General features: G+C 63.5%; 56 protein-coding genes (1 of these 56 cut by a window edge). 24 read left to right on the top strand and 32 right to left on the bottom strand.

What is annotated here, in order from left to right; translation table 11 throughout:
• Positions 1 to 268: 268 nt before the first annotated feature.
• Both ACNFCH_RS06620 and ACNFCH_RS06625 read right to left on the bottom strand, forming a co-directional pair.
• On the bottom strand, positions 269 to 1,216 hold the full coding sequence (locus ACNFCH_RS06620; protein ID WP_337158677.1) for a choline ABC transporter substrate-binding protein: 948 nt from the start codon (positions 1,214 to 1,216) through the stop codon (positions 269 to 271).
• Between the two features lie 55 nt (positions 1,217 to 1,271).
• Positions 1,272 to 2,021, bottom strand: coding sequence for a class II aldolase and adducin N-terminal domain-containing protein (locus ACNFCH_RS06625; protein WP_337158676.1), 750 nt, complete (start codon positions 2,019 to 2,021; stop codon positions 1,272 to 1,274).
• A gap of 203 nt (positions 2,022 to 2,224) precedes the next feature.
• Here ACNFCH_RS06625 and ACNFCH_RS06630 point away from each other — a divergent pair, with 203 nt between their 5' ends.
• Positions 2,225 to 3,694 (top strand): aldehyde dehydrogenase family protein, encoded by a 1,470-nt coding sequence (locus tag ACNFCH_RS06630; protein WP_416742467.1) that lies wholly within the window; start codon positions 2,225 to 2,227, stop codon positions 3,692 to 3,694.
• Between the two features lie 8 nt (positions 3,695 to 3,702).
• Here ACNFCH_RS06630 and ACNFCH_RS06635 read toward each other — a convergent pair whose 3' ends face one another.
• The 11 genes from ACNFCH_RS06635 to ACNFCH_RS06685 all read right to left on the bottom strand — a co-directional run bounded on the left by ACNFCH_RS06635 (position 3,703) and on the right by ACNFCH_RS06685 (position 17,077).
• On the bottom strand, positions 3,703 to 4,527 hold the full coding sequence (locus tag ACNFCH_RS06635) for a substrate-binding periplasmic protein (RefSeq protein WP_337158674.1): 825 nt from the start codon (positions 4,525 to 4,527) through the stop codon (positions 3,703 to 3,705).
• A gap of 106 nt (positions 4,528 to 4,633) precedes the next feature.
• Positions 4,634 to 6,094 (bottom strand): aldehyde dehydrogenase family protein, encoded by a 1,461-nt coding sequence (locus ACNFCH_RS06640; RefSeq protein ID WP_416742468.1) that lies wholly within the window; start codon positions 6,092 to 6,094, stop codon positions 4,634 to 4,636.
• Positions 6,095 to 6,225: 131 nt separating this feature from the next.
• Positions 6,226 to 7,407, bottom strand: a complete 1,182-nt coding sequence (locus tag ACNFCH_RS06645) for a pyridoxal phosphate-dependent aminotransferase (protein WP_337158672.1) — start codon at positions 7,405 to 7,407, stop codon at positions 6,226 to 6,228.
• Between the two features lie 44 nt (positions 7,408 to 7,451).
• Positions 7,452 to 8,147 (bottom strand): ABC transporter permease, encoded by a 696-nt coding sequence (locus tag ACNFCH_RS06650; RefSeq protein WP_070091619.1) that lies wholly within the window; start codon positions 8,145 to 8,147, stop codon positions 7,452 to 7,454.
• Between the two features lie 10 nt (positions 8,148 to 8,157).
• Positions 8,158 to 8,871, bottom strand: a complete 714-nt coding sequence (locus ACNFCH_RS06655) for an ABC transporter permease subunit (protein WP_337158671.1) — start codon at positions 8,869 to 8,871, stop codon at positions 8,158 to 8,160.
• Between the two features lie 37 nt (positions 8,872 to 8,908).
• The gene (locus ACNFCH_RS06660; RefSeq protein ID WP_337158670.1) at positions 8,909 to 9,685 is read right to left on the bottom strand and encodes a transporter substrate-binding domain-containing protein; all 777 of its coding nucleotides are present in this window, start codon (positions 9,683 to 9,685) and stop codon (positions 8,909 to 8,911) included.
• An 87-nt stretch (positions 9,686 to 9,772) separates the two neighbouring features.
• Positions 9,773 to 10,576 carry an ABC transporter ATP-binding protein gene (locus tag ACNFCH_RS06665; protein WP_070091523.1) on the bottom strand — a complete coding sequence of 268 codons (804 nt, stop codon included), beginning with the start codon at positions 10,574 to 10,576 and terminating at the stop codon, positions 9,773 to 9,775.
• A gap of 78 nt (positions 10,577 to 10,654) precedes the next feature.
• Complete coding sequence (locus ACNFCH_RS06670; protein ID WP_416742469.1) at positions 10,655 to 12,256, bottom strand: 5-guanidino-2-oxopentanoate decarboxylase; 1,602 nt, start codon at positions 12,254 to 12,256, stop codon at positions 10,655 to 10,657.
• 421 nt (positions 12,257 to 12,677) lie between these two features.
• Positions 12,678 to 13,646: a CobW family GTP-binding protein gene (locus tag ACNFCH_RS06675; RefSeq protein ID WP_416742470.1), complete on the bottom strand. Its 969-nt coding sequence runs from the start codon at positions 13,644 to 13,646 to the stop codon at positions 12,678 to 12,680.
• Between the two features lie 16 nt (positions 13,647 to 13,662).
• Positions 13,663 to 15,399, bottom strand: a complete 1,737-nt coding sequence (locus ACNFCH_RS06680) for an amidohydrolase (RefSeq protein WP_416742471.1) — start codon at positions 15,397 to 15,399, stop codon at positions 13,663 to 13,665.
• Positions 15,400 to 15,493: 94 nt separating this feature from the next.
• Positions 15,494 to 17,077 carry an amidohydrolase gene (locus ACNFCH_RS06685; protein WP_416742472.1) on the bottom strand — a complete coding sequence of 528 codons (1,584 nt, stop codon included), beginning with the start codon at positions 17,075 to 17,077 and terminating at the stop codon, positions 15,494 to 15,496.
• 156 nt (positions 17,078 to 17,233) lie between these two features.
• On the opposite strand from ACNFCH_RS06685, the gene ACNFCH_RS06690 reads away from it, so the two are divergent.
• Complete coding sequence (locus ACNFCH_RS06690; RefSeq protein ID WP_416742473.1) at positions 17,234 to 18,013, top strand: LysR substrate-binding domain-containing protein; 780 nt, start codon at positions 17,234 to 17,236, stop codon at positions 18,011 to 18,013.
• A 19-nt stretch (positions 18,014 to 18,032) separates the two neighbouring features.
• Here ACNFCH_RS06690 and ACNFCH_RS06695 read toward each other — a convergent pair whose 3' ends face one another.
• From ACNFCH_RS06695 to ACNFCH_RS06725, 7 genes are all read right to left on the bottom strand, one after another.
• Complete coding sequence (locus ACNFCH_RS06695; protein WP_337158664.1) at positions 18,033 to 18,182, bottom strand: hypothetical protein; 150 nt, start codon at positions 18,180 to 18,182, stop codon at positions 18,033 to 18,035.
• A 9-nt stretch (positions 18,183 to 18,191) separates the two neighbouring features.
• On the bottom strand, positions 18,192 to 18,425 hold the full coding sequence (locus tag ACNFCH_RS06700; protein ID WP_043209000.1) for a PLD nuclease N-terminal domain-containing protein: 234 nt from the start codon (positions 18,423 to 18,425) through the stop codon (positions 18,192 to 18,194).
• A 113-nt stretch (positions 18,426 to 18,538) separates the two neighbouring features.
• Positions 18,539 to 18,937: an NUDIX hydrolase gene (locus ACNFCH_RS06705; protein ID WP_416742474.1), complete on the bottom strand. Its 399-nt coding sequence runs from the start codon at positions 18,935 to 18,937 to the stop codon at positions 18,539 to 18,541.
• Positions 18,938 to 19,091: 154 nt separating this feature from the next.
• Positions 19,092 to 19,373: a DUF6555 family protein gene (locus ACNFCH_RS06710; protein ID WP_070091531.1), complete on the bottom strand. Its 282-nt coding sequence runs from the start codon at positions 19,371 to 19,373 to the stop codon at positions 19,092 to 19,094.
• Positions 19,374 to 19,796: 423 nt separating this feature from the next.
• Positions 19,797 to 20,015, bottom strand: a complete 219-nt coding sequence (locus ACNFCH_RS06715; RefSeq protein ID WP_196162235.1) for a hypothetical protein — start codon at positions 20,013 to 20,015, stop codon at positions 19,797 to 19,799.
• A 48-nt stretch (positions 20,016 to 20,063) separates the two neighbouring features.
• Positions 20,064 to 20,528: a hemerythrin domain-containing protein gene (locus ACNFCH_RS06720; protein WP_416742475.1), complete on the bottom strand. Its 465-nt coding sequence runs from the start codon at positions 20,526 to 20,528 to the stop codon at positions 20,064 to 20,066.
• A gap of 120 nt (positions 20,529 to 20,648) precedes the next feature.
• A complete protein-coding gene (locus ACNFCH_RS06725; protein WP_337158661.1) occupies positions 20,649 to 20,939 on the bottom strand; it encodes a hypothetical protein in 291 nt (96 codons plus the stop codon).
• A 252-nt stretch (positions 20,940 to 21,191) separates the two neighbouring features.
• Between ACNFCH_RS06725 and ACNFCH_RS06730 the strand changes: the two genes are divergently transcribed.
• The 7 genes from ACNFCH_RS06730 to arsJ all read left to right on the top strand — a co-directional run bounded on the left by ACNFCH_RS06730 (position 21,192) and on the right by arsJ (position 28,851).
• A complete protein-coding gene (locus ACNFCH_RS06730; RefSeq protein ID WP_416742476.1) occupies positions 21,192 to 21,647 on the top strand; it encodes a (2Fe-2S)-binding protein in 456 nt (151 codons plus the stop codon).
• Positions 21,647 to 23,896 carry a molybdopterin cofactor-binding domain-containing protein gene (locus ACNFCH_RS06735; RefSeq protein WP_416742477.1) on the top strand — a complete coding sequence of 750 codons (2,250 nt, stop codon included), beginning with the start codon at positions 21,647 to 21,649 and terminating at the stop codon, positions 23,894 to 23,896. Before ACNFCH_RS06730 ends, ACNFCH_RS06735 begins: the two co-directional genes overlap by 1 nt.
• Positions 23,897 to 23,912: 16 nt before the next feature.
• Positions 23,913 to 25,250 carry a cytochrome c gene (locus ACNFCH_RS06740; protein ID WP_337158658.1) on the top strand — a complete coding sequence of 446 codons (1,338 nt, stop codon included), beginning with the start codon at positions 23,913 to 23,915 and terminating at the stop codon, positions 25,248 to 25,250.
• Positions 25,251 to 25,416: 166 nt separating this feature from the next.
• Complete coding sequence (locus ACNFCH_RS06745; RefSeq protein ID WP_416742478.1) at positions 25,417 to 25,773, top strand: metalloregulator ArsR/SmtB family transcription factor; 357 nt, start codon at positions 25,417 to 25,419, stop codon at positions 25,771 to 25,773.
• A gap of 52 nt (positions 25,774 to 25,825) precedes the next feature.
• Entirely contained in the window at positions 25,826 to 26,542 is a 717-nt protein-coding gene (arsH, locus tag ACNFCH_RS06750; protein WP_416742479.1) for an arsenical resistance protein ArsH, read from the top strand.
• A 62-nt stretch (positions 26,543 to 26,604) separates the two neighbouring features.
• Entirely contained in the window at positions 26,605 to 27,609 is a 1,005-nt protein-coding gene (locus ACNFCH_RS06755) for an ArsJ-associated glyceraldehyde-3-phosphate dehydrogenase (RefSeq protein ID WP_416742480.1), read from the top strand.
• A 9-nt stretch (positions 27,610 to 27,618) separates the two neighbouring features.
• Positions 27,619 to 28,851: an organoarsenical effux MFS transporter ArsJ gene (gene arsJ / locus ACNFCH_RS06760; RefSeq protein ID WP_416742481.1), complete on the top strand. Its 1,233-nt coding sequence runs from the start codon at positions 27,619 to 27,621 to the stop codon at positions 28,849 to 28,851.
• Between the two features lie 63 nt (positions 28,852 to 28,914).
• Here the strand turns inward: arsJ and ACNFCH_RS06765 are convergent, their stop codons facing one another.
• From ACNFCH_RS06765 to ACNFCH_RS06775, 3 genes are all read right to left on the bottom strand, one after another.
• Positions 28,915 to 29,808 (bottom strand): universal stress protein, encoded by an 894-nt coding sequence (locus ACNFCH_RS06765; protein WP_416742482.1) that lies wholly within the window; start codon positions 29,806 to 29,808, stop codon positions 28,915 to 28,917.
• 123 nt (positions 29,809 to 29,931) lie between these two features.
• Positions 29,932 to 32,214 (bottom strand): heavy metal translocating P-type ATPase, encoded by a 2,283-nt coding sequence (locus tag ACNFCH_RS06770; RefSeq protein ID WP_416742483.1) that lies wholly within the window; start codon positions 32,212 to 32,214, stop codon positions 29,932 to 29,934.
• A gap of 5 nt (positions 32,215 to 32,219) precedes the next feature.
• Complete coding sequence (locus tag ACNFCH_RS06775; protein WP_196162245.1) at positions 32,220 to 32,468, bottom strand: Lpp/OprI family alanine-zipper lipoprotein; 249 nt, start codon at positions 32,466 to 32,468, stop codon at positions 32,220 to 32,222.
• 241 nt (positions 32,469 to 32,709) lie between these two features.
• Here ACNFCH_RS06775 and ftsH point away from each other — a divergent pair, with 241 nt between their 5' ends.
• Together ftsH and ACNFCH_RS06785 are read left to right on the top strand one after the other, a co-directional pair.
• The gene (gene ftsH / locus ACNFCH_RS06780) at positions 32,710 to 34,551 is read left to right on the top strand and encodes an ATP-dependent zinc metalloprotease FtsH (protein ID WP_337158651.1); all 1,842 of its coding nucleotides are present in this window, start codon (positions 32,710 to 32,712) and stop codon (positions 34,549 to 34,551) included.
• 28 nt (positions 34,552 to 34,579) lie between these two features.
• Complete coding sequence (locus ACNFCH_RS06785) at positions 34,580 to 35,005, top strand: potassium channel family protein (protein ID WP_337158650.1); 426 nt, start codon at positions 34,580 to 34,582, stop codon at positions 35,003 to 35,005.
• A gap of 860 nt (positions 35,006 to 35,865) precedes the next feature.
• Here the strand turns inward: ACNFCH_RS06785 and fnr are convergent.
• Complete coding sequence (gene fnr, locus ACNFCH_RS06790; protein ID WP_416742484.1) at positions 35,866 to 36,597, bottom strand: fumarate/nitrate reduction transcriptional regulator Fnr; 732 nt, start codon at positions 36,595 to 36,597, stop codon at positions 35,866 to 35,868.
• 278 nt (positions 36,598 to 36,875) lie between these two features.
• On the opposite strand from fnr, the gene ACNFCH_RS06795 reads away from it, so the two are divergent.
• Positions 36,876 to 37,445 carry a GNAT family N-acetyltransferase gene (locus tag ACNFCH_RS06795; protein ID WP_416742485.1) on the top strand — a complete coding sequence of 190 codons (570 nt, stop codon included), beginning with the start codon at positions 36,876 to 36,878 and terminating at the stop codon, positions 37,443 to 37,445.
• A gap of 37 nt (positions 37,446 to 37,482) precedes the next feature.
• Here the strand turns inward: ACNFCH_RS06795 and ACNFCH_RS06800 are convergent, their stop codons facing one another.
• The 3 genes from ACNFCH_RS06800 to ACNFCH_RS06810 are packed head-to-tail and all read right to left on the bottom strand — an operon-like array spanning position 37,483 to position 40,431.
• On the bottom strand, positions 37,483 to 38,091 hold the full coding sequence (locus ACNFCH_RS06800; protein ID WP_337158648.1) for a hypothetical protein: 609 nt from the start codon (positions 38,089 to 38,091) through the stop codon (positions 37,483 to 37,485).
• A 55-nt stretch (positions 38,092 to 38,146) separates the two neighbouring features.
• Positions 38,147 to 39,514, bottom strand: a complete 1,368-nt coding sequence (locus ACNFCH_RS06805; RefSeq protein WP_416742486.1) for an MBL fold metallo-hydrolase RNA specificity domain-containing protein — start codon at positions 39,512 to 39,514, stop codon at positions 38,147 to 38,149.
• Positions 39,505 to 40,431 carry a universal stress protein gene (locus tag ACNFCH_RS06810; RefSeq protein ID WP_416742487.1) on the bottom strand — a complete coding sequence of 309 codons (927 nt, stop codon included), beginning with the start codon at positions 40,429 to 40,431 and terminating at the stop codon, positions 39,505 to 39,507. Before ACNFCH_RS06810 ends, ACNFCH_RS06805 begins: the two co-directional genes overlap by 10 nt.
• A gap of 184 nt (positions 40,432 to 40,615) precedes the next feature.
• Between ACNFCH_RS06810 and ACNFCH_RS06815 the strand changes: the two genes are divergently transcribed.
• Positions 40,616 to 41,164, top strand: a complete 549-nt coding sequence (locus ACNFCH_RS06815) for a GNAT family N-acetyltransferase (RefSeq protein WP_416742488.1) — start codon at positions 40,616 to 40,618, stop codon at positions 41,162 to 41,164.
• Positions 41,165 to 41,189: 25 nt separating this feature from the next.
• Here ACNFCH_RS06815 and ACNFCH_RS06820 read toward each other — a convergent pair whose 3' ends face one another.
• Positions 41,190 to 42,116 (bottom strand): universal stress protein, encoded by a 927-nt coding sequence (locus ACNFCH_RS06820; protein WP_337158644.1) that lies wholly within the window; start codon positions 42,114 to 42,116, stop codon positions 41,190 to 41,192.
• Positions 42,117 to 42,433: 317 nt separating this feature from the next.
• On the opposite strand from ACNFCH_RS06820, the gene ACNFCH_RS06825 reads away from it, so the two are divergent.
• Genes ACNFCH_RS06825 through ACNFCH_RS06835 form a run of 3 tightly spaced genes read left to right on the top strand, consistent with a single transcriptional unit; the run spans position 42,434 to position 44,734 of the window.
• A complete protein-coding gene (locus ACNFCH_RS06825; protein WP_337158643.1) occupies positions 42,434 to 42,682 on the top strand; it encodes a hypothetical protein in 249 nt (82 codons plus the stop codon).
• Between the two features lies 1 nt (position 42,683).
• Positions 42,684 to 43,484 carry a helix-turn-helix domain-containing protein gene (locus tag ACNFCH_RS06830; protein ID WP_416742489.1) on the top strand — a complete coding sequence of 267 codons (801 nt, stop codon included), beginning with the start codon at positions 42,684 to 42,686 and terminating at the stop codon, positions 43,482 to 43,484.
• Positions 43,485 to 43,489: 5 nt separating this feature from the next.
• A complete protein-coding gene (locus ACNFCH_RS06835; protein ID WP_416742490.1) occupies positions 43,490 to 44,734 on the top strand; it encodes an MgtC/SapB family protein in 1,245 nt (414 codons plus the stop codon).
• A 14-nt stretch (positions 44,735 to 44,748) separates the two neighbouring features.
• Here ACNFCH_RS06835 and ACNFCH_RS06840 read toward each other — a convergent pair whose 3' ends face one another.
• A complete protein-coding gene (locus ACNFCH_RS06840; RefSeq protein WP_323113711.1) occupies positions 44,749 to 45,168 on the bottom strand; it encodes a DUF6691 family protein in 420 nt (139 codons plus the stop codon).
• Position 45,169: 1 nt separating this feature from the next.
• A complete protein-coding gene (locus tag ACNFCH_RS06845) occupies positions 45,170 to 45,607 on the bottom strand; it encodes a YeeE/YedE family protein (RefSeq protein WP_337158640.1) in 438 nt (145 codons plus the stop codon).
• 92 nt (positions 45,608 to 45,699) lie between these two features.
• On the opposite strand from ACNFCH_RS06845, the gene ACNFCH_RS06850 reads away from it, so the two are divergent.
• The 6 genes from ACNFCH_RS06850 to ACNFCH_RS06875 all read left to right on the top strand — a co-directional run bounded on the left by ACNFCH_RS06850 (position 45,700) and on the right by ACNFCH_RS06875 (position 51,684).
• Entirely contained in the window at positions 45,700 to 46,530 is an 831-nt protein-coding gene (locus tag ACNFCH_RS06850) for an alpha/beta fold hydrolase (protein ID WP_416742491.1), read from the top strand.
• A 197-nt stretch (positions 46,531 to 46,727) separates the two neighbouring features.
• Complete coding sequence (locus ACNFCH_RS06855) at positions 46,728 to 46,964, top strand: hypothetical protein (protein ID WP_337158638.1); 237 nt, start codon at positions 46,728 to 46,730, stop codon at positions 46,962 to 46,964.
• Positions 46,965 to 47,102: 138 nt separating this feature from the next.
• Positions 47,103 to 48,509 (top strand): NAD(P)/FAD-dependent oxidoreductase, encoded by a 1,407-nt coding sequence (locus tag ACNFCH_RS06860; protein ID WP_416742492.1) that lies wholly within the window; start codon positions 47,103 to 47,105, stop codon positions 48,507 to 48,509.
• An 11-nt stretch (positions 48,510 to 48,520) separates the two neighbouring features.
• Entirely contained in the window at positions 48,521 to 48,856 is a 336-nt protein-coding gene (locus tag ACNFCH_RS06865; protein WP_337158636.1) for a cupin domain-containing protein, read from the top strand.
• Positions 48,857 to 48,902: 46 nt separating this feature from the next.
• The gene (locus tag ACNFCH_RS06870; RefSeq protein WP_196164129.1) at positions 48,903 to 50,135 is read left to right on the top strand and encodes an aromatic amino acid transport family protein; all 1,233 of its coding nucleotides are present in this window, start codon (positions 48,903 to 48,905) and stop codon (positions 50,133 to 50,135) included.
• A gap of 61 nt (positions 50,136 to 50,196) precedes the next feature.
• Positions 50,197 to 51,684 (top strand): PucR family transcriptional regulator, encoded by a 1,488-nt coding sequence (locus ACNFCH_RS06875; RefSeq protein ID WP_416742493.1) that lies wholly within the window; start codon positions 50,197 to 50,199, stop codon positions 51,682 to 51,684.
• A 42-nt stretch (positions 51,685 to 51,726) separates the two neighbouring features.
• Here the strand turns inward: ACNFCH_RS06875 and ACNFCH_RS06880 are convergent, their stop codons facing one another.
• Positions 51,727 to 52,128, bottom strand: a complete 402-nt coding sequence (locus ACNFCH_RS06880; protein WP_337158635.1) for a MerR family transcriptional regulator — start codon at positions 52,126 to 52,128, stop codon at positions 51,727 to 51,729.
• A 73-nt stretch (positions 52,129 to 52,201) separates the two neighbouring features.
• Here ACNFCH_RS06880 and ACNFCH_RS06885 point away from each other — a divergent pair, with 73 nt between their 5' ends.
• A complete protein-coding gene (locus ACNFCH_RS06885; protein ID WP_416742494.1) occupies positions 52,202 to 53,266 on the top strand; it encodes an SDR family oxidoreductase in 1,065 nt (354 codons plus the stop codon).
• Between the two features lie 133 nt (positions 53,267 to 53,399).
• A complete protein-coding gene (locus ACNFCH_RS06890) occupies positions 53,400 to 54,299 on the top strand; it encodes a DMT family transporter (RefSeq protein WP_416742495.1) in 900 nt (299 codons plus the stop codon).
• 78 nt (positions 54,300 to 54,377) lie between these two features.
• Here the strand turns inward: ACNFCH_RS06890 and ACNFCH_RS06895 are convergent, their stop codons facing one another.
• Positions 54,378 to 54,949 carry the 3' end of an OprD family porin gene (locus tag ACNFCH_RS06895; RefSeq protein ID WP_416742496.1) on the bottom strand. Its footprint extends 682 nt past the window's final position, so only the last 572 of its 1,254 coding nucleotides appear in the window; its start codon lies off the right edge, out of view; it ends in the stop codon at positions 54,378 to 54,380.

Genomic DNA, 54,949 nt, shown 5'->3' on the forward strand with positions numbered 1-54,949 from the left:
GCGCCGATTGTCAGGTCAACGCTTGGCCTTGTTCTGTGGTGCCTTCTTCGCGGGTAAACCCGCTCCCACAGGGATTGCGCAAGTCTTGAGAGCAGTGCAATTCCGGTGGAAGCCGACGAAGCCAGGGCTGGTATTAGCACGGCTGAAAAGTGTCAAGGAATACCAACCGAAGATGATTCGAGCTTGTCCGGCACCATAGAATCTCCCACAGGTACAGCGCCGTTCTCCGGCTTGGCGCTGTACCTGTGGGGGGCCCAGCAGCTTGGCGCTAGAGCCCCAGGTAACTGCGCACCGCCGATGCCCCCGGCTGGCCATCGAAGGTCGTCACCCCCGCCAACCAGGTGTCCAGCACCTGCGGATTGCGCTTGAGCCAGTCACGCGACGCCAGCGCAGGCTTTTGCTTGTCATTGAGGATCGCGCCCATGATCTGGCTCTCCATTCCCAGCTGGAACTCCATCCGCGACAACAGCGCCCCAACGTTCGGACACTCCTGGCCATAGCCTTTGCGGGTATGGGTATCGACCACCGCCGCGCCATAGTTAGGCCCGAAGTCGGCATCGCCGCCGCTCAGGTAGCGCATCGACAATTGCGTATTCATCGGGTGCGGCTCCCAGCCCAGGAACACGATCGGCTTTTTCGAGCGCACGGCCCGGCGCACCTCCACCAACATGCCGGCCTCGCTCGATTCGACCAGGCGAAAATCCTTGAGCCCGTAGCGGTCCTTGTCGATCAGCCCCTGGATGATCTGGTTGCCATCGTTGCCCGCCTCGATGCCGTAGATGCGCCCCTGCAGTGAATCCTTGAGCCGGGCGATGTCCTTGAAGTCCTTGAGCCCGGCCTCGTAGGCGTAATCGGGCACCGCCAGGGTGTATTTGGCACCGGTCAGGTTGGTGCGCACCCGCTCGACGCTGCCTTTTTCCAGAAACGGCGTGGAAATCGCGGCCATCGAGGGCATCCAGGCGCCGAGATAGACATCGATCGTCTTCATTTCCATGGCCTGGTACGCCATCGGGATCGACAGCATCTGCGTCTTGGTCTTGTAGCCAAGGCCCTGCAGCACGGTGGTGGCAAGCCCTGTGGTGGCGGCGATGTCGGCCCAGCCGACCTCGGCGAAGTGCACGGTCTGGCAGGCGGCGGGCTCACCGGCCTGGGCGGTGGCGATGGATGCGGTGAGCAGCGATGCAGCGAGCACGGATACGGCTGTTTTCTTCGGCATGCGAGCGACTCCAGAACGGTTGGGGGTGGGCATGGCAATGGGTGATGACGCCCGCTCAGGTGCGGTAGTCCGGTTCCTGTTCATCGAGGATGTCCTGCAGCGCGGCAAAGTGGCGGGCGGCGAAGTCCGGATAGTCCAGCCATTGCTGGGCGGTCTTGCGTGCCACGGCATCGCTGGCGATGCGCAGCGGGCGGCCAGTGGCGAGGGCGGTGAGGTAGAGCTCGCAGGCGCGCTCGAAGTAGTAGAGATCGTCGAAGGCCTGGGCCACGCTGGGGGCCGCCACCAGCACGCCGTGGTTGCCCATGAGCAGGATCGGCTTGTCGCCCAGCTGGCGGCTCACCCGCTCCGCTTCATCCCCCAGGCCCATGCCGTCGAAGCCCTCGTCGATGGCCACACGCTCGAAGAACCGCATGGCGTTCTGCTCGATCGGCGGCAGGCGTGAGTCGGCCAGGCAGGCCAAGGCCGTGGCGTACTTGGAATGCACATGCAGGATGCAGCGCGCGTGCGGGTGCCGCCGGTGCAAGGCGCCGTGCAAGGCCCAGGCGGTGATGTCCGGCGCGTCGGGGCGCTGCAGGGCCGAAGGGTCATCGGCATCGAGCAGCAGCAGGTCGCTGGCGCGGACCCTGGAAAAATGCCGCCCATAGGGGTTGATCAGAAAGCGCCGGCCATCCTCGGACACAGCCAGGCTGAAATGGTTGGCAATGGCCTCGTGCATCCCCAGGCGGGCGGTCCAGCGAAACGCGCAGGCGAGCTCGACGCGGGCCTGGGCATGGGCGTCTAACACGGCGATGGATGGGTTGTGCATGGCAGTTCCTCAGGCGTCGAGCGCGCCCCCGGGCACGCATTCACATTCCCGAGTCTAGGGAGCGCACCAACGAGGACTTGATGCGATGCGACCTGGCTTGTCGCGAATGCACGGCGCGGCGACGGCTGTCGCATTCGGTCAAGTTAACGCCCAGGCGCCTGGCTATGGTGCGGCCATTGCCAACGCAAACGAGGAAACGCAGCATGTCGCACCATCAGCTTTTCATTGCAGGGCAATGGCGTGAACCGCACAGCAAGCGCTATCGAGAAATCATCAACCCCGCCGACGAAAGCCTGCTCGCCCTGGCGCCAGACGCCAGCACCGAGGATGTCGACGCCGCGATCGATGCTGCCCGCCACGCCTTCGACCACGGCCCCTGGCCCCAGCTGCCGCCGAGTGAGCGCAGCGCCGTGCTGCTGCGCATCGCGGCAGCCATCGAAACCGAGGCCGTCCACCTGGCCCGCCTGGAAACCCTAAACACCGGCAAGACCCTCGGCGAAAGCGAGGCCGACCTGGCCTGCGTGGTGGCCACCTTCCGCTACTACGCAGGGCTGCTCGAAGCGCGCACCGATATTGCCCACCCCCATGCGCCCGCCCATGTCATCAGCGTCACACGCCACGAGCCGGTAGGCGTCTGCGGGCTGATCGTGCCGTGGAACTACCCGCTGCTGCAGACGGCCTGGAAGCTCGCACCGGCCCTGGCCGCGGGCAACACGGTGATTCTCAAACCCAGCGAACTGACGCCGCTCAGTGCCCTGCACCTGACAGGTCTGCTGGCCTCCCTGGCGCTGCCGTCCGGGGTGTTCAACCTCGTCTGCGGCGACGGCGCCGTGGGCCACCGCCTGGCGCTCAGCGAGCGGGTGGACATGCTGTCCTTCACCGGCGGCGCCAGTGCCGGTGCCAAGGTCATGCAGGCCGCCAGCGGCAACTTCAAGCGCCTGGCGCTGGAGCTCGGCGGCAAGAACCCGAACATCGTGTTCGCCGACGCCGACCTGGACGTGGCCCTGGACCAAGCGCTCAACGCAGTGTTCTTCAATGCCGGACAAGTGTGCTCGGCTGGCTCTCGCCTGTTGCTGGAAGCGAACATCCATGACCGCTTCGTCGAACGCCTGGCCGAACGCATCGAGGCCATCGTCCTGGGCGATGGCTTCGACAGCCGCACGCGCATGGGCCCGCTGATATCGGCGGCCCACCGGGATCGCGTGCTGTCACTGGTCCACTCGGCACAGGGTGAAGGCGCCCGCCTGCGCGCAGGCGGGCACATTCCCGCAGATGCGCACCTGGGCAAGGGGTTCTGGCTGCGCCCTACTCTGCTCAGCGAAGTACAGGCCGACATGCGCATCGCCCGCGAAGAAATCTTCGGCCCGGTGATCACCGTCGAGCGCTTCACCGACGAGGACCACGCCGTACAGCTTGCCAACGATACGCCATACGGCCTGGCGGCGGGCGTGTGGACCGGCGATCTGGGCCGTGCCAATCGTCTGGCGCGGCGTCTGAGGGTCGGGACACTGTGGGTGAACGACTACAACCTGGCCTTTCCCCAGGCGCCCTGGGGCGGCTTCAAGGCCAGCGGCATTGGCCGCGAGCTGTCGGCGGCGGGCCTTGAGGAATTCAGCGAACTCAAGCATGTGCTGCTCAACTGCGAGCCGCGGGTGTTGAACTGGTTCACGTGAGAGCGCCGTCAGGGCTTGCCCGCAGCGCCCTGCTGAGGCTGCTGGTCCTGCCAGCGCTTGAGGTTCTGCTCCAGCAGTTGCCTGGGCACGGAACGGTCGAGCAACTCGGTCAGCTTCTGCGCCAGTTGCGCCCGAAGCTCAGGCTGGTTGCACGGTGACTGATGGGAGACCGTCAGGTACAGCCCCTCGCTGGAAACCGGAGGGGCCAGGGCCTGTACTTGCTGGGTGATGCCCAGTGTCCGCACCAGCGCCAGCCCCGGGTAAAGCTCGTAGATGACGTAGTCGTTGCGTTTGAACAACAGCTTCTGGAACGCCTGGGCGGCGCTGGGGACCGCTTCGAGGTTCAGGTGGGCGCTGGCATAGTCGTCAAACGGCTGGCCGTAGCTGTTGTTGACCAAGGTGCCGCCACTGCGCCCTTGCAGGTCGGCCCAGCCGGTGTAGGAAAACGGGTCGCTGTGACGTACCCAGACCACACTGGGCGTGTTCAGGAACGGCGGCGGGATGAAATCCATGGAGACTTCGCGCAATGCGGTCCGAAAGGCACCGGCGATCAAGTCGATCCGCCCGCTCTTGACCTCCTCCTGCGCACGCGACCACGGCCCGCTATAGACCACGTCGATCTCAAGCCCCAGTTCGGCGCCAAGGCGTTTGAGCAGATCGGCGTTGGCGCCGATCAACCGTTGCGGGTTCTGCGGGTCGCGCCACAGGTAGGGTGGGTACTCAGGGTTGCCCGTTGCCTGCAGCCGCTTGCACGGCTGCGCCGCCCAGGCAGCCGCCGGGGCTAGCAGGGAAAACGCCAGTGCCAAGGTCATCGGTCGACAAAGCTTGCGCATGGGGCCCCTCGGTTCAGTTGTGCCAGCCTATCGCGACGATGCAAGTGTAGCGTCGATCACAGGCCACGAGCCCTGGGCCCCAGGCACGTCCTGGGGCCTAGGGTGATCAGACCGCCCGCACCACGTGCTTCAACTCCTGGAACGAGGCCAGCCCCCAGGGGCCGAGCTCGCGCCCGATACTGCTTTGCTTGTACCCGCCCCACGCCGTCTGCGGGAAGATCACCTGCGGCGCGTTGATCCACACCATGCCAGCCTGCAGGGCGTCGGCCACGCGGTTGGCGGCATCATGGTCCTTGCTGACCACCGTCGCCACCAGACCAAAGTCGCTTTGATTGGCGAGCGCGATGGCTTCCTCTTCTGAGCTGAATCGACGGATGCAGATCACCGGGCCGAAGATTTCCTCGTTCCACACGCTGCTGTCCAGGGCGACCTCGGTGAAGACCGTCGGCGCTATGTAGAACCCACGGTCCATCCCCTCGGGCCGCCGACCGCCGCATTCGAGCCGGGCCCCAGCGGCCAGCCCACGGGCGATGTGGGTCAGTACCCGCTCATATTGCGCCCGGTTGACCAACGGACCCATCTGCACGCCTTCGACGAAGGGGTCGCCCACGCAGATCGCCCGGGCACGGGCCTTGACCTGGTCCACGAAGGCCTCGGCCAAGTGCTCGGCCACCAGCACCCGGCTGGTCGCCGAGCACATCTGGCCTGCGTTGTAGAACCCGCCGGCGCAGGTCAGCTCCACCGCCAGCTCAAGATCGGCATCCTCGAGCACGATGAGCGAGGACTTGCCGCCAAGCTCCAGGCTCACACCCTTCACGGTCTCCGCCGCCCGCTGCATCACCTGGACCCCCACCGCATTGCTGCCAGTGAAGGAAATCTTGGCCACCTGCGAGTGGCTCGACAACGGCGCGCCCACGGCCAGGCCCGTGCCGCATACCACGTTCAGCACCCCGGTGGGCAACCCGGCGTCCAGCATGATCCGCGCCAGCGCAAGCTCCGGCAGCGGCGTGACCTCGGAGGGCTTGAGCACCACCGTGCAGCCTGCCGCCAGGGCCGGCGCCAGCTTCCAGGCGGTGGTCACCATGGGGAAGTTCCAGGGCACGATGAGCGCCACGACGCCACAGGGTTCTCGCCGCAAGCGGGCGGCGAAATCGCTGCTGGGCAGCGCAACGCCACGGTCCTGCGCCGCATCGAGATCCTGGGCCAGGTCGGCGTAGTACTCGAACGTGGCGATCACGTCATCCACGTCGAGCCCGGCCTCGGCCAGGGGCTTGCCGTTGTTGCGCGATTGCAGCGTCATCAGCTGCTGCCTGTTCTGCCGAACGCCTTCGGCGATCCTTCTGAGCAGCGCGCCACGGAACGCGCCCGTGCTGGCCGACCACGCCGGGAAGGCTTGCGCGGCGCTTTGCACGGCAAGGTCCACGGATTGACTGTCACCGGTACTGACCGTGGCCAGGCGATCCTCGGTGCTGGGGTTGAAGACCTCGAGCACCGGCCCGCCCGCCAGCCATTGGTTGCCGATCAGCACACCCGCGACGAGTTCGGATGAACATTCAGGATGGAACATCGTATTGACTCCACAAGCGTCAACGGCCCTGCAATGCCTGCAGCGCGCAGTGACGTAGCGACATGAGAAAAGTTGAAGACCCAGCCTCTTGCGAGCGCTGGGTCTTCAAGCACCGCGAACGAAGGCGAGGCTCAGCGGCTGGCCTGCAACTTCTCGATGAACTGCCGAATCCGCTGGCAAGCGTCCAGCAGGTCCTTGTCGGCGACGGTGAACGACACCCGCACAAAGCCTGCGCAGCTGGCGCCAAAGGCCTGTGCATCGAGCACCGAAACACCGGTCTCGCGGAACAGCGCCCAGGCGAAGTCGACGCCCGACAAGCCCGTTTCACGAATGTCCAGCAGCATGAACATACCCGCCTCGGGGACTTTGCCCTTGATCAGCGGGACCCCGTCCAACTCGCGGGCGATCAGGTTGCGTCGACGGGTATAGACCTCGCGGGCCGAGGCGACGATTTCGTCGTCCAGCTCGATGGCCTTGAGCGCCGCCTCCTGGACGAACCCCGGCAGGCCGTACAGCATGCACAGCAGCAGGTTGTCCAGGTGCTGGATCAGATCCTGCGGGGCGACGATCCAACCCACCCGCCAGCCGGTCATGGCGTGGGATTTCGACAGGCTGTTGAGCACCACCGTGCGCTCGGCCATGCCATCCATGCTGGCAATGCTGATGTGCGGGGCGCCGTAGGTCAGCTGGCAGTAGACCTCGTCGGAGATCACCCACAGGTCGTGCCGACGCGCCACCTCGGCAACAGCCTCCAGCTCCTCGCGGGTATAGACGTTGCCGGTCGGGTTGTTCGGCGTGGCCAGGGCAATGCCCCGGGTATTGGGGGTCAGCGCGGCCTCGAGCGCTTCGGCGGTCAGGCGAAAGTCCTTGTCGGCAGGCTGCTCGATGCACACCAGGCGCGCACCGCTGGCTTGCACACTGGCGGCGTAGGTGAGGTACATCGGCTCGGGCACCAACACGTCGTCACCGCTTTCGAACAGGCACATGGCCGCGGCATACAGGCCGTTCTGCGCACCGGCCACCAGGGCGATGTTCTCGGCGGCCACCGGCATCCCCAGCAGCTTGCGCTGCTTGGCGGCGATGGCTTCGCGCAGCTTGGCCCGGCCCACCACGGGCGTGTAATGGGTGTCGCCGTCCTTGAGGGCCTGGATCGCCGCTTCGCAGATCGCATCGTCCGTCGCGAAGTCCGGATCGCCAATGCTCAGGATGATCGCGTTCTCGCCCCGCTCCTGCGCTTGGCAGGCAGCGTAGTGGATGTCCCAGGCGGCCACGCTCTCGCCGCTGATGCGTTGAACCAAAGATGAATACTTCATTGAACATTCCTTTTCTGGCGTACGAACCCACGCCATTACGTTAGTCAGTGGACTCGACGCTGCGAGGCGGTGTTGCCCATCAGCTTGAAGCTTTTTTCGATGACCAGGGCCAGGACAATGTAGGTGATTGCCACCAACAGCAGCGGCTCATAGACCCGCAGGGTCTGCGAACGCACGATGTTGGCGGCGCCCAGCAAATCGGTCACCGCAACGGTGGAGGCCAGTGCCGTGGACTTCAACAGCATGACGCTCTCCCCCGCCAGGGTCGGCCGCACCATCTGCAAGGCACGCGGCAACCAGACCCGGCGCAGGATCTGCCCACGGCGCATGCCGTAGGCCCGTGCCGCTTCCAGCTCGCCCTTGGGCACCGCACGCAGGCCGCTGCGCAGCACTTCGCCCACATAGGCGCCGACGCTCAGGGTCAGGGCCAGGGCGACATACCAGAACCCTTCACGCAGGTAGGGCCACAACACCCCGCCTCTGATCAGCGGGAACCCGGCCAGGACACTGCCCACCCCGTAATAGAGGATGTAGATCTGCACCAGCAGCGGCGTGCCGCGGATCACGCTGCTGAAGAACCTGGCCGCGTTGGACAGCACGAGGTTGTTCGACAAGCGCCCCAGCGCCACCGCGATGGCCAACAGGAAACCAAAGCCTGCCGAGAAGAGCAGCAACTGCACGGTCAGGCCGGCGCCACGCACCAGTTCACTCGAAAAATTATTCAGCCATGACAAATCCATGATCGTCCCCTTATACGTTCCTGGGCATCCAGCGCTCGAAGCTGGACTCGAACTTGCGGAACACCATGCTGGAGACCAAGGTGATGACGTAATAGAACACCGCGACCGCCAGGTAGAACAGCAGGTAGTGTTTGGTCGTGGCGGCAGCCTGTCGCCCGGCGGTCAACAGCTCGCTGTAGCCCACCACGCTGATGAGTGCGCTGTCCTTGACCAGCACCAGCCACAGGTTGGACAGGCCGGCGATGGCGAAGGGCAACATGCACGGCAGGATGACGCGGGTCAGCAGTTTCAGCCGGGGCATGCCGTAGGCCCTGCCGGCCTCGACGAGCCCGGGCGGAATCGCCTCGATCGCCCCGCGAATCACCTCCCCCGAATAGGCGCCCTGGACGATCCCGAGCACCACGACCGCCGCCATGAAGCCGTTGACCTCGACGCTGGGCCGGCCCATGGCAGCCATCGCCAGGTTCAGCAGGTCGGTGCCGGCGTAGTACAACAGCAGGATCAACAACAACTCCGGCACGGCGCGGTACAGCGTGGTGTAGCAATTGGCGCAGGCGACCAACCAGCGCGGCCCCCTGAGCTTGGCCAGCGCGACCAGCAGGCCGATACACAGCCCCAGCGCAAAGGCACCCAGGGAAATACCCAGGGTTTTGACCGCGCCTTGGGCCAGGGTCTGCACCCAGCCCTCGGCGAACAGCAGATTGGAGATATCAGAAATGGTCATACAAGCACCCGATCACCCGCGTCCGTTCCAACAGGTCTCATTGGGAGGCTGAAACAGTGGTCTTGAAGTAGCGCGCGCCGATGGCGTCGTAGGTGCCATCTTCACGCACGGATTTCAGCGCCTTGTTCAGCTTCTCGCGCAGGGCATCGTCGCCCTTGCGCACCGCCGCACCGATGCCCTTGCCGAACAGCGGATCGGCCGGGGCGACGCCCTTGCTTTGGAGCATCGAGTTGTCGGGCAACGCCAGCATCGGCTCCACCGAGATCTTGTCGGCGAGCATGATGTCGATCCGGCCGCTGCGCAGGTCAGCCAGCAGATCGTCCTGGTCGTTGTAGTAACGGATGGTCGAGGTCTTGCCGAAGTACTGCTTCACGTAGGCCGAGTGGCTGGTCGAACCCTGGACGCCGATGGTCTTGCCCTCGAGCCCTTCAGGGGTTGGCGTCAGTTCCAGGGCCGCATCGCCGACCCACAAGGCCGGGGTCTCGATGTAGGGCTCGGTGAAGTCGACGACCTGCTCGCGCTCAGGGGTGATGGACAACGAGTTCATGATGACGTCGACCTGCTTGGAACGCAGCGCCGGGATCAAGCCGTCCCAGGCCAGCTCCTTGAGCGTGCAGTCGGCCTGCATGCGCTTGCACACTTCAGTGATCAGCTCAGGCTCGAAACCACTCCAGACGCCGCTGCTGTCTTTATAGGAAAACGGCGGATAGGGCTCCTGGGCGATTGCGAACACCACTTTGTCGTCGGCATGGGCGACATTGATCGCGCCGGCCAGGATGAATGTCTGCACGAAAGCAACGAGGGTCTTTTTCATTGAACAGTCCTTTTGCAACTATTGTTTGGTTTTGGCAGCGGACATTTAGGGGGCTGCACGCCCCCGGCGGATGAAATGCGTGTGTTGTCAGCGGTTATGTTGCGCCATGACGAACTGGCGGCAGCGCTCGCTGTTCGGGTTCAGCATCACCTGCTGGGGCGGGCCCTGCTCTTCGATCTGGCCTTGGTGCAGGTACACGACCTGGCTGGAGACATCCCGGGCGAACGCCATCTCGTGGGTCACGAGAATCATCGTGCGCCCTTCCTCGGCGATGCCGCGGATCACCTTCAGGACCTCCCCGACCAGTTCCGGGTCCAGCGCCGAGGTGGGCTCGTCGAACAGCATCACCTTCGGGCGCACCGCCAGCGCGCGGGCGATGGCGACCCGCTGTTGCTGGCCGCCGGACAGGAACGAGGGGTAGTCATGGCGCTTGTGCGCAAGCCCGACCTTCTCCAGCAGTTGCTCGGCATGCTCGATCGCATCCTGGCGTTTTTCACCCAGCACATGGACCGGCGCTTCGATCACGTTCTCCAGGACCGTGCGATGGGGCCACAGATTGAAATTCTGGAAGACCATGCTCAGGGTGGCGCGAAGCCGCTCGACCTGGCGCAGGTCGGCAATCTCCTGCACGCCACTGCGCCCTTGCTTGAACTTGACCTCTTCGCCATTCACGCGAAGCGTGCCGGCGTTGGGGATTTCCAGCAGGTTGATGCAGCGCAGCAGCGTACTTTTGCCCGAACCACTGGAGCCGATCAGGGACACCACGTCCCCTTCATGGGCGCGCAGGGAGATCCCTTTCAGGACATGGTGATCGCCATAGCTCTTGTGCAGGTCATCGATGGCGACGACGGGGGTGGACTGCAGGCTTGGCAGCCCTTTTTCGTGGATCATTCTTGGATGTCCCATTGTTGTTGATCAACCCAACCGAGTAACGGCCGCCGCGTCACGCGGCGGGCTCACGCAGGGGGCTCAGGTGGGCAGGAAGTCCGAGGCGTTCAGTTCGATGAAGTGCGGCTCGCGGGCATCCAGCCCTTGCAAGAGATCGCGCAGCCCGGCCAGGCTGCTGGCGGTGTGATGCTGGACATGGCAGGAGCGCGCGAAGGCGGCGAAGTCCGGCGTCAGGATGTCCACGCCCAGGTGCGGGATCTCACGCGCGGTCATGTAGTCGCGAATCTCGCCGTAGCACTGGTTGTTCCACAGCACCAGGATGACCCCGATGCCGTGCTCGCGGGCCGCGATGAGCTCGGCGCTGGAGAACTGCATGCCACCGTCGCCCACCAGGGCCACGACCGCGCGTTCGGGCAAGGCGACCTTGGCCCCGATGGCGGCCGGCAAGCCGTATCCCAGCGTGCCGTAACCGGTTCCGGCGTTGAACCAGGTGCAAGGCGCAGGGGCGCGATAGCCCAGGGCGCCCTGGTACACCGGTTGCGTCGAGTCGCCGACCAGGATCGGCGCAGGCAGGCTGTCACGCAGCGTGTCCAGCACCGCTTGCATCGCCTGCTGCTTGCCAGTCCAACCGGCCCGCTCGGCGGCATTGACCTGCGCCACGTTCACCGACGCCCAGTCGCTGTCGGGAGTTGTGCCTGGCAGGGCCGCGTTCAGGGCTTGCAGCCCAAGCCGTGCGTCGCCGAGCAGGCCAATGGCCGCACGTTGCACGCCCAGGATCTGCATCGGGTCGATGTCCAGGCGAATGACCGGCACATCCAGGGCCAGGGGCCCCAGGCCGAAGAAATCGTAGTCCGTTTCACCCAGCTCGGTCCCCACCGCCAGCACCACGTCTGCCTGGGCGAAAAGCGCACGGCCATGGGCGCTGGACTGGACGCCGTCCAGCAGCAAGGGATGGGTCGGTGGCAGCAGCCCACGTGCATTGGTGGTCAAGGCGACCGGGGCCTGAAGGCGCTCGGCCAGGGCGCGCAGGGCGTCACTGGCACCCCGCGCGCCGCCGCCGGCAAGGATCAGCGGGCGCCGGGCCATGCCCAGCAGGGCCGCGGCTTGCTCGATGGCCGAGGCGGCAGGCGCACTGGCCGAAGGCAGGGCGCGCGGGCGCAGGTCCAGGCCGTCGGCCGGCATCTCGAGTACATCCAGCGGGATTTCGATATGAACCGGACGCGGGCGAGCGCAACCGAACAGGGCGAAGGCCCGGGCAATCACTTCGGGCAGCTCCTGGGGGCGCTGCAAGGTATGGCTGAAGGCACAGACGCCGGCGATCATCGCCCGCTGGTCGGGCAGTTCGTGCAGGTAACCGTGACCCAGCCGTTGATGCTCGCGCCGGCTGGTGGTGGAGATCACCAGCATCGGCACCGAATCGGCATAGGCCTGGCCCATGGCGGTGAGAATGTTGGTCATGCCGGGGCCTGTGATGATGAAGCACACACCCGGTTTGCCGCTGGCTCGGGCATATCCATCCGCCATGAAGCCTGCACCCTGCTCGTGGCGGGGGCTGACGTGGCGAAGGTGGCTACCGTCCAATCCGCGATACAACTCAACAGTGTGCACGCCCGGAATACCGAACACGGTGTCCACACCATAACCTTCAAGCAGTTTGACGAGCGCCTGAGCACAACTGGTCATTGGGTCTTCTCCTGTTATTTTTACTAGACCGCCGGAGGCATTTTTCAGGAGATGCAGGGCAACCACAATCGAATTAAATTTGGCCCATTGTTGATATCTGCTCACCATTCGCCGGTATACCAAAAGCACCTGAAAAGGCGATTCCCCCGAGCGGCCGAGGTCGCCAGAAACCAATCAAGTTGTGAAGGGACCTAAAAGGCCGAAACCGCTCAAGTCAGAGCGGTCGCCAAGGGTCAGAAAGGCAGGATTCACCAGGCCTGTGTGCTTGCTGCGCAAAGGCCCTGGCGGGGAAGAAAATGACGCAGGTGCCGTGAAAGCACGGCTACTACGCCAAGAAGGGGGACGCAAGCGACGGGGTTGGGATTGCCCCTGGGGTGAATGAAGCGCGTCATGTGCTCTGACGCGCTACTGGCGATTCTACCTAGACCGTACAGGCCTGGAAGCTCACCTCGAGCGCCTGCCGGGCCAGGGCGCCCCGCTTGCCGATGCACACCAGTTGAGTGTGCGGCGCGTCATCGCCCCAGGCGCGATCGGGCAGGATTTCGCAGCGGCTGCCGACCAGGTGCATGATGAAACGCGTGCCCGGCACCTCGGCAATGTGCACGGTGCCCTTGGCCCGGTAGATCGACGTCGGCAACTGGGCCAAGGTCGAGCGCAGGGTATCGAGCGCCATCGGCCGGTCGCTGGCAAAACTCCAGGACTCGAACACGCGGGCGTGATCCGCCGCCTCTCGATCCAGGCTCAGCGGTGACGCCGGCTTCACCTGGGTAAAGGGCGCCAGCGGGTTGCCCCGCCCTACCCCCAGGATCAGTTCCAGCGGAACGTCGCCATACTGACACTCGAGAATCCGCGCCCGAGGGTACAGCCAACGGCGCTTGAGCGCCTCGATCTGGCTGGGCCCGACCCGGTCCACCTTGTTCAGCACGATGATGTCCGCCACATCCAGCTGGTCCATGGCCAGTTGCGCCATTTCGCCGTCGAGCTGCTCGAATTGCTCGGTATCCACCACGGTGATGATGCTGTCGATCGCCAGCGCCTCGCGAAACTGCGGGTACTTCAGCGTGCGGGCGATCTTGCCCGGGCTCGACACCCCGCTCGCCTCGATCAGGATGTACTCCGGCCGATTCTGCCGGTCGCTCAGCAAGCGGCTCAGTTGCTCGATCAAGTCGCTTTCGACCGTGCAGCAGATGCAGCCATTGGCCAGGCTGACCGTGGTCTGGGTCTGGCTGACGATCAAGTCGCTGTCGATGTTGATCGCACCGAAGTCATTGACCATCACCGCCATGCGCAAGCCGTGATCGCTGCTGAGGATCTTGTTGAGCAAGGTGGTTTTCCCGGAGCCGAGAAACCCCGACACCAGCGTGACCGGAATGGGAGACTGCTTGTTCATGGAAAACGGCCCGCCTTTAGAAGTTGGGGAGTTCGCGGCGCCAGGTGGCCGCGTGGGCACTGGCATCGAACTCGCCGTTGCGGTCCCAGGTGACTTCACCTTCGAGCACAGTGATCTGCACCTGGGTGTTGTGGATGTTGCCCTTGGGCTCGACTTCGAACAGGTTGCGATCGAGCACGATCAGGTCGGCGGACTTGCCGGTCTCGATGGACCCGGCCTTGTCTTCGATGCCCATGCACCAGGCGCCGTTGATGGTCATCACGCGGATCGCCTGTTCCAGCGTGATGGGCGCGCCGTAGAAGCTGCCCTGCTCCTCGCCGAACGGGTTCTGCCGGGTGACCATCGCTTCGAAACCGATCCAGGGGTTGATGCTCGAGACTGGCCAGTCGGTGCCCATTACCGCAACGCCGCCGTGGTCGAACACGCCTTTGAAGTTGTAGGCCCGCTGCATGCGGTCCTCGCCGAACACCGCACGGGCGTTGGCGAACGATGACGGGAACCAGCCAACCGGCGAGAACTCGGCCGTGACGTTGAGCGCGGCGAAGCGCGGCAGGTTGCCGTCGAGCAACGTGGTGCTGTGGGCGCACTGGTGGCGCACGCCATCCGGGCCGTTCTTGCGACGCGCCGTGGCCACGGCATCGAGGAACAGGTCGGACGCGCCGTCGCCGGTGCAGTGGGCGATGACACGGATCCCGCGGCGGTCCATGTCCACCACCATGTCGGTGATGTGCTCGGGGGTCAGGTTCAGGTGACCGCGCCAGCGCTCCTCGCCCGGCCATGCGGTGGACAGGTAGGAGGAGCGCGATTCATGGGTGCCGTCGAAGTGGAACTTGACCGCATTGGCGTTGAGCCGCGCGCTGCGATAGAAGTGACGCTCCCCGGCCAGCAGTTCCCAACGGCGCTTGACCGGGAAGATATCGTCCTGCCAACTGATCGCGGCCTCCACACGCACCGACAGCTCGCCGGCCTGGTCGATCGCCTTGAGGGCATTCAAGCGGTGCTCGCACACATGCACATACTTGGTGCCGACCACACCATGACCGCTCTGGAACCATACGCCCTCACGGTAGGCCCGCTTCAACGCGTGCTGTGGCGTGGGCGGCATGGCGGCGTGCATCAGGGCATAGGCGCCGTCGACCAGGATGCCGGTCGGCTCGCCGGTGACGCTGTCGCGCTCGATGTAGCCGTGCCGAGGGTCGACAGTGTCGGCGTCGATGCCGGCGATCTCCAGGGCCCGGGAATTGACCATCATGCAGCCCCAGGAGCGATCGAGGATGGCTACCGGGCGATCCGGCAGCACGCTGTCCAGCCATTGACGCGACGGTACCAGCCCGGCCTGCTTGAAGGTGTAGCGCACGAAGTACTGCCCATACACCCAGCCATCGCCTGGGTTCTCGGCGGCGTAGTCGAGGATGGCCTGGCGCACCTGTTCCGGGGTCGGGTCGCTGACGCCGACCTCCAGATAACCGGAGTAGCCGGGCGCAAGCTTCAGGTCTGGGTGGGTATGCATGTCGTAGATGCCGGGCATCACGAAACGGCCATCGAGATCGATCACCTGCGTGCGAGGCCCGATGAACTCGGCAACGTCGTCGTTTGCGCCCACCGCAACGAAACTGCCATTTCGGATGGCCACGGCCTCAGCCCAGGGCTCGGCTTCATTGACGGTGTAGATACGGCCATTGAGGAACACCAGGTCGGCGGCGCCACGAGGGCCGGGCACATGGCTGGAGCGGTAGTCGGTCATCGCACTCATTGCAGGTAATACCTTTCTATGGCAGCTGTGATCAGCGCCAGTCCAAGAAAAACCACGTTGTTCAAAAGGCGCCGTAGACGCCCTCGCCGGTCGGCTATTCGTCGTCCCGAGCGGGAATCCACCACTCTTCACCACGTGCGGTGCGGATGTATTCGGGCCAACGGAAGTCATGGGGGACCTTGAAGTCCTTGGGCAGCAGCGGGGCTTGCCAGCGGGTGCCGCCAATGCCGCCGCCGGTACGCTCGATGAATTCTTCGCGGGCGGCGGCCAGCAGATCGGGGCACGTGAACAGCTCGACCAGGGTGGCGCCGATGGTCTTGGCCGCCACCTGGATCATCGGGTCGATGGTCTGGCGGATACCGCCCAGGGCATTGGGCACCCAGTCCGGGTACGTATAGCCGGGCGGCGCCGAGAGCATCGGACGGGCCACCAGCAGGCGCACCGTCGGGCAATGCCAGGTGTATTCGGGGTAGTCGTCGGAGGTCAGGTGCTTCTGCCAGGCCGGCATCTGCTCGCGCAGCAGGCGCTCGCAGGCCTGCGGGTCGATCAAGGTTTCGGTATCGGGCAAGAACGGACGGGCCATGGGCTCGAGCCCCAGGTTGTCCTGGATTTGCCGGGCAATGGCAATGGCCTCATCGTCCCAGGTCGGGGCACCGATGGCCTGCAGATTGTCGTAGGTGGCTTGCGCCAGCACATGGTTGGGCAGCCCGCCACGGGACTTGCACACCCAGGTCTTCTTCCATTGGCAACCGGTGGCCAGCGCCGCGGCGGCGGCATTGTTGTCCATCACCTGGGAAATGGTTTCTGCTTGTTCGATCGAGTCGCAACGGGACAGGTACTGGATCTGGGCAATGTGCGGCGGCAGGTTGTCGGCCGTGGCCTGGCCTGCGGTGAGAATCGCCTCGTTGAAACTCCACAGCCCGGTGAAGGGCAGCGTGGAGCGACGCATGCTTTCGTTCAGCGTGTAGAAGTGCACCAGGGCATCGTTGGCGCCGGGTGCCCGCGCGGCCAGGTGGTTCTGCGGGATGGGGCTGTACTTGTCCGAGGCGATCCAGTCCTGCGGGGCCTGGCAGGTGAAGGTGTAGATATAGGCGTAGGCGATGCCGCAGTGGGTGTCCCAAGTGGTGGTGTTGTTCAGCGGCAACATGTACGTGGGGTGAAAGCTGATGGCCGCGTCGAGGTCGTCGTAGTACCCCTTGGCGGCATGCACAGGCTTGGAGGCGCGCAGTTTTTCCGCAGGCTCCCCAAAGAACTTCAGCGTGCCCTGGATGCCGTATTCGAGCATGGCGGCCTTGGCCGCCAACAGCCCGCCCAGGGCACTGATGCCGAGCGCCGAATGGGGGTCGGTATGGCCCGGCGCGAAACGCGAAAGGCCTTCGCGCGGCTGGCGCCGGGTGGTCGCCGCCTGGTTGTTGCCCGGCACCGCGTCGTACTCGGCGTAGGTCGCCAGCACCGGGCCGTCGCCATTGCGAAAGGTCGCGCAGAACGCGGTGGGCATCCCACCGCTGCTCTGCTCCACGTCGAACCCTTCCTTGCGCAGCAACTCGACGTACCAGGCGCAGGATTTGTATTCACGAAAGGCCGGCTCGGCGTAATGCCAGATCACCTGGTGCCAGTCGGACAGGGTCTTGTGCTGTTGCTCCACCCAGTTCTGGGCAAAAGCCTTGGGCTCGATCATGGAGGGCATTCCTTATTGGTCTATGACCCCGCAGAGCGGCTCAGGCCAGCAGGGCCTGCCTAGTATTGTTGACTCCACAAATACGACAATCGATTTATTTCGCCATTAATGTTTATATTTGTTCAACATTCAGTGTTCAGCCACCAGATCACCGGCATGGAGGAGACCCTCGGTTTCGCCCTGACCGAGCGCCAGGGCCGGGGCATTTCGCTGACCTTTCGAGGGGAACGCTACGCGCGGGAAATCCAACGGTTTCTGGCCAACCTGGAGGATGCCGGGAGACGAGTGGATGACCAGGAGGTCTATGGCAAGCTGTGCATCAGCTGCAGCTCAGGCTTTTCGACCTACTGGCTGTGCCATCACATCGGCGGCTTCGTGAAGGAGTATCCCCAGGTGCAACTGCACATGGTCACGCCGACGTCGGCGGACGATGTCAGCAATCACACTGCCGACCTGTTCATTTCCTACGGCATCGGCGACTGGCCGGAGATGAAGGTCGAGCAGATCGCGGCGCTGAATTACTTCCCGGTCTGCAGCCCCCGGCTGATCAACGCCCTGGGCGGGCTCAAGACGCCGCAGGATCTGGCGGCGTTCCCGCTGTTGCACATGAGCGACTACAGCGACTGGCGCGTGTGGCAGGCCGCGGCGAACACCCCGGAGCTCAACGTGGCGACCGGCATCGTGTTTTCCGATGCGCACTGCGCACAGGCGGCCTGCATCGCTGCCCAAGGTGTGGCCATGGGGGACAACCTGTTGTGCGGCGATTCCATGGCCAAGGGCCTGCTGGTGCGGCCCTTTGATATCGTCATCAATTCCCACCGGGGCTATTACCTGGTCACCGACACGCAAAAGTGCGAGCGACCTGCCGTCCTTGCCTTCACCAACTGGATCAAGACCCAGCTGCAGGCCTCGCGCCAGGCCTGGGTGGAGCTTTAGCCGCGACGGATCACCAGCCTCAGTGGCGCTTGCCTTTGCCCCGCGCGGCCTTTTGCGCCGTGGAGTCGTGCGGGGTGCCGGTCGAGCCATCGGGGCGATGGGCATCGTTGTCGCGCTCGGCCTCACCTTTGGGCTGGCGCTTGGCGGGTTCACGGGCAGGTTCGGTCATCATCATCTCCTATCCCTTGCTGTGTTCAGGCGAGGTCGGGCCCGTGCCACGCTTGATGCCGCGCGGTCCGGCAACGCCCCAGATGGCCAGCCCGATCACTGGGAACAGCACCAGCAGCAACGACCACAGCACTTTCGTGCCGTCGGATTTGTCGCTGCGAAACACGCTGACGATGGCCCAGAGATCGACCAGCAGAATGATCGCCACCAGGGCGATCCAGAAATACGTGACAGGATCACTCATATCCGCCTCCGTTTTTCGGGCTTGGAGAAACCCAAGGGTGTGAACAGAGGAAGGCGCGCGGCAGCGCAAAGTTCAGACAGCTTTGTTCGACACGGATGAGTGGATCGCCGCCGTCACACCGTGGCCGATAAGACCGGCAGATGCTTGGCCAGCAGGGCTGCAGTGGCGCTGCTCAGTTCCAGGCGAACCAGCGCGCTGCGCCGGACCCATTTGCAGGCCACGATTTCGTTGCTGGGAATGGCCCGCTCCTGCTCGCCGAGGTTAGCCGTGAAGAGGTGATGAAGCACATTGCCAACCGGCAACGTGCACAGTGCATGCAAGCCCTGCCAACGCAAGGAGGCTTCCTCGCGCAACTCTCTGATGGCGGCCTCTTCCGGCGTCTCGCCCGGCTCGATGACGCCGCCGGGCAGGTTCCACTTTGCGCCTTTCTTGCGCACGAGCAGGACCTTTCCGTTGCGTAGACAGATGATCGTGGCGCGGGCTTTGGCTGTGCGGGTGTTCTTTGCAGGCATACGGCGTTTCTAACGGCAAGGTTCGGGTATCGGCAACACATGGGATGGCGCTTCTTCCCTGAAGACCTGCACACATGACGCCGCGTTCCGGCACAGGGACACATACCGGCTCATCTTGCCGCCCGACGATGGCCATTGATCCTTGCCCTCGGGTTCATGAACCGTTGAACTTCTTCACATCGATGGGCGGGGCGACGAACTCCGGCCCCTGCCCCGCTGGACGCCAACGCACGTTGGCCAGGCCGTAGCGCTCGGCCATAGGCCGGCTGACCTTCTTGATCGTGTGCTGGCCGAACCGTGGGATGATGCCCACGCCCGCATCGCAACAGGCCCAATGCCAGGCCTCGGCATTGTCCATGCGCTCCAGGCGAATAATGAACGTGCGGTATTGGCCATGAAGCTCGTACTCGATCACAAACAATTGCTGCCCTGCCATCACCCGCCTCCTCAGTGGTTCCAAGCCTATGGAGCAGACGCAGGGAAAAAAAATTCATTCGAGATTCACAGACTGTGGCCAGCCCTCGAAAACGACCGCTGGAACTTCTGCCATGAACCTTGTCCCCGCGCTCGGGCTCGATTGCCAAAGCGCGCAGGAAAACGGCCATGAATGCACTCAACGAGCCTTTGGCACTGGAGCGACGCAAGTGCCTGGCGATCGACGGCTGGTTCGCCCTGTTCGACGACCACAGGCTGCGCCAGGACTGCCCCAGCACCTATCATGAAATGCTGTTGCGCCAGGCGGATGAACTGGATCGACTAAGGCTGGTGGAGTGGACCGAATGGCGCGACTTGCGCCGCCTCGCCGACCGCGCTTTCCTCAGGGCGATCGCAGGTGCCGACTACCATCCGGTCTCACTGCTCAGGGCTGTTGATAGTGCGCCGGCGACGTGTCTGGCTCATGCTCGTGCTCGATGCGCTGCACCTGCACATCGGTGAACGACGAGGCCTCGCCACGGTGCAGCCCCTGCAGGTAGCTGCGGGCGCATTCCACGCTGATGTCCTGCTCGTCGCTGCGCATTTCGCACGTGCCGGGCTGGTTGTCGAAGATGTAGCTGATCAGAAACAGATGACTGGCCATGGCCGGACTCCTGTCGAGAAAGAAAACACGACCGGCTGCCCGGCCCCCTCAGGCAGCGCTCTGGTCGGCCTTGAGCATCTTCTTGTGGGCCTGCATGGCGACCCCCATCTCCTCGAGCGCCTGCTTGCCCAGCAGCTTCCTGGCGGTGGGAAAGAGCTCGCCTTCCTCCTCCTCGATATGGTGCTCCAGCAGCTCTTTCATCACCTTGACTCTGCCTGCGAATTCCACGGTGCCGGTGTCGGTCTGCAGCAAGTCGGGCAAGACCAGCGAATCGACCGTGCGGTGTTCTTCCTTGGCCTCGTAGTACATCTTCTCCTCTTCCTTGCCCCCGGCCTGCTTGATGGCCGGGTAGAGGATCTGCTCTTCGAGGGCCGTATGGACCTGCAGCTCGTGCTCGATGCGCGCGAGCAGCTCCCCGCGCTTTTTCACGGCGCGCTCGGTGGTGGCGGACAGCTCCTCGAGCAGTTTCTTGACGGTTTCATGATCCTGGATCAGCAGTTCGATGGCATTCATTGTCGGGCCTCATCAGTCGATGGGAATACAAAGACTTGCCCTGTGTGGAGTCACCGCCCGTGATGTCGGTTCGTAGCGGCCGATAAATGGCAGCGCACCGAGTGCGCCGCGTGGCGTCGGTCACTTGGCGCAGGCAGGCGTCGCAACGCGCTCGCTGGCCACCCATCTGGCCCGACCCACCCCCCAGGCCAGCGCCCGGGTCATGGTCTCGCCTGGGCGAGCATCGAACGCCTCTTCGTGCAAGGCCTTGCCGCCGCGCGCATACACCCCGACGAACAATTGCGTCGCCCCGGTGCGGGACAACCTCACCTGGACATCGACACTGGTGCCATCGTCGAGCGCTTCCTGGTGCGTGCGGTGATGAAGGGTCGCATCCGCCCAGTTCCAAAACACATTACCCCTGATACGCATGTCGGCCTCCTGCGACGTTCCTGTCCAAGAGGGTCACCCTATCGAAATCGCCTGGGTAAGCAACCGCAGCGGGTAGGAATGAGAACTGAATCAGACAACCGGCGCGCTACCCTGCAATCAGACTCATGATCGTCCAGCATCGGTCTAATGCTGCCGCCCTCGAGCTGCGCCTGTGCTAGCGTTTCCTGATTGGGTGTCCTGCCCTCCTGCCTATAAGAATCGACACATCAACCGACTGATTACGGGTGAGCCATGGAGCTGAAAATCAACCAAAAGACCTATCAGGTCGATGCCGAAGCCGACACGCCGCTGCTGTGGGTGATTCGCGACGACCTGGGGCTGACCGGCACCAAATACGGCTGCGGCCTGGCCCAGTGCGGCGCCTGTTCGGTGCTGGTCGACGGCAACGTGGTGCGCGCCTGCGTCACGCCGGTGGCCGGTGTGGTCGGGCGGGAGGTGACCACCATCGAGGCGATCGAGGCCGATGAGGTCGGCAAGCGCGTGGTGGCGGCGTGGGTCGAGCACCAGGTGGCCCAGTGCGGCTATTGCCAGTCCGGCCAGGTGATGGCGGCCACCGCGCTGCTCAAGCACACGCCCAAGCCCAGCGACGAGCAGATCAACGCAGCGATGGTCAACCTGTGCCGCTGCGGCACCTACAACGCCATCCACGCCGCCATGCACGACCTGGCCCAAGGGGGTAAAGCCTGATGAAGACGCCCCTCGACACCCCCGAAGACCTGCTGAACCTGGCAATCGGCGAAACCGTCAACCTGTCGCGCCGACGCTTTCTCGCCGGCACCGCCGTCGGTGCGCTGGTGCTGGGGTTCGGCCTGCCACTGGGCTCGCCCCGGGTACAGGCGGCCGCCGCCAGCAGCGCTGAACGCGGCACCCAGGTGCCGGCCTTCCTGGAGATTCGCCCGGACAACACCGTGCGCCTGCTCAGCCCGTTCATGGAAGGTGGCCAGGGCACCTATACCTCGATGGCGCAGATCGTCGGCGAGGAACTGGATGCCGACCCGGGCACGTTCGTGGTCGACAGCGCCCCACCTGGCGAGGCCTACGTGGTGATGGAGAACGGCATGCGCATCACCGGTGGCAGCATGTCGGTGCGCATGAGCTACCCGACCATGCGCCGCCTCGGTGCCCTGGCCCGCGCCATGCTGCTGCAGGCCGGCGCCGAGCACTTCGACGTCCCTGTGGGCGAGCTGTCCACCGAGCCTGGCAAGGTCGTCCATGGCGCCTCTGGCCGCAGCATCAGCTATGGCGAGCTGGCCGGACGCGCCATGGACCTGCCCGTGCCGGACCCTGCCAGCATCACGCTGCGCGACCCCAGCCAGTTCCGCTGGATCGGCAAGCCCGTCAAGCGCGTCGACGCCTACGACAAGTCCACCGGCAAGGCCCAGTACAGCATCGACACCCACGTCGACGGCATGCTCCAGGCCGCCGTGCAGCATGCGCCACGCCTGGGGATGACCGTCGGCAGCCTACGCAACGAAGACCAGGTCAAGGCCATGAAGGGCGTGCATTCGGTGCACACGTTGCCCGGCGCGGTCGCGGTGGTCGCCGAACGCTGGTGGCACGCCAAGCGCGCGGTGGAGGCGCTTCAGGTCGACTGGCAGGAGCCAGGCCCGGAGTCGACCGTACGGCCCATGCCCAAGGATTTTTCCAGCGATGCCTGGCGTGAGCACCTGGCGGCCCAGCCGGGCCCAGGCCGTGATGACGAAAAGCACGGCGATGTGGCCGCAGCCCTGGCCAGCGCCAAGACCACGGTCGAGGCCACCTACCACAATCAGTACCTCAACCATGCCCAGCTGGAACCGCCATCGGCGACGGCGCGCTTCAACCCCGACGGTTCTCTGGAGGTGTGGCTGCCGAATCAGGCACCGGACATGTTCCGTGACGACATCGCCAAGCGCAGCGGACTCGACCCTGCACGGATCACCCTGCACTCGCCCTTGCTCGGTGGCTTCTTCGGCCGGCATTTTCTCTATGACTCGGCCAACCCCTACCCTCAGGCCATCGCGCTGGCCAAAGCAGTCGGGCGCCCGGTCAAGGTGATCTGGACGCGCGAGGAAGAATTCCTGCGCGATGTGCTGCGCCCCGTTGCCGTGGTCAAGTTCCGCGCAGGGCTCGATGACAAAGGCCTGCCGGTGGCGCTTGAAGCGGTGAGCGCCACCGAAGGCCCCACCGAAGCCATCGCCGGCAAGCAGGGCGAGCAACTGGACCCCACCGCACTCGAAGGGCTGTCGGGCAAGGCCTATGCCATCGCCAACACGCGCATCGCCCAGGTCTATGTCAAAGGGCCGGCCATGCTCGGCTACTGGCGCTCGGTGGGCAATTCGCTCAACGACTTCTTCTACGAAGCCTTCCTCGACGAACTGGCCGACAAAGGCGGCCAGGACCCGTACGCGTTGCGCCTGCACCTGCTGCAAGGCAACGCGCGCCTGACCACCCTGCTGCAAGCGGTCGGCGAGCTATCCGGCGGCTGGAAACGCGGCCCCTTCACCGCCGAGGACGGCAGCAAACGCGCCCGTGGCGTGGCCATGGCCTCGCCGTTCGGCTCCGAGGCGGCGGTGATCGCCGAGGTGTCGATCGAGAACGGCCAGGTCAAGGTGCACGACATCTGGCAGGCGATCGACCCGGGCAGCATCGTCAACCCGGCGATCATCGAAGCCCAGGTCAACGGCGCGGTGGCCCTTGGGTTATCCCAGGTGCTGCTGGAAGAAGCCGTCTGGCACAACGGCATGCCGCGAGCGCGCAACTACGACCTGTACCCGGTGCTGCCGCCTTCGCGCATGGCACGGGTGCATGTGCGCATCGTCGAGAGCGGCGCGAAGATGGGCGGGATCGGCGAGCCACCGCTACCGGCGGTGGCGCCTGCCGTGGCCAACGCGGTGGCGCGGCTGACCGGCCAGCGCATTCGCAGCATGCCGCTTAGCCGCTATACCTTCAGCTGACTCGCAGGGGCCGCTCATGCACAATCGCCGACTCGCAACTGCCGCCCGCTGGCTGGCCCTGCCATGCCTGGTCACGGCGGGCCTGGTGGCCTGGTACGTCACCCGTGAACCCGCCTCGCCCCTGGCGGGCGAGACGCCGCCCGACGCAGCGCTGGTCAGTCGTGGCGAGTACGTTGCGCGCCTGAGCGACTGCGTCGCGTGCCACAGCCTGCCGACGGGCAAGCCGTTCGCCGGCGGCCTGGAAATGGCCACGCCGCTGGGCTCGATCCACGCCACCAACATCACCCCGGACCGACAGACCGGCATCGGTGCCTACAGCCTCGCCGATTTCGACCGCGCCGTGCGCCAGGGCGTCGCTCCGGGAGGCCGACGGTTGTACCCGGCCATGCCCTACCCCTCCTACGCCAAGCTCAGCGACGACGACGTCAAGGCGCTGTATGCCTTCTTCATGCATGGCGTACAGCCAGTCAACCAGGCCAACATCCAGAGCGATATTCCCTGGCCGCTGAACCTGCGCTGGCCCATCGCCCTGTGGAACGGCCTGTTCTCGCCCACCAACCCCTATGCAACCAAACCCGCACAGGATGCGCTGTGGAACCGCGGCGCCTATATCGTCCAAGGCCCAGGCCATTGCGGCAGTTGCCATACCCCTCGGGGCCTGGCCTTCAACGAGAAGGCTTTAGATGAGCGCGGCGCGCCGTTCCTGGCCGGCGCGCTGCTCGATGGCTGGTATGCCCCGAGCCTGCGCGGTGACCACAACACCGGCCTTGGGCGCTGGAGCGAGGCGGACATCGTGCGGTTCCTCAAGACCGGGCGAAACCCGCATGCCGTGGTGTTCGGCTCGATGACCGAAGCCTTCAACAACTCCACCCAGTTCATGAGCGATGAGGACCTGACGGCGATCGCGCGCTATCTGAAGTCTTTGCCAGGCGACCGTCAACGCGACGGCGCTCCCTGGCAGTACCAGGCCTTGCCCGCGGCGCACCTGGATACCCCCGGCGCCCAGACCTACCTGACCCGCTGCGCCTCCTGCCATGGCCTCGATGGCAAGGGCCAGGCCGAATGGATGCCACCCCTGGCCGGAGCCACCTCGGCGCTGGCCAAGGAAGACGCCTCGGCCATCAACATCACCCTCAACGGCTCGCAACGGGTCGTCGCCCAAGGCCAACCGGACGCCTACCGCATGCCGGCGTTTCGCGAGCAGTTGTCGGACCAGCAGATCGCCGATGTCCTGACGTTCATGCGCAGCGCCTGGGGCAACCAGGGCGGCGCGGTGCAGGCCCAGGCGGTTGGCAAGCTGCGCGGGCACACCGACCCGGCCAGCAGCAGCCCGATCATCCTGCACATGCGCTGAGTGGTCGCCGGTCAATGCCGGACGAGGTGGTCAGGCCCTTGGCGCCTGACCGCCCCGCTGAGGGCTGCCTCTGATCAGCGGGGGCTTGAGATATATTCGATAAAGCGTATATTCACAAAATCATATATCCATCGAGACTCGTGCTCGCCAGCCCATGAGAACCGCCATGATTGACCCCTTGTCGCCCACCCAGGTTTTCAAGTGCCTCGCCGACGAGAACCGTGTGCGCATGATGCTGCTGATCACGCGCGAGGAAGAACTGTGCGTGTGCGAATTGATCTGTGCCTTGGAAGAAAGCCAACCCAAGGTGTCCCGCCACCTGGCGCAACTTCGCACCTGTGGCCTGCTGGAAGACCGCCGTCAGGGCCAGTGGGTCTATTACCGGTTGCATCCCGCATTGCCCACCTGGGTACGTGAAGTGCTGGCAACCACGCTGGAGGCCAACCGCGAATGGCTGAGCACCAGCACCCGACGCCTGGATGCCATGGGCGAGCGCCCCCAGCGCGCTGCCTCCTGCTGCTGACGCTCGCCTTGGCTTCAAACAAAAGCCTGCGGCCTCTGTGATGAGTGAAACCATGACCGACCACCCTATTCCCAACCTCGACGACGCGCTCATTGACCTGCCAACGGCGGACAAACTGGCGCGCGAACAGCCCTCCACGCACAAACCACGGATCCTGCTGCTCTACGGATCGACCCGCGAGCGCTCTTTCAGCCGGCTGCTGACCGAAGAAGCGGCCCGCCTGCTGGAACACTTCGGTGCCCAGACGCGGGTCTTCAACCCCTCGGGGCTGCCACTGGCCGATGACGCTCCCGACGATCACCCCAAGGTCAAGGAACTGCGCGAACTGGTGCTCTGGTCCGAAGGCATGGTCTGGTGCTCGCCTGAGCGCCATGGCGCAATGACCGGCGTGTTCAAGTCGCAGATCGACTGGATTCCCTTGAGCATGGGCGCCGTACGCCCTACCCAGGGCAAGACCCTTGCGCTGATGCAGGTCTGCGGGGGATCGCAGTCGTTCAACGTCGTGAACCAGTTGCGCGTACTGGGCCGCTGGATGCGCATGTTCACCATCCCCAACCAGTCGTCAGTGCCCAAGGCCTATCTGGAGTTCGATGAGGCCGGCCGCATGAAGCCGTCCGCGTACTACGACCGCGTCGTCGATGTCATGGAAGAACTGGTGAAATTCACCCTGCTGCTGCGCGACCGCGCCGATTACCTGGTCGACCGCTATTCCGAGCGCAAGGAGTCGGCCGAGGAACTGTCCACGCGCGTCAATCAACGTTCTATCTGAGCCCCTCATGACCTCCCCCACTTCCAGTGGAGGTGGGCTTACCGCACTACGAGCACACGAACATGACAATCAAAGTAGGCATCAATGGTTTTGGACGTATCGGTCGCTTGGCGCTGCGCGCGTCCTGGGCGTGGCCAGAATTCGAGTTCGTGCAGATCAATGACCCGGCCGGCGATGCCGGGACCCACGCCCATCTGATCAACTTCGACTCGGTCCACGGGCGCTGGCACCGCGAAGCCAGTGCCGAAGGCGACTCGCTGGTGATCGAGGGCAAGCGCATCAAGGTCACCGCCAACAAGGCGATTGCCGACACCGATTGGTCAGGCTGCGACCTGGTCATCGAGGCCAGCGGCAAGATGAAGTCGGTGGCCGTGCTCCAGGCCTACCTGGACCAGGGCGTCAAACGCGTGCTGGTCTGTGCCCCGGTGAAGGAAAAGGGCGCGCTGAACGTGGTGATGGGCGTCAACCAGCACCTGTTCGATCCGGCCTTGCACCGCATCGTCACCGCCGCTTCCTGCACCACCAACTGCCTGGCGCCGGTGGTCAAGGTGATTCACGAGCACCTGGGCATCCGCCACGGCTCGATCACCACCATTCACGACCTGACCAACACCCAGAGCATTCTCGATACACCGCACAAGGACCTGCGCCGCGCCCGTGCCTCGGGCATGAGCCTGATCCCGACCACCACTGGTTCGGCCACGGCGATCGCCGAGATCTTCCCCGAGCTGCGCGGCAAGCTGAACGGTCACGCCGTGCGCGTACCGCTGGCCAATGCCTCGCTGACCGATTGCGTGTTCGAGGTGGAGCGTGCGACCACGGCCGAAGAGGTCAACGCGCTGCTCAAAGCCGCTGCCGAAGGCCCGTTGAAGGACATCCTGGGCTATGAAGAACGCCCGCTGGTGTCCATCGACTACCGCACCGATCCGCGCTCCTCGATCATCGATGCGCTGTCGACCCTGGTGGTCAACGGCACTCAGGTGAAGCTCTACGCCTGGTACGACAACGAGTGGGGCTATGCCAACCGCGCAGCGGAGCTGGCCCGGCTGGTCGGCGCGGCGGAGTAAGCAACGATCATGAAGGCGTTGTCAGCCCTGTCTCTGGAAGTGCGTCAGTACCTGCTGGTGACCGGCAACTACTGGGCCTTCACCCTCACCGACGGCGCCCTGCGCATGTTGGTGGTCCTGCATTTCCATACCCTGGGCTACACGCCACTGCAGATCGCAGCGCTGTTCCTGTTCTACGAGGTCTTCGGCGTGATCACCAACCTGGTGGGCGGCTACCTCGGCGCCCGCCTGGGGCTCAACCGCACCATGAACATCGGGCTGGGCCTGCAGGTGCTGGCCTTGCTGATGCTCACGGTGCCGGCGGCCTCGTTGACGGTGCCGTGGGTGATGGCCGCCCAGGCGTTGTCCGGCATCGCCAAGGACCTGAACAAGATGAGTGCCAAGAGCACCCTCAAGCTTCTGGTGCCGGACCACCAGCAAGGCACGCTCTACAAATGGGTGGCCATCCTCACCGGCTCGAAGAATGCGCTCAAGGGCGTGGGCTTCTTCCTGGGCGGCGCACTGCTCGCGCTGCTCGGCTTCACCCTGGCGGTGCTGGCCATGGCAGCGGTGCTGGCGCTGATATGGATCGGCAGCCTGGTCCTGCTGAAAAAAGACCTGGGCAAGGCCAAGGCCAAGCCGAAGTTCCGCGACATGCTGTCCAAAAGCCGGGCGATCAACATCCTCTCGGCCGCACGCTTGTTTCTCTTCGGCGCCCGCGATGTGTGGTTCGTCGTGGCGTTGCCGGTGTACCTGAGCACCGCCTTCGGCTGGGATTTTTTAAAGGTCGGTGGTTTCTTGGCCGCCTGGATCATCGGCTATGGCATCGTCCAGTCGTTTGCCCCCTACATCACCGGCAAGAAGCGTGGCCATGTGCCGGACGGCCGAGCGGCCTTCACGTGGGCCATTGCCCTCGCAGGATTACCCGCGCTGATTGCCCTGGGTCTGACTGCCGGGGTGCCAGCACAGGCCGTACTGCTCGGCGGGCTCATGCTGTTCGGTGTGCTGTTCGCGGTGAATTCATCGCTGCACAGCTACCTGATCGTCAGCTATGCCAAGGAAGACGGCGTATCGCTGGATGTGGGCTTCTACTACATGTCCAACGCCCTGGGGCGGCTGGTCGGCACCCTGCTTTCGGGGTGGGTGTTCCAGGCGTATGGCCTTGTGGCTTGCCTGTGGATCTCCTCGGCCTTCGTACTGCTGGCGGCCTTGATATCAATCGCGTTGCCACGGCACACCAAAGGGGTCACTGCCTTGCACTAGAAGGGGTGAAGCCAACTTTCGTATTGAAGTGGTGCACCAGGCCGAGCGCACAGCTCCCGATTGTCAGCCAATGGGGTTTGGCTTGATCGCCAGAATGCTGCAGGGGGCACTGCCAAGGAGTCTGTCGGTGGTATCCCCAATCAGCTTGGCCCAGCGTTTGGGCTGCACCACCCCCACCACGACCACATCGATCAGCAGCGAGCTGATGTGCGCCTTGATGACGCGCAGCGGTGCCCCCTCGACGAAGTACCGATGCGAATAGGCAATGCCGTACGCATCGGCCAAGGCGTCGAATGGAACCCGTAGTGACTCGCGCACCTCCTGCGCCCATGGCTCGGCGAGCGCCGCATTGGCCAGCATGGCCATGGGCAGGTCATAGGCCGACAACAGGTACACTTGCCCCTTGCACTGGCGCGCCAACTGCTGACCGGCCTCCACCAACTGGTGATTGAGCGCCTGCTGAGCGGGCTGCGGACTGGCTACATCGACCGCGATCAACACCTGAGCCGGCATGGCAGGGGCATTGGCCGGCACGAACTGGAACGTTCCTTGGCCAGCATGCAATAGCGCGTAGTCAAGGGAGGTCTGCGCGATCTGGTCGAACATCGAGCTGACGGGACAGTCCTTGATCACCAGATCAGGTGCGAACTTCGCGATATAGGCGGGGATGAAATCACGCGCGTTGAGGGTCTGAACGGCCTCGAACGATGGGTGTGTCAGGTGGGCGCCCTGCTCGTCCAGCAATGCTTTGAGCTGGGCGCTGAAATGCGCGAACGCTGCGGTCGAGACCGCGGGTTGCTGCAGCGCGTGGTGCAATTGCAGCTCAGCGGGTTCATGGACAGCGAGCACATGCAATGCAGCACCCGATGCGTCTGCCAGCGCCAGGGCCCGGAGCAAGGCGGCCGGACGAGGCTCGGCCTTGGTCATGATCAAGAGAATCCGACGGTACGCGCTCATCAGCCACCTCCCGAGGCGAGGGTAGACACTCGCAGCCCCGTCATTATCGGAGCGGGCGCTTGATCAAGCTTGATAAAAATCAAGGCGCGCTGGCGTGTTTTCCACCCACCGCCCAGGTCCGGCTCAGCGCCGATCCAGATACCGGTAGAGCGCTTCCTCCTGGTCGAAATGCAGCTTCGCCAGGGTGTCCAGGCGAATGAGCTGATGCTGTATCTCATCAGCGCTGGGAGGCCGTGTCGCCTGACTGAAATCGTCGCTCATACGAGACAGCAGATGGATGAGCCGAAAGATTTCTCGGTGGGTATGGCTCATGGTCGACAACGGATCTTCACCGGGTATGAAACGGCTCAGTAGCGGATAGAGCCGGCGTTCGTCATCGCGTTCGTGGCGCTCCAGCAGGTTGTGCAATGCGCAGACCAAATTGCGCAAGTCAGCCTGTGCCTTGTCGAGGGGGCGGCTGGAAAAATCCTGGGCCATCTGGCTCAGCTCCGTCAGCACGCCGTCCAACTGCCGGTGCTCATCCTCAAGCCGATCGATCGCTGCGACATCGATCCCAACGCGTCGCCTACCGGGCCAGGGCCCTAGCGCGCGCAACGCATTGCCGATGATCAGCAGATCGATCCCTTCCTGCAGGATGGCGCCGAGCAAAGCCGGCAGGTAGCCTGCCGCTGCGATGAGCATGGCCAGCAACGACAGGCTCATCCCGGCCCACACCCCCTGGCGAGCGATGTGCACGGCATGTCGGGCAATGTCCAAGGCCTCGACCAGCCGGTCGAATCGGTCCACCAGCAGGACCACACCGGCCGCCTGCGCCGAGGCCGTGACACCAGACGCCCCCATGGCCACGCCGACATCGGCGGCGGCCAGGGCGGGCGCATCGTTGATGCCATCGCCGACCATCAACGTCGGCGCACGGCGGCAGCCTTCCTGTACCAGGCGCACCTTGTCCTCGGGCGTCAGGCCAGCATGCAGTTCGTCGATGCCCGCCGTCAGCGCGATCGTCTGCGCGGTTTCCAGACGATCGCCCGTGAGCATGGCGACCTTTTCGATACCACGGGCGCGGAGCAAGCGCAGGGTCTGAGGCGCCTCCAGACGCAGGTTGTCGGCCAGCCTGATCACCCCCTTCAACTGGCCGTCGATCGCGACGAAGCTGCCACTGCAGGCCAGGTAATCCAGTTCCTGCAAGCGCGCCTGAGCCCAGGCATCGGTCTGTGCTTCATCGTGGACATAGCCCACGGTGCCCAGGCGCACGGCATGACCTTGTACGGTGCCGGCAAGCCCCTGCCCGGGAGCCTCCTCTACAGCCTGCGGCGGTGTCAGCGACACACCGCGCACACGAGCGGCCTGGACAATGGCCTGGGCGATCGGATGCGAAGAAGCCTGCGCCAGCGAAGCGGCCCATTGCAGGACTTGCAGCGGCGCACCCTCGCCCTGGACCTCGATCGATTGCACGTGGGCGTGGCCGCCGGTCAAGGTGCCGGTCTTGTCCAGAAACACTTGCCGAATCCCGGCGAGCGCTTCCAGAACCTGGCCATCACGCACGAGGATGTTGCGTCGCGCGGCCCTGGAAATACCAGAAATGATGGCGATGGGCACCGCCAATATGAGCGGACAGGGTGTAGCGACCACCAACACGGCCAGCACACGCTGCATATCGCCACTGAGCCACCAGGTGGCCCCTGCGACCAACAATGTCAGCGCAATGAAGCCCAAGGCGTAACGATCGGCCAATCGAACGAAAGGCGCGCGTGATCGGCGCGCCGCCTCGGCCAGATGCACGATGCCCGCATAGGTGCTCTGCGCTGCCGTGCGCGTGGCCAGCACCAGCACCGGCGTACCGGTATTGGTTACGCCGCTGGGCAGCAGTTCGCCCGCATAGCGTGTGACAGGCAGCGATTCGCCGGTGAGCGCAGCTTCATCCAGGATCACCTGAGCGCTGACCAGGCGACCGTCGACCGGCACCACCTCACCCAGGCGCACCAATACGGTTTGACCGGGCTGAACCGCGCCCACGGGCACTTCATGCAGCCCGTCGTTCTCCTGGATCCAGGCACGCTGGGGTGCCCGCTCGATCAAGGCCCGCAGCTCGCGCTCGGCGTGCTGCAGGCTGAGTGCTTCCAGTGCGCGCCCGGTGGCCAGCATCAGCGCGATCACCGCGCCGACCAACATCTGCTCAAGCCACAGCGCCGCCAGGATCGATACCAGTGCGATGAGATCGATGCCCGCTTCACGCTTGGCCAGGCGTCTGACGATTTCCACCGCCAGCACCAAGGCCATCACACTGCTGCCTCCCGCCCAGATCAGCGCTGCCCAGGCAGGCTGCTGCGCGGCATAGGCACCTGCGCCGAACAGCAAGGCCAAGCCACTGACGAGCAACAGGCCCAGGTCCAGCCACCGGCGAGACATGGCGGTTACTTCTGTTTGGCCTGCTGCAACCGTCGGACCTCTTCCTGGGTCTGGGTCGCGATACGCAGCGCCTGGTTGGCAGTCTGCTCGACCAGATCGATCCGGTAGCAGACCTGATCGGCGCGCAGCCTCGCAGTGGCGGCATTGTTCTCGGCCGATTCCAGGCGCGCGTCGAGTTCCTCGGTACGCCAAGGACTGCAGCCAGACACCAATACCAGCACGCTCGCCAAGCCGATAAGCAGATAACGTCGCATGTCCATGCCCTCGCAGGTGCCGAAGATAGCCTGAGTATCCGCAGCGCAGCAGGCAGCGGCCTGACATTTATCAAGCTCCTGTAGCGTGGGGGCTGCACGTCGATCTTGACCTTTATCAATCGCGCCAGGCCACTGGCGGGTAAAAACAGCTCAAGGCAATGTCGCCTGCGCACCTATCGACAGCGCCTAAGTCGCCTCAGCAATGGAAGGCCCGAGCCCCTTGTCTCGAGGAATTGCGGCCATGAAAAAAGATCAGCCATCGAAACTGTATTACCTGGCGATCGCGCTGGCGCTGCTCACTGCCCTGCTGTTCAGCCTGTTCGACCGCTCGGCTGTCGTAACCCTGCCTTACAGCCAGTTCCTGCAATTGCTCGAGCAGCAGAAAGTCAGTGACCTGCAAATCAGGCGCAATCGTATCCAGGGCAGGCTGCAGGAGCCCATCGACGGACGCGAGCGGTTTACCACCGTGCGCGTCGACCCGGCACTGTCGGCGCAGCTCAGCCAGTCCGGCGTGGCCTTTACCGGCCTGGCGGAAGACAACACGATCGCCGACATGGCGGGCTGGTTGCTGCCGCTGCTGGTGATGCTCGGTGCCTGGTTCTTCATCTTCCGTGGGTTTGGCGAAAAGCAGGGGCTGGGCGGCTTGATGAGCGTCGGCAAGTCTCGTGCGCGGGTCTATGCCCAGCGGGACATCCAGGTCACCTTCGCCGACGTTGCAGGGATCGATGACGTCAAGGATGAACTGATCGAAATCGTCTCGTTCCTGAAAAACCAGGCCTGGTATGCACGCCTGGGCGCCCACGTCCCTAAAGGCACCCTGCTGGTCGGCCCCCCTGGCACCGGCAAGACCCTGGTGGCCAAGGCCATCGCCGGGGAAGCGGGCGTCCCCTTCTTCTCGATCTCCGGGTCAGAGTTCGTGGAAATGTTCGTGGGGGTAGGCGCCGCCCGGGTACGCGACCTGTTCGACCAGGCTCGGCAGGCAGCACCCTGCATCATTTTCATCGATGAACTGGACGCCCTGGGCAAGATGCGCGGTATCGGCAACCTGGGCGGCAATGACGAAAAGGAGCAGACCCTCAACCAATTGCTGGCCGAACTGGACGGCTTCGATCCGCGCGAAGGCGTGGTGCTGCTGGCAGCGACCAACCGCCCCGAGGTCCTGGACCCGGCGTTGCTGCGCGCAGGGCGGTTCGACCGGCAGATCCTGATCGACCGACCTGATCGCAAGGGCCGCCTGGCCATCCTGAAAGTGCACCTGCACAAAATCGTCTACAAGAACGACCTGGATTGCGAGCGCATCGCCGACATCACCCCAGGCCTGACCGGCGCCGACCTGGCCAATCTGGTCAACGAAGCGGCCATCGTCGCCACCCGGCGTGCCAGCCAGTGGGTCGAACTGGAGGACTTCACCGCAGCGGTCGAACGCCTGGTCGCTGGCGTGGAGCGCAAGAGCACCGTGCTACGTGAAGACGAACGCCAGATCGTGGCGTATCACGAAATGGGCCATGCCCTGGCTGCCAGCAGCCTGCCGGCGATGGACCCGGTCCACAAGGTGTCGATCATCCCCCGTGCCGCAGGCTCGCTGGGCTATACCCTGCAACGGCCGACGGACGACCGCTTCCTGATCAGCGCGCAGATGCTCAGGGACCGTATCGTCGTGCTGATGGCCGGACGTGCGGCCGAAAACCTGGCATTCGGCCAGGTCTCCACCGGGGCCGCCGATGACCTGGGACGCGCCACCGATATCGCCCGACAACTGATCACCCGGTTCGGCATGAGTCCGGCGTTGGGTCAGGCGGTACTGGAGCGCCAGCAGGCCAGTTATCTCGGGGAGGCCCTGCTGCGTCAGGAACACAAGGACTATTCGGAGCAGACCGCGCGGGAAATCGACCTCGGTATCCGTGAGCTGCTCGAGCAGGCCTACCAGAGAGCCCAGGCCTTGCTCGAGCAACGCCGTGCAGACCTGGACGCAGGCGCGCACTTGCTGCTGGCCAAAGAAACCATCACACCGGAGGAATTTCCCGCACTCCAGCCGCAGCTCAAGGAGCCTGTGACCTACCCGTTGGTCGGCAGTGCGAAATGATGACCCGACGCCGACCAGGGTGCCTGCCATGCTCACCGTCACGCTGATCAACACACTGGTCGTGATCCTGGTGGTGATCATTCACTACGAATGCCTTCTGCGCCTGAACGACTGGCTGCCACGGCTGAAACTATGGAGCCGCTTCCGGATCGTGGTCGGCGTGTTCGGGGCGCTGCTGGCCCATGCACTGGAGGTGTGGTGCTTCGCCCTGGCCTACTACCTGATGGACAATGCCCAGGGCTGGGGCTCGCTCACGGGTCAATTCGACGGCTCGTTCATGGACTGCGTGTACTTCTCCTTCACCACCTACACCACCATCGGCTTCGGCGATATCACCCCCACCGGCAACCTCAAGTACCTCACAGGCCTGCAAGCGCTGACAGGCCTGGTGCTGATCACCTGGACCGCGTCGTTCCTGTTCCTGGAAATGCAGAAGTACTGGAAAGCCAAGTAGCGAAGTCTCAGGCGCTTGGTGGCGGTGTCCAGTGCCATTGGGCAATTTGATCTTTTCCACCGCTCAGGCGCCGAGTTGACCCTGATCAAAGTACCCTCATGGCATGGGCCTAGCCTGAATACAGCACACAAACGTACGCGTGTTCGAGGTGCATATGAGGCATGAAGAGGGAGGTGTCCGATTGCTGGAGACCTTATCGGGCTCAGGCACTCAGCACTATTTACGTTTGCAGCTCTGCAGCCAGCAGCACACTGAAGCTATGCCAGGGCAGTATTGCCTGCTGGGCACTCACGGGCTGCATGTGCCCTGCAGCTATGTCTGCCTGCCAGGCGTGGCCGGGCGATTCATCGTGACTACGCACGGCGCCCAAGCACTAGGGCGGGAGGGCGATTTACTGGACTATTCTGGCCCGTTGGGCAGCGCCTGGCCGCTTCCCTTGCACAGCACCCGGTTGCTGGCCATCTCGCGGGGTGAAGGGATACTGGCGCTCCTGTGCACCCTGGATGAGATCCACTGTTGGCTACCCTGGGTGCAAATACAACTGTCGCACGAAGGCTTTCCCATCGATCACCTTCCCGCAGAGTGTCTGCACGGGCTTTCGGCGCGCTTCCCGCTGCCACGCAACAACAGTTGCAGCGGATGGACACTACTGGCGAGTCAATTGGAGGGTTTCAGGCCGGACACCGTCTACTGCTGCGCGCCGGAGCAAGTCGCGCGCCAGGCGGCCCGTATCTGCTGGCAAAAAGGAGTGCCCGCGCAGCGCATCTGGCTGCGTACGGATCAAGTTCCGCGCCCAGCCGGGTGCTGGCAACCGGCGCTGGGCAGTCCTGTACAGCGCTATGACCGACTACTCTCGTTGCTCAATTGGCGTCTTCCAATCGACCGAGATTAACCAGGCCTTGTTGGTCGACAATCCTGACTTCCCGACCGACGCATTCAATGAACCCCGCCTGGACGAAACGGCTGAACAGCCGACTGATGGTTTCGAGGGTAAGGTCCAGGTAATTGGCGATATCACCACGAGACATGGGCAGATTGAACAGGTCCGTACGCAAGCCCCGTTCGTGATAGCGAGCTGACATGCCCAATAGGAAGATCGCCAGACGCTGATCGGCACGACCATGACAGCAACGAAGGTGTTCGTCCTTGCTCTGAATGCCCTGGCTTAGCATGTGCAACAACTGATAGCGCAGGCCAGGAATCTGTCCTGAGAGGTCAACCAATTGATCGAGCTTGATGGAACAGACGAGCGACACGTCCAGCGCCAAGGCATAGCTTCGATAATGACTGGCACCGATGGCGTCCAGGCCAAGCATTTCGCCCGGCAGGATAAATCCAGTGACCCGCTCGTTGCCCTCGGCATCGAGCAGGAAGTTCTTGATAGCCCCTGAACGCAGCGCGAACACATGGTCCATGGGCTCATCGGCCTTGAACAGGTACTCGCCCTTTTTCAGAGGGCGGTTCCGCCGGACGATGCGCTCGAGTTTGTCCACTTCCTCTGCACTGAGGCTGGCTGGCAGGCAAAGCCGACTCAATGAGCACGCAAGGCACTTCACGTGGGGCCTCGCCCCCACATCTGCAGAGTCTGACATGACGATGCCTCCGCTTTTTCGGGCAGAGCAATTATCACGTTAGCCGCTTCGTCTGAAGTTTCCGCTATGGCCGACCAAGGGTCATTTAGCCCTGTCAAAACGTGAGAAATATCAAGACGAGCCGTGCGCCCAGGGCATTCAGCGATGCGCACCAGCCAACGATGATCCTTGCCCAGGACGGCTGCGACCACCGGCAACCTGGCATTTGATAACGATCAAGTCGAGTCAGGAAAACGTGTTGAAACTAAACCTTGACCCTGACCTGCGAGGAAACTGCCATGGCTACCGCCGATGTCCCCCCAAAGTACGCCCTCTCCTCGTTCCCTGCCCCCAGCGGCGAGCATTGGATCGAAGCACTCGACAATGGCACCCATGTACTGATCAGGCCCTTGCAAGCCAAGGATCGCCCGCGCGAAAAAGCCTTTATCGAACGGCTGTCGCCGCAATCGCGACACTTTCGCTTCCTGTGCCAGCTCAAGGAGCCTGGCGAGGCGATGCTGGACCAACTGATGGATGTCGACCAGGACCGGCACGCCGCCTATGTCGCGCTTGCCCACGTCGACGGCGAACTCCAGGAAGTGGGTATTTCCCGTTATGCCGCCTGCGAAAAGGATGACGCGTGCGAATGCGCAGTAACCGTGCTCGACAGCTGGCAACATCATGGTCTGGGCCGTCTGCTGCTCAAACACCTGATCGACCATGCCCGTGCCAGAGGCCTGCAGCAGATGTATTCGATCGACGCCGCCGCCAACATCGCGATGCGCGACCTGGCCAAGGCCGCGGGCTTCACCACGACCCGGGATCCGGATGACGCAAGCCAGGTCATCCATCGTCTTTGGCTGAAATAACGCAAAGTCGAGGCGGCCCTGCGGGGCCGCCAGTTAGCTAGCGCGTCGTCGAAGCCGCTTCTTCCGGCAGCAAATCGAACTGCGCCAGACAATGCCGTTCGTCCGCGGGCGTCAAAGCCTTGAAGGTAACCATTGGCTGCAGCGGCGTCTGGAACATCGCCAGTCGGATCACGCCATTGCGGTCCAGAAAGGTCTGCGCCAGGCATGTGCACACGGGCCTGCCCACCCGCGTGGCGAGCGATTCGGCCTCGGGAACCTGCGCCTGGGCCAGCAGGTTGGCCTGGCACCGATCCACGATGCGCTCCACGGAGCGACCTGCCAGCCAGAGCGTGCTGGCGCCGAGCACGGCCAAAAGCACCAGCATGCCCAGCAGCACGTTCGACTCCCGGGCGACCGTGCGGATGAACGCGAGCCTGGCCTGCCAGCCGGTGGTCTGCCCCTCGAAAATGGCTTTGCCCACCGTGCGTCTCACGCCGCGCTGCACGGCCCACCCCACTGCGATGCTCAAGGCCAGCAAGGTCAGCAGGACAGCGGGATCACGCAGGGGAAGGCGCCAGGGCGAACCCAGTGCCTGGTAGGCGGAGGTGGCCACCACCCAGGTGACGATGGCCATGATCCACCCCAGGCTGCCCCTGGGCCGTTGCATCCATGCCTTCAGTTTTGCCCTTGCTTGTATATCCATGACAGCCTCCCGCGCCAGGCTAGCGCACAGGGTCTATGGCAACGGTTTCCAGATGCTCGGGCACGCAGACCTGCCATCCGAGCTCGATGCTGATACGCCGGCGCAAGGTGTCGGCCGCGTGCGGCTCACCATGGATGACATAGGTCTGGCGTGGCGGTCGGGTGAAGCCGCGCAACCACTCCATGATTTCGTCGGCATCGGCGTGCGCCGATAAATTCTCCATTGCATACACCTGCGCCCGGATGGGGACATCCTCGCCATGCACACGCACGCTGCGCGCACCGGCGACAATATCGGCACCGCGCGTCCCACCGGCCTGAAAGCCCGAAAACAGGATGCTGTTGCGTGGGTTGGGCGCCAGCGCCTTGAGGTGATGCAGCACCCGCCCGCCTGTGGCCATGCCGCTGGCGGCGATGATCACCGCCGGTTCACGCAACTGGTCCAGGTGCCTGGATTCATCGACGGTGCGGATGATGTGCGTGCCCCTGCACATCGCCGCGCACTCCGTCGCTGACAGGCGATGCTCGCGCCTGAACTGCTGGTACAGGGTGGTGGCATCGGTGGCCATCGGGCTGTTGAGGTAGACCGGGATGTCCGGTATCAGCCCATCGCGTTTGAGCTTGTACAGGTAGTACATCAACAGCTGGGCACGGCCCACGGCGAAGGATGGCACCAGGGTGATGCCATGGCGCAGGAGTGTCTGGTTGATGACTTGGGCCAGGTACTGCTCGGTGGACTCATCAGGATGCTTGCGATCCCCGTAGGTGGACTCCACCAGCAGTATGTCTGCCGTCCTGACCAGTTCGGGCGCCTGCATGATCGGGTCCTGCGGGCGCCCCAGGTCGCCAGAGAACAGCAATCGCTGGCCGTCGGCGGTGATCTGCACGGTTGCGGCACCCAGTATGTGCCCGGCCGTGCGCAGCAGAAGCTCCATGCCTTCGGCAACCACGGTAGTGTGGTGCAACTCTACCGGGCGAAACAGCGCCAGCGCCCGCTTGGCATCCTGTTCGGTATAGAGCGGACGCGCCGGTGAATGCTTGGAATAGCCATGCCGGTTAGCGTGTTCGGCCTGTTCTTCCTGCAGCCGGGCGCTGTCGAGCAACAGGATTTCAGCCAAGGCGCAGGTAGCCGGGGTTGCATAGATCGGTCCGGTATAACCTTCGCGAGCCAGCACCGGCAGGTACCCACTGTGGTCGAGGTGGGCGTGGGTCAGCACCACCGCATCGAGCGCACGCAGTGGTGCGGGCAGCGGTTCCCAGTTGCGCAGGCGCAATTGCTTGTAGCCCTGGAACAGACCGCAGTCGATCAGTACGCGGGTGCTGTCGCGGGTCAACAGGAATTTACTGCCAGTCACCGTGCCGGTCCCGCCAAGGAAGGTCAGTTGCATGGCTGCGGCTCCCAGGTCTCGATCACATGAGGGTGAACCGTAAGCACGCTGCAAGGCGGTCGGCTGACGATGCGCTCAGTGGTGTCACCCAGCAGCTTGTCCAAGCCCTTGGGCTGCACGACGCCCATGACCACCACGTCAGTGTCCAGCACGGCCACCTGCTCGCGAATGACCTGCACCGGCCCACCCTCCTTGAAAAGCCTGCAATCGAGAGGCACGCCTTCGGCGTCGGCCAGGCTGTCGAAGGGCTCGCGCAGGGCTGTGAGCATCTCATCGATCCACGCCTGAGTGACGTTCATGTCCGAGGCAAACACCCCTGCCAGGTTGTACGCCGACAGCAGATGCAACTGCGCATCGCATTGTAGTGCCAACGCCTGCGCAGCCTGGATCAGCCTGTGATTGAACCGCGCCTGGGCATCAGGTGTATCACTGAAGGCAGTGTCCACGGCGACCATGATGCGTTTGGGCAACGACACCGCCGCCGCAGGCACGTATTGCATCATTCCCTTGAACCCGCGCATCAGCGCGCAATCCAGGGGCGTGCCGAACAGTCGTGCCAGGGCCGGCGCTGCTTCGCTGTCCTTGATGACCATGTCGGCCTGCATTTCTCTGAGGTAGTCGATGGCCTGGCTGCGAATATCTTCTGCATGAAGACTGTCGACCGTGAGCGCGACACCGCTGGCCCGGTGCCGATCGACCAACTGCGTGAGCCGCTCGCGGTAGTGGTTGAACTGGCGCTTGATATCCGCCTCGTTGAGCCGCTCCTCCCGTAGCAAGTGCTCTTCGCTGGGCTCGAACAGCCCCAGCACATGCACGCTGGCCCCGCTGACATGGGCCAGGGCAAGGGCCCTGCGCAAGGCAGAGGAATGCGGATCGATGTCGGTAAGCAGCACCAGCAGTTGTCGATACTGACCCATGGCGAACCTCCGGACTTGCGTGGCGAGAGTGGGTATGCAATCGATCTTCGGTGAACAGCCTCCTCGGCGCTTGATGCAGATCAGAAAACCACTCGCCCTGCACGAACTTGACGATTGTCAGAACCGAACAGGGCCGCTGCGGTACAACCCATCGCAGGGTATCGATCGGACAATCGGAGGCCACATGAACAAGCAACCCGCCAAGCAGCCAGACGTGGAGGAGCATTGGGTAGAGCATCTTGCCGATGACGCTGTGGTGCTGATCCGTCCGATGCGCGATGAAGATCTGGAACGGGACAGGCGCTTTCTCAGCACGATCACCTATGAATCACGGCGCTTTCGCTTCATTGCCGGGCTCAGCAGCGGCCTGCCCAACCTGGACTCGCGGCTGATGCCGGTGGACTACCACCAGCGTATGGCATACGTCGCGCTTGCACATGTCGATGGCGAGCTGCGCCAGGTCGGAGTGAGCCGCTACGCCGGAATTGCCGGCAGTCACACTTGCGAATGCGCAGTCGCGGTCAGCGAACAATGGCAACGCAAGGGCCTGGGCAGGCTGCTGCTCAAGCACCTTGTCGAGGCGGCCCGGCGCAATGGCTATCGCTGCATGGTTTCCAGGGACCTGGCCAACAACTACGCCATGCACCGACTGACCAAGGCGCTGGGCTTCACGTCACGTTACCTGGGGGGCGATGTCAGCGAGATCCTTCACGAATTGGACCTCAGCGCTTGAACCAAGGCCCTTGCGGGCCTGGGCTTCAACCTTGGGAGCGTTCTGGCGAGATCACCAGCACACTGCTGTCCAGACGGTGCAGCACCCGCTCGGCGGTGCTGCCGATGAACCAGCCGATACCGTGATGGTGATAGCTACCCATCACCAGTACGTCGATGTCGTTGTTTTCCATGAACAACGCCAGGCCCTTGGCCGGGTCTCCTACGCGCATGTGACGGTGCTCGGACGCAATACCATTGCGCTCGGCCAGGGCCTGGAACGCCTCGCTCTGGGCTTCGTGAAGGGTCTTGAGCTGATTCGAGTCGAACAGGAACGAATGCTCGCGCCCCCCGCCGGCATCGACATACATCGAGCCCAGGTCATAGACGTACAACAGATCGATCTGGGCATTGCATTGCAAGGCCAGCTTGAGGGCTTCACTGATGATCTGGTCGTTGAGCCCTTGAATCTGATCTTCTGGCCGGGACAGGTCCACCGCAGCGAGTATCTTGCGTGGCAGAGCATGGCTGGCCTTGTTCACCAGGTGCAGGGGAATGCTGGTCTCGCGCAGCAGCTGGATGTCCAGTGAGGTGAACATCGCGCGCACCCACCACGGCTCGTGTTCGAACGCCTTGATGAGCATGGCGAACGGCTGTTCGCGCAGATGCACCAGGATCTCATCCAGCGGATTCTGGACCCATACCACCTCGGTGGTGACCGTCACACCGTTACGCCGCATCGACAGCGCCTGGGTTTCCAGCCACTCACGGTGTTGTTGCACATACCCATCGCGCATGACCGCCAGCGCCTGGTCATTGACCAACCCGGCCGTGGCTAGCCCTTCGAGGTAGTCGAAGGCCACGATGTGCAGGGACATGCCCTTGGCCTTGGCCAGCGCGGCTGCCCGGTCATAGACCGGCGAGCGGCGCATCAAGGGCGACACGATGAGCAGGATTCTTTGCGGATTGTCCATGACACACCTCTGCGGTTGGGAAAACGTGCCTCGATCATCTGCCACCGGCGCCTGCCCGACTTGATGTTTATCAACTGAAACAGCCCGCGGACAAACGGCTGCGGTGACGCACCGCAAACTTGATACGGATCAAAGCTCCGTTCTATTACCGGCGCACGCTACCCCCACATAGACAACAACCAGGCACGCCCTCGCAGGCGTGCCATGGTGGTCATGAAAGCGGCAATCACCCCCTGACCTTCAGGGCCGTCGGCAGGACGCCAGCGCACGACGAATCGATACGCAAGTCCTTGCTCACGCACGCTCTGGAGGTTCCGATGAACGTCTATATCGAGGAAAACGCCGACCAGCACCGCTGGTGTGTACACATGGACCAATGGCAGGTCGGTTTCAGGACGCCCGATGAGGCCGAGCAGTTCGTCGAACGGCTCATCGCTCGGCTCAATGCCCCGCATTCGCTGGACATGATCGCCAGCTGCTCGCTCTGGGGCCATGTGACTGACATCAACGGACAACGTGCCGACAACTCGACGCCTTCGCTCGGGCGATGCGCGAAGGAGGCCTGAGATGACCAGCCAGATCAGTGTCCGCATGCTCGAGCAGCCCGAACCCACCGGCAAGGCGACCCCCATCCATCTCAAGCCGCTGGCGTCCCCGTGCCAGGAATGCCGGGTCAGTGGCTTGTGTTTGCCAACCGGTCTGCCGGTCGCCGACGACAACGGCCTTGGCAGCCTGGTGGGGCCGCGCATACGCATCAAGAAAGGCGCTGCCTTGTTCAATGCCAATGCCCCACTCGATACCCTGTATGCCGTGCGTTGCGGCAGCTTCAAGACAAGCCTGAACAATGCCGAAGGCCTGGGCGTGGTGATCAATTTCTGGATGCCCGGCGACGTGCTGGGGCTCGACGCGATCGCCACCGAGTTCCATGTCTGTGACGCCATCGCCCTGGAAGACAGCGAAGTCTGCCCCATCCCCTATCGGCGGTTGCAATCGCTGGCACGGGACTTTCTGGTCCTGCAGCAAAGCCTGAATCGATTGATGAGCCGGGAGATCGTGCGCGAGCACGAACGCGTGCTGATGCTGTGTAACCTCACCGCCGAGGAGCGGCTTGCAAGCTTCCTGGTGGGATTGTCCAAACGCTTCGTTAGCCGGGGCTATTCAGCCCACGGCTTCATGCTGCGCATGTCGCGGGAGGACATGGCCTCGTACCTGGGACTGCGCCTGGAAACGATCTGCCGCTCGGTCGCCCGTTTGCGCGCCCTGGGGATCGTCGACTTGCACGGTCGACTCGTCGAGATCCTGGACATGCCGGCACTGATGGCCCTGGAACAGGGCTGTGGCGATGCCCAGCGTCGCATCGTCACCTAGGCGTCATGCTCGACTCCGCGACCCTGGCCCATGGCGCGGTGGCGCTGGGTATCGGCATGCTCGTGGGCCTTGAGCGCGAGCGCAAGAAAACCCGTAGCGAAGATCAGACCGCGGCAGGGCTGAGAACCTTTGCCATCACATCATTGCTGGGGTACCTCAGCATGGTGCTGGCAGGTCCGCCATTGGCGGCTGTCGCCTTCGTTTGCCTGGCGCTGCTGGTGTGCATGTACTACCGCAAGCATGCAGAGAAAGAGCCAGGGATCACCAGCGAAGTGGCCTTGCTGCTGGTACTCGTGCTGGGCGCGCTGAGCCTGGAACAACCCGGGCTGGCCACGGCCGTGGGGGTCGTCCTGACCGTACTGTTGACACTGCGCCGCGAACTCCATCATTTCGTGCTGCAGCAATTGAGCGAAGCGGAGGTTCGGGACGGGTTGACCTTGCTGACCATCAGCTTGGTCGTGCTGCCGTTGACCCCAGATCGGTTCATGGGCCCCTATGGCGCACTGAATCCGCACGTCATCTGTACGTTGGTAGCGCTGTTGATGGCTGTCGGAGCGATCGGACACATCGCCATGCGCGTGATGGGGCCTCGTTATGGCCTGCCGATAAGCGCCATCGCTTCAGGATTTGCCTCAGGCGCTGCCACCATCGCAGTGCTCGCTCGACAGGCCCGAACCGACAACCGAAATGCCAGGTCGCTCGCGGCAGCGGCTGTGCTGTCCAACTTTGCCACGATCACCCAGTTCGCATTGGTCCTTGGCATCGTCGACCCGCGCCTGATAACCCCGTTCTGGCCATCGATCGGCCTGGGGGTGGTCGCGACCTTCTGCGCTGGCGTCATCCTGTTGGCGCCTTGGCATGCGGCGTCATCGCCTTCAGCCGCCAACCTGGCGGATGGCGCCTTCAGTTTATGGGTCGCACTGGCCATAACCCTGGCCATTACCGGCATTGCGTTGTTTTCCACCTTCCTGCTGAGGCACCTGGGCCAACAGGGTGTCAACCTGGCGGCTTTCATCAGCGGTGTGGGGGATGCGCACGCTGCGACCGCCTCCATTGCATCATTGGTAGCAGCCGGCCAAATGACCATAGCGAGCCTGGTGGTGCCCGCCATGATGGTCTTGACCGGTAATACGCTGTCCAAAGGCGTCCTGGCGCTGGTCCGTGGCGGGCTGCCCTTCACCCGATACTTCGTTCCAGGGCAATTGACGGTGCTCGGCGCGATGTGGCTGGGCCTTCTGGTCAAGGTGTAGGTGCATTCCGGTCATCAGTTGCCACGACGCGCCTCGATCCATTGGAACAGCGCCATACCGCCGAGCATCGCGACCACGAACAACCAAGCCTGCCAATACCCGGCAGGCAGCAACACCAGCGCAGGCCCCGGGCAGACACCCGCCAGCCCCCAGCCGATGCCGAACAGCAGGCTGCCTCCGACCAGCCGGCGATCCACATCACGCCGGTCAGGCAGTTGCATCTTGCCGCCCAACACCGCCACGCCATGCTTGCGCGCCCAGGCCATGGGCAGCAGCGCCACACCGATAGCGCCGACCATCACCAACGCCAGTGAGGGATCCCACTGCCCGGCAAGGTCGAGGAACCCAAGCACCTTGGCAGGATTCGCCATACCCGCCAGCAACAACCCCATGCCGAACAGGACCCCTGCGATAAAGCCACTGAGACGGGACATGTCAGCTTCCTTGAAGAAGGTGTCGAACGACAAAGACCGTGAGAAACCCCGTTGCCATGAAACACAGCGTGGCCACCAGTGAACGGGGCGACAGACGAGAAATACCGCAGACCCCATGGCCACTGGTGCACCCACTGCCATAGCGCGTGCCCAGGCCGACCAGTAGACCCGCAATCACGAGCACCCAAGGGGTGGTGGCGAAATACGCAGATGGCAGCGTGGCGAACATCATCCACAACAGCGGCGCTGCCAGCAGGCCCAACAGAAAGGCGAGCTTTTCGCCACGTCCCTCACCACGGCGCTGAAACATCGAACTGAGCAAACCGCTGATGCCCGCGATGCGTCCGTTTGCCACCACGAACAGGCCGGCCCCCAGCCCGATCAGTGCGCCACCGGCCAACGCGGACCCGGGCGTAAAAGCCATCCAATCAATGGTCATCGCATTCTCCGCGAATGAGTTGAACTCACTTTCAATTTTAATCCTACAGTTGATGGGCGGTGCCGAACTTCACCTACACAGGAGATGCGAGCATGGGATACGTCACCACCAAAGACGGGGTTGAGATCTTCTACAAGGATTGGGGCCCCCGCAATGCGCAGGTCATTCATTTCCACCATGGCTGGCCGCTCAGTGCCGATGACTGGGATGCCCAGATGCTGTTCTTCCTGGCCCAGGGGTTTCGTGTGGTGGCGCACGACCGCCGCGGGCATGGGCGCTCGAGCCAGGTATGGGATGGCCATGACATGGACCACTATGCCGATGATGTGGCCGCGGTGGTCGATCACCTTGGCACACAAGGGGCTGTTCATGTCGGCCACTCCACAGGCGGCGGCGAGGTCGTGCACTACATTGCCCGCCATGGGCAGGGTCGTGTGTCCAAGGCTGTCATCATCAGCGCGGTGCCGCCCTTGATGGTCAAGACAGACGCCAATCCCGGCGGTCTGCCCAAGTCGGTCTTCGACGACCTGCAGGCCCAGCTCGCCGCCAATCGCGCGCAGTTCTACCACGACATCCCCTCGGGCCCGTTCTATGGCTACAACCGCCCGGGCGCGAAGCCCTCGCAAGGCACCATCCTCAATTGGTGGCGCCAAGGCATGATGGGCAGCGCCAAGGCTCACTACGATGGCATCGTTGCTTTCTCGCAAACCGATTTCACCGAGGACCTCAAGCGCATCACCCTCCCCGTCCTGGTCATGCACGGCGACGACGACCAGATCGTGCCCCATGAGAATGCCGGGGTGCTCTCGGCCAAGTTGCTGCAGAACAGCACGCTGAAGCTCTACGCCGGGTTCCCCCACGGCATGCCGACCACCCATGCCGAAACCATCAACGCTGACCTGCTGGCCTTTGTCCGCGACTAGCCCTCGCTTATCCCGCCCTGCGCGCTTGGCGCGGGGCTGAGGCGACTTCTTCGCGGTGGATGGCACCGGCTTTGCCGGTGTTCGCGGGTGAACCCGCTCCCACAGGGATTGCGTCAGTCTTAAGAGCGACGCACCTGCGATGGGCTGCACAGCAGCCCCAGGCCCTCAAATGCGTTGTCCGTTTCAAGGAGAGCGATATGAGCATTCGCAGTCTGGCCAAGAATCTTCCAGTCGATCCTGACAATGCGGGCTGTGTGCTGGGTTGGGGTGTACTGAGAGATCGGCATCCATGGCATTTTGTGGATGTGTATGCCGACCAGAAAACCGCCAAGGCAGAAGCCGAGCGTCGCGGGGAGGGCTATGTCGTGGAATATGGCTCGCACCGCCTGGGCACGGATGACTTCGTTTGCGGAATAAGCCCGCCTGAAGGTTGATGTCATTCACGACGGTATGTCGTGAAGCGCCCCATACGAACGTATGAACCAATAATACGAATTGTTATGTGCGTCTAATTGTCGCCCCATTGGAGAGCGGAAACACTATGGCCCTCTACCAACCACCAGGGGCCAACAATGAAACTGACACCCACCCCGCCTTTGAAACCCAGCCACTGGATGACGGCGACCTCCTTGCTGCAACAGGCCACGCAGCCGCTGCGAGGCGACCATGACGCCGACGTGGTGATCATCGGTGGCGGCTTCGTCGGCCTGTGGACTGCTCTGACGATCAAGGAACAAGAACCGGACGCTCGGGTGAAGGTGCTCGAACAGCACGTCTGCGGTGGTGGCGCATCTGGGCGCAACGGTGGTTTCGTCATGTCCTGGTGGCCGAAGATCGGCACCCTGCGCAGCTTCTGCAGCGAAGACCAGGCACGCATGCTCGGCGAGAGCGCGGAACACGCCATCACGGAGCTCGGCACCTTCTGCGAACGCCATGGCATCGATGCGCACTTTCGCCAGAGCGGCTGGTTGTGGACGGCCACCACGCCGCAGCATGTCGATACCTGGAACGCGACGCTGGCCGCTTGCGAGCGGCTGGGCGTTCAGCCATTCGAGCGCCTGGAGGCACGCGAAGTCGCCAGGCGCACGGGCTCATCGGTCCACCTGGCGGGCGTGTTCGAGCGCAGCAATGCCACCGTGCAACCGGCCCTGCTCGTTGAAGGCATGCGTCGCGTAGCGCTGGCCAGCGGTATCGAGATCCATGAAGGCACGGCGGTACAGCAAATCCAACCCGGCCAGCCAGCGAGCGTGAAGACAGCACAAGGCTGCGTGCGCGCCCGCTCAGTGGTGCTGGCGGTCAATGCCTGGGCGGCTGCCCTGCCCTCGCTCTCGAAGCTGATCGTCCCGGTCAACAGTTCGATCGTGGCGACCCAGGCCATGCCTGAGCGCCTGCGCGAAATTGGCTGGACCGGGGGCGAATCCATCACCGATTCGCAACTGATGGTCGACTACTACCGCACGACCCATGACGGGCGCATCGCCTTCGGCAAAGGCACCGGTGCCATCAGTTTCGGCTCGCGCATCGGCCAGGTGTTCAGCGAAGACGATGCGAGCCTTGCACTGACCGAAGCCGACCTGCGCCGGACCTATCCGATGCTGCAGGGTATTCCCGTCGAGGCCCGCTGGTCTGGCCCGATCGATCGCACCTACGACAGCCTGCCGGTGTTCGGTCGCCTCGACGGCCACGCCAACATCCACTACGGCATTGGCTGGAGCGGCAACGGCGTAGGCCCAAGCCGCCTGGGCGGACGCATCCTGGCAAGCCTCGCGCTGGGTCGTCAGGACCGGTGGAGCCAGTGCCCACTGGTGGAGCGCAACTGCCGCACCTTCCCGCCCGAGCCTGTGCGCTATCTGGGCGGCTCGCTGGTACGCAATGCCGTGTTGCGCAAAGAGCGCTCGGAACTGGCAGGACAACCACCCGCCATCCTGGACCGTTACCTGGCCCGGTTCGCCCCGGCCGGCCTCGAAGACAAAGCCTGAGGAGTTTTTCCATGTCCCTGATCCGCATCCGTCTAGATGACCAACCCGACTTCAGCGAATTCACTGCGCTCGGCCACGATGGCGCTCAGGCGCGCACCGCTGGGCATCGCGCCCTGCCCGATGGCAAAGGCACCACAGGCATCTGGGAGTGCACCCCTGGCACCTTCCGCCGCCAGGTCGCCCAGGCCGAATACAGCTACATCGTGGCCGGCGAAGGCAGCTTCACCCCCGAGCACGGCCCGGCCGTCGAGTTCCAGGCAGGCGACGCGCTCTATTTCGAGGCCAATACCCAAGGCACTTGGGTGATCCGCCAGACCGTACGCAAGACCTACCTGATTCTCGACTGACCGCACTTAACGCACGCTTTCCCACAGACAATACGAGGTACAAGAAGTGGGTGTACAACAACAGATCCCTCAGGAATCAGGCCTCAAGGCCCACGCTCTGGGGCGCTTCGAAACGCTCGGCATCATCATTGGCACAAACATCGGCGCAGGCGTGCTCAGCATGGCCTTCGCTGCCCGCAAGGTCGGCTACATCCCGTTGCTGGTCTGCCTGCTGGTGACCTGCCTGTTCTGCGTCGTCACCATGCTCTACGTCGCCGAAAGCTGCCTACGGACCCGCCAGAACCTGCAGTTGAGTGGCCTGTCCCGCAAGTACCTGGGGGCATTCGGCGGCTGGCTGATCTTCTTCGCCGTCGCCGCCAACAGCTACGGCGCACTCATCGCCTACATCAGCGGCAGCGGCAATATCCTTGCTGACTTCTTCGGCCAATACGGCCTGAGCCGGCAACAGGGCAGCTTGTTGTTCTTCATTCCTGCTGCATTGGTGCTGTACCTGGGGCTCAAAGCGCTGGGCGTGGCGGAGAAACTGATCAGCACCGGGATGGTACTGATCGTCTGCCTGCTGATCGGCGCCACTGTGCTGCACGAAGACTCGACACTGGTCCACCTGTGGCAGAGCCAGTGGCAGTACGTGGTACCGATCTTCAACCTGGCGGTGTTCGTGTTCGGTGCGCAGTTCCTGGTGCCGGAGATCGTGCGGGGCAACTTGGACACGCCCAAGCGCATCCCTGGGCTGATCATCGGCGGCATGCTGTTGACCCTGGTGCTGGTGGCAGCCATCCCGGCGTCGGTCATCGCGCTGGTCGGTACCGAGCATTTGAGCGAAGTGGCCACCTTGAGCTGGGGCAAATCGCTCGGGCAGTGGGCCTACTACGTGGCCAATGCCTTTGCCTTGCTGGCCATGCTGACGTCCTATTGGGGGCTGGGCGGATGCCTGTTCACCAACATCTTCGACCAGATGCGTCTGGGCGATGAAAGCAACAAGCGCAAGCGGTTGGTCGTGCTGGCGGTGGTGACGCTGCCACCGATCGTCGTGGCCTATTCCGGCTTCAGCGGCTTCGTCAACGCGCTGTACTTCGCCGGCACCTTCGGTGGCGTGCTGATGGGCATCATCCCGATCCTGCTGCTCAACGCGGCACGCAAGGCAGGCGATCAGGCACCAGCGTTCACCTGTGGCTGGTACGCCCACCCGCTGATGCAGATCGTCATCGTGCTGATCTTCCTCTCCAGTGGCGTGTACGCGGTGCTGTCAGCGCTGGGTATGCTGCCCGCCAGTTGGTGATGCCGCACGCTTGAGGCAGTATGGGAGCCCACCCTTGACCACCGCCTGGAGCGGCCTGCGCATGTTGCAACGTGTTCGTGACCTGATTGCGATACCGGAACTTCGTTCGCGCCTGCTCAGCGGTGCCCAAGGGTTGGACCACAAGGTACGCTGGGCCCATGTTTGCGAGCTGCCCGACCCCACCGAGTGGCTGGGCGAGGGCGACGTGCTGATGACCACCGGCCTGGGCATACCCCGGGTACCCGCCGAGCAGCACGCCTATGTGACACGGCTGGCCCAAGCGGGGATCGCCGGCATGATGATCGGCGAGCACATGCAGGCTCCGCAGGACATCAGTGCCCTGGCCGAGCAGGCCGAAACGCTGGGATTCCCGGTGATCCTCACCGAATACGGCGTCCCCTTCGCGGCTGTGACCCGCGCGATCATCGATGCCAACCAGCAAGATGAGTACGCTCGGCGCGGGGCCTTGGCCAAGGTCTATGAAAGCGCTCGCCTGAGCATTCAGGGCCTCGGGCTGCCCGCGCTGCTCCAGCGCCTTCAGGCAGATATCCAATGCTGCCTGTACCTGGTGTCGCTGGATACCTTCACGCCCTGGGCCCATGGCCTGCCGGCATTGCCCGCCCCTCTCAAGACCAGCCTTGGCATCACACGCCCGCGACAAGGCACCCCGCAACCGATGGTGCGCCGCCACGCCCTGCAAACCGGAGAAGCGCTGAGCATCGAGTTGCCCACCGAGCAAGGCTGCCTGCTGGTGGTCACCGGCGCGCAGTTGCCCGACTACGGCATGCTTCATCATCTGACCGCAGTGTTGGGCCTGGAGGTGCAGCGGCTCCAGGCAGAGCGCGAACGACGCCTGCGCCTGGGCTCGGAACTGCTCGACGATCTCCTGCAGCAACGCCTGCAGAGCGCGCCATTGCTTGAACGGCTCGGCGCCTACCTGCCTGGCCTGACCCTGGACACTGCGGTCATTTCGGCCGCACGCCTCAACGGCAGCGACAGCGTTCGGGAAGACCAACTGCATCGCTTGGAAGACACCGCCCTGGTCAGGACGCAAGGCCAGGAACTGATCCTGCTGCACCTCGATGGCCTGCAGGCGCAATACAGCACCCAGCTCGGCCTGCAATTGGGCTCAAGCGCCCTGTTGGAGCATGCCCAGCGAGGGCCGGAAGCCCTGCGCGAAGCCCTGCTGGCGCTGGCGCATACCCACGCCGAACGCAGGGTCTGCCGCTATTCCCAGCTGGAGACCGACACCCCCTGGCTACCGAGAACGCCCGACGAGGCCCACCGCGCCTTCCGCTCTGTCCTGGGCGCGCTGCACGATTACGACCACGCCAATGGCAGCCAATTGCTGCATACCTTGCAGGTCTTTCTCGAAGAAAATCGATCGTGGGTCAATGCCGCGCAACGCCTGCATGTGCACAAGCAGACCCTGGTCTATCGGGTACGCCGTATCGAAGCGATCAGCGGCCGCTCCCTGGACAATACCGCCGACGTCGCCACGTTCTGGTTTGCCTTGCAAAGCGCTTTGGCTATCGGCTGTTCGTTCTGATGCCTGCGGCTATTCAAACCAGTACCCGAGCAGAGTAAGCCGTTAAGCATCAGACGGTCGCTCAGGCGCGGTAGCCCCAACCATGAGCCCTTGGGCAATGGCGCTGGCTTCAAGCTTCGCGCGTTCGGCGTCCAGAAAAACATACGCGGCTTGCAGGGTGGCGATCTTCGCTTGAATGTCGGCCATCTTGCTGGCGACCAAGGCTGCGCCTTGCGCGCAGTTGATCGAATTACCCCGTTTGGCCGCCAGGATGTTCCCAATCTCAGCGAGTGAAAAACCCGCCCCTTGGGCGCTCTGAATGAACGCCAGGTCAATAACGGTCTGCTCGCTGTAGCTGCGGTAATTGTTCGCCTGTCGATGGGCGACGATCAGCCCGAGTTGCTCGTAATAGCGCAATGCATGGCGGCCCAGCCCACTTCGACGTTCCAACTCTGCGGTATTCACGTAAAAAAATCCTTGACTGTAGAGCAGGCTCTACACCTTAGCCTGCGTCCATCATCCATACAAGGAATCAGGCATGAGCGTGGAATGCTTCGTCACCGGCGGCAGTGGGTTTGTGGGTCAACATTTGCTGGCTCGTCTCACCGCGACAGGGCACAAGACCTGGGTGCTCATGCGCAATCCTGGAAACCTCGAGCGGCTCAGAGAGCAAGTAGGCCGACTGGGCGGTGACCCTGCGTATGTCCATGCCGTTCAAGGCGACATCAGCCTAGAGGAGCTTGGACTCAGCGAGGCGGACAAGGAGTGCGTGTCTTCGGCCTCGGTGGTCTTTCACCTTGCGGCAGATTTTTCCTGGGGGCTGACGATGGAACGCGCCCGCGCCGTGAATGTGCAGGGGGCGCTGAGCGTCGCCAGGCTTGCGGCGAGCCTGGACATCCGATTGCTCATGGTGGGCGGCTTCATGCTGCAAAACCTTGCTCACCTTGCCAGTATCGGCGTTGATAACGAGCGCCCTGAAAACACACATTGGCCTGCAGTCTACGCCCGTGCAGGTGGCTACGAAGGCAGCAAGATCGAATCCCATTTCGCAGTCATCCGTTATATGCAGGATGCCGGCGCGGATTACACGGTCGTTCACCCTGCAACGGTGTGTGGCCACAGCGAGACGGGGCATATTCCGCAAGGACAACCTCTGGCCGACCTCATTCGAAACCTGGCACAAGGCCGGTTCAAAGCGATCCCCGGCTCCGCCAGCCACTGGTTGCCATTGGTCAGCGTCGATTACCTGGTGAAGATGATAACCTGCGTGGCGTTCGACCCCTCGATGGCCAACCGGCAGGTCCTGGCGCTCTATGAGCACACCCCGAACCTGCAAGGGATGCTCGAGCAGATCGCAGGAACGCTGCAAGTCAAGGCACCTCGCCGCCATGTACCGATAGGATTGCTCAGGTGGATTTTGACGGTTCCGGGCCTGGCGGCGCGACTGGCGATCAGCGCCGAATCATTGGACTTCATTCAGACCCAGCGCTTCGACATGCGTCCTAGCGAGCATCTGGAGCACAAGTATCAGTTCACACACCCCGACATGGCGCGGACGCTGGAAAAAACCGTGCGCTACGTCAAAGATTACTTGCCCCACTGAAGCAAGCCGGTTGTGAGGGGCCGAGCACTACCTGTGACAGTAGGCCCATGCTCCAAGCACATGCCACAGGCCCCGGTACCTATCGATAGAAGCGCCCTGGGCACGCCAAAGCCCCGTGACAAGGAACGTATTCATGCAATCTCATTTCGGCAAAGGTGTCCTCTTTGCCCTGGGCGCCGCAGCCCTGAATGCAACAATCGGCGTTCTCAGCAAGGTATCGATGAGCAGTGGTTTCAGCGCCAGCAGCATCGCCTTGATCAAGACGGTCCTCGGCTGCCTGTTGCTCTCGGTACTGCTGCTGTTTCTCAAGCGGCCCGCGACCACGGCCAAGTGGATCCCTGCAGCGGTTTGTGCCTTTCTCGGCATTTTCGTGCTGTTCCACTTTGAAACGTCAGCCTACAGCCACTACGCGGCGGCGGGCGTGGTCGTCATTCTGATGGCGAGCGCTTCCATTTCCTCGATCCTGCTGGGACCCCTGGTCCTCCGTGACCCCATCACCGCCAACGCAACGGTAGGCGCCGGCTTGACGATCGCCGGTATTGCGGTGATTTTCGGCGCCGACCTGGGCCAAGGTTTCACGCCCCAAGGCGCAATACTGGCTTCGATTGGCGGCTGCGGTTATGGCGCATTTTCGGTTGCAATGAAGCGCCTGGGGGTTTCCGGCGGGCTGCATTTCACGCGGCAGCTTTTGTTTTTCGGAAGTCTTTACCTGCTAATGCCGGCCGCGACCGATGGTTTCATCGTGGGCGAACTGTCGTTGTCGGTGATCACGGCGTTATTGGCGCTGGCGGCATTGCCGACCATCCTGGGTTTCTTTTGCACCACCAAGGCCATCGAGTATTTAAAGCCATCGCAGGTCCAAGCACTGGAACTGACCGAACCGTTGTTCGCTGCACTACTGGCGTTCATGATGCTCAATGAGGTACCGCGAGACACGCTGTATCTAGGGGCCGGTTTGATTCTCTTTGGGCTGTGCTTCTCCAACGAGCTGATCCGCCTGGGCAAGAAAGTGCCACAGGCGTCCGGCGTGTAGGTCGTTTTTGGCGGATAGTCCGAAACGGCGAACCAGAGCGAGCACGCGCACCGAGGCGCGCCTGCTCGCACCGCTGTATCACCAAACCGCGATGTCGTAGGTTAGGTAGATCCGGTTGCTGTCGCGACCGCGGGAGAAATCAGAACGGTAGACATAGTTGCGCAGTTTCACACCCAACCCTTTGACGGGCCCGGACTGCACAACGTAGGCGAGTTCCACATCACGCTCCCATTCGTTGAGCTCGGCGTCAGCGGAGCGACCATTGTCCCCGCTCAGGTAGCGCGCCATGAAGGTCAGCCCGGGGATGCCGGCCGCTGCAAAGTTGTAGGCGTAGCTTGCCATCCAGGTTTTCTCTTCCTCCTCGATGAACTTGCCGATGCCCACATTGCTGAACGAGTAGACCGTCGCACCGCTGATGTATGGCAGCCCAGCATCACCGTCGAGCGCCTGGTAACCGGCACCGACGATGTGCCCGGAGTGGGTATACGACACCTGCCCACTGAACATGTCGTTGTCGATCTTGCCACCGTAAGCGGCTCCGCTGTCGCGGCTTTTGAAGTAGCGCAAGTCAGTGGTGAACACCCCGCCGGCCAGCGGCAGGTCGTGTACCAGGCCGGCATAGTCCTGGCGGTAGAAATGTTCGAGCTGGC

Source organism: Pseudomonas sp. NY15354 (assembly GCF_048068075.1).
Lineage (GTDB): Bacteria > Pseudomonadota > Gammaproteobacteria > Pseudomonadales > Pseudomonadaceae > Aquipseudomonas > Aquipseudomonas guariconensis_C.

Excerpts from the sequence above, each read along its gene's own strand:
- ACNFCH_RS06620 (WP_337158677.1), bottom strand. The coding sequence starts at position 1,216 with ATGCCGAAGAAAACAGCCGTATCCGTGCTCGCTGCATCGCTGCTCACC.
- ACNFCH_RS06625 (WP_337158676.1), bottom strand. The coding sequence starts at position 2,021 with ATGCACAACCCATCCATCGCCGTGTTAGACGCCCATGCCCAGGCCCGC.
- ACNFCH_RS06630 (WP_416742467.1), top strand. The coding sequence starts at position 2,225 with ATGTCGCACCATCAGCTTTTCATTGCAGGGCAATGGCGTGAACCGCAC.
- ACNFCH_RS06635 (WP_337158674.1), bottom strand. The coding sequence starts at position 4,527 with ATGCGCAAGCTTTGTCGACCGATGACCTTGGCACTGGCGTTTTCCCTG.
- ACNFCH_RS06640 (WP_416742468.1), bottom strand. The coding sequence starts at position 6,094 with ATGTTCCATCCTGAATGTTCATCCGAACTCGTCGCGGGTGTGCTGATC.
- ACNFCH_RS06645 (WP_337158672.1), bottom strand. The coding sequence starts at position 7,407 with ATGAAGTATTCATCTTTGGTTCAACGCATCAGCGGCGAGAGCGTGGCC.
- ACNFCH_RS06650 (WP_070091619.1), bottom strand. The coding sequence starts at position 8,147 with ATGGATTTGTCATGGCTGAATAATTTTTCGAGTGAACTGGTGCGTGGC.
- ACNFCH_RS06655 (WP_337158671.1), bottom strand. The coding sequence starts at position 8,871 with ATGACCATTTCTGATATCTCCAATCTGCTGTTCGCCGAGGGCTGGGTG.
- ACNFCH_RS06660 (WP_337158670.1), bottom strand. The coding sequence starts at position 9,685 with ATGAAAAAGACCCTCGTTGCTTTCGTGCAGACATTCATCCTGGCCGGC.
- ACNFCH_RS06665 (WP_070091523.1), bottom strand. The coding sequence starts at position 10,576 with ATGATCCACGAAAAAGGGCTGCCAAGCCTGCAGTCCACCCCCGTCGTC.
- ACNFCH_RS06670 (WP_416742469.1), bottom strand. The coding sequence starts at position 12,256 with ATGACCAGTTGTGCTCAGGCGCTCGTCAAACTGCTTGAAGGTTATGGT.
- ACNFCH_RS06675 (WP_416742470.1), bottom strand. The coding sequence starts at position 13,646 with ATGAACAAGCAGTCTCCCATTCCGGTCACGCTGGTGTCGGGGTTTCTC.
- ACNFCH_RS06680 (WP_416742471.1), bottom strand. The coding sequence starts at position 15,399 with ATGAGTGCGATGACCGACTACCGCTCCAGCCATGTGCCCGGCCCTCGT.
- ACNFCH_RS06685 (WP_416742472.1), bottom strand. The coding sequence starts at position 17,077 with ATGATCGAGCCCAAGGCTTTTGCCCAGAACTGGGTGGAGCAACAGCAC.
- ACNFCH_RS06690 (WP_416742473.1), top strand. The coding sequence starts at position 17,234 with ATGGAGGAGACCCTCGGTTTCGCCCTGACCGAGCGCCAGGGCCGGGGC.
- ACNFCH_RS06695 (WP_337158664.1), bottom strand. The coding sequence starts at position 18,182 with ATGACCGAACCTGCCCGTGAACCCGCCAAGCGCCAGCCCAAAGGTGAG.
- ACNFCH_RS06700 (WP_043209000.1), bottom strand. The coding sequence starts at position 18,425 with ATGAGTGATCCTGTCACGTATTTCTGGATCGCCCTGGTGGCGATCATT.
- ACNFCH_RS06705 (WP_416742474.1), bottom strand. The coding sequence starts at position 18,937 with ATGCCTGCAAAGAACACCCGCACAGCCAAAGCCCGCGCCACGATCATC.
- ACNFCH_RS06710 (WP_070091531.1), bottom strand. The coding sequence starts at position 19,373 with ATGGCAGGGCAGCAATTGTTTGTGATCGAGTACGAGCTTCATGGCCAA.
- ACNFCH_RS06715 (WP_196162235.1), bottom strand. The coding sequence starts at position 20,015 with ATGGCCAGTCATCTGTTTCTGATCAGCTACATCTTCGACAACCAGCCC.
- ACNFCH_RS06720 (WP_416742475.1), bottom strand. The coding sequence starts at position 20,528 with ATGAATGCCATCGAACTGCTGATCCAGGATCATGAAACCGTCAAGAAA.
- ACNFCH_RS06725 (WP_337158661.1), bottom strand. The coding sequence starts at position 20,939 with ATGCGTATCAGGGGTAATGTGTTTTGGAACTGGGCGGATGCGACCCTT.
- ACNFCH_RS06730 (WP_416742476.1), top strand. The coding sequence starts at position 21,192 with ATGGAGCTGAAAATCAACCAAAAGACCTATCAGGTCGATGCCGAAGCC.
- ACNFCH_RS06735 (WP_416742477.1), top strand. The coding sequence starts at position 21,647 with ATGAAGACGCCCCTCGACACCCCCGAAGACCTGCTGAACCTGGCAATC.
- ACNFCH_RS06740 (WP_337158658.1), top strand. The coding sequence starts at position 23,913 with ATGCACAATCGCCGACTCGCAACTGCCGCCCGCTGGCTGGCCCTGCCA.
- ACNFCH_RS06745 (WP_416742478.1), top strand. The coding sequence starts at position 25,417 with ATGATTGACCCCTTGTCGCCCACCCAGGTTTTCAAGTGCCTCGCCGAC.
- arsH (WP_416742479.1), top strand. The coding sequence starts at position 25,826 with ATGACCGACCACCCTATTCCCAACCTCGACGACGCGCTCATTGACCTG.
- ACNFCH_RS06755 (WP_416742480.1), top strand. The coding sequence starts at position 26,605 with ATGACAATCAAAGTAGGCATCAATGGTTTTGGACGTATCGGTCGCTTG.
- arsJ (WP_416742481.1), top strand. The coding sequence starts at position 27,619 with ATGAAGGCGTTGTCAGCCCTGTCTCTGGAAGTGCGTCAGTACCTGCTG.
- ACNFCH_RS06765 (WP_416742482.1), bottom strand. The coding sequence starts at position 29,808 with ATGAGCGCGTACCGTCGGATTCTCTTGATCATGACCAAGGCCGAGCCT.
- ACNFCH_RS06770 (WP_416742483.1), bottom strand. The coding sequence starts at position 32,214 with ATGTCTCGCCGGTGGCTGGACCTGGGCCTGTTGCTCGTCAGTGGCTTG.
- ACNFCH_RS06775 (WP_196162245.1), bottom strand. The coding sequence starts at position 32,468 with ATGCGACGTTATCTGCTTATCGGCTTGGCGAGCGTGCTGGTATTGGTG.
- ftsH (WP_337158651.1), top strand. The coding sequence starts at position 32,710 with ATGAAAAAAGATCAGCCATCGAAACTGTATTACCTGGCGATCGCGCTG.
- ACNFCH_RS06785 (WP_337158650.1), top strand. The coding sequence starts at position 34,580 with ATGCTCACCGTCACGCTGATCAACACACTGGTCGTGATCCTGGTGGTG.
- fnr (WP_416742484.1), bottom strand. The coding sequence starts at position 36,597 with ATGTCAGACTCTGCAGATGTGGGGGCGAGGCCCCACGTGAAGTGCCTT.
- ACNFCH_RS06795 (WP_416742485.1), top strand. The coding sequence starts at position 36,876 with ATGGCTACCGCCGATGTCCCCCCAAAGTACGCCCTCTCCTCGTTCCCT.
- ACNFCH_RS06800 (WP_337158648.1), bottom strand. The coding sequence starts at position 38,091 with ATGCAACGGCCCAGGGGCAGCCTGGGGTGGATCATGGCCATCGTCACC.
- ACNFCH_RS06805 (WP_416742486.1), bottom strand. The coding sequence starts at position 39,514 with ATGCAACTGACCTTCCTTGGCGGGACCGGCACGGTGACTGGCAGTAAA.
- ACNFCH_RS06810 (WP_416742487.1), bottom strand. The coding sequence starts at position 40,431 with ATGGGTCAGTATCGACAACTGCTGGTGCTGCTTACCGACATCGATCCG.
- ACNFCH_RS06815 (WP_416742488.1), top strand. The coding sequence starts at position 40,616 with ATGAACAAGCAACCCGCCAAGCAGCCAGACGTGGAGGAGCATTGGGTA.
- ACNFCH_RS06820 (WP_337158644.1), bottom strand. The coding sequence starts at position 42,116 with ATGGACAATCCGCAAAGAATCCTGCTCATCGTGTCGCCCTTGATGCGC.
- ACNFCH_RS06825 (WP_337158643.1), top strand. The coding sequence starts at position 42,434 with ATGAACGTCTATATCGAGGAAAACGCCGACCAGCACCGCTGGTGTGTA.
- ACNFCH_RS06830 (WP_416742489.1), top strand. The coding sequence starts at position 42,684 with ATGACCAGCCAGATCAGTGTCCGCATGCTCGAGCAGCCCGAACCCACC.
- ACNFCH_RS06835 (WP_416742490.1), top strand. The coding sequence starts at position 43,490 with ATGCTCGACTCCGCGACCCTGGCCCATGGCGCGGTGGCGCTGGGTATC.
- ACNFCH_RS06840 (WP_323113711.1), bottom strand. The coding sequence starts at position 45,168 with ATGTCCCGTCTCAGTGGCTTTATCGCAGGGGTCCTGTTCGGCATGGGG.
- ACNFCH_RS06845 (WP_337158640.1), bottom strand. The coding sequence starts at position 45,607 with ATGACCATTGATTGGATGGCTTTTACGCCCGGGTCCGCGTTGGCCGGT.
- ACNFCH_RS06850 (WP_416742491.1), top strand. The coding sequence starts at position 45,700 with ATGGGATACGTCACCACCAAAGACGGGGTTGAGATCTTCTACAAGGAT.
- ACNFCH_RS06855 (WP_337158638.1), top strand. The coding sequence starts at position 46,728 with ATGAGCATTCGCAGTCTGGCCAAGAATCTTCCAGTCGATCCTGACAAT.
- ACNFCH_RS06860 (WP_416742492.1), top strand. The coding sequence starts at position 47,103 with ATGAAACTGACACCCACCCCGCCTTTGAAACCCAGCCACTGGATGACG.
- ACNFCH_RS06865 (WP_337158636.1), top strand. The coding sequence starts at position 48,521 with ATGTCCCTGATCCGCATCCGTCTAGATGACCAACCCGACTTCAGCGAA.
- ACNFCH_RS06875 (WP_416742493.1), top strand. The coding sequence starts at position 50,197 with ATGTTGCAACGTGTTCGTGACCTGATTGCGATACCGGAACTTCGTTCG.
- ACNFCH_RS06885 (WP_416742494.1), top strand. The coding sequence starts at position 52,202 with ATGAGCGTGGAATGCTTCGTCACCGGCGGCAGTGGGTTTGTGGGTCAA.
- ACNFCH_RS06890 (WP_416742495.1), top strand. The coding sequence starts at position 53,400 with ATGCAATCTCATTTCGGCAAAGGTGTCCTCTTTGCCCTGGGCGCCGCA.